This window comes from Sulfurovum lithotrophicum (assembly GCF_000987835.1).
In the GTDB taxonomy this organism is placed as follows: domain Bacteria; phylum Campylobacterota; class Campylobacteria; order Campylobacterales; family Sulfurovaceae; genus Sulfurovum; species Sulfurovum lithotrophicum.
The window spans coordinates 2132864-2186089 of record NZ_CP011308.1 but is presented as its reverse complement, the minus strand read 5'-3'; the positions used below and the strand labels follow the sequence as shown (position 1 = coordinate 2186089).

The window sequence follows — 53226 nt, the reverse complement described above, 5'->3', positions numbered from 1 at the left end:
ACATTTTATCGTGTAAAGGGAAAGTCAGGGGGAGTGTTTACTTCTGTGTACCGTCAAGTACCGGTACAAAAAGACAGGGTTCTATGGTCTCGGAAGTGATGCGTCCGTTCTTTTTGTAGAAACGTGTAATGATGTGGTAGTCCGGCCCCTGTTCTATAGGTGCAATGAGTATGCCGCCTTCTGCCAGCTGTTCGAAAAGTACTTCGGGGACCTCTTTTGCCGTTGCGGAGAAGAGGATGCGTTCAAAAGGTGCATACTGTTTCCATCCGCGCTGTCCATCGTCGAAACGGGTGAAGATATTGTGAATTTCGAGCTGGGAGAATTTGGCTTTGGCTTCTTTGAGGAGTTCATCGATACGTTCGATAGTAAAGACCCTTCGACAGATCTTGCTGAGGATAGCCGCCTGGTAGCCGCTCCCACAACCGACCTCAAGTACGGAGTCTACCCCTTTGAGTTCGAGATGCTGTGTCATTTTTGCGACGGTCAGGGGTGAGGAGATCCACTGGCTTGCCGCCAGAGGGAGGGCATCAAGATTGTAGGAAAGGTGTTTGAACTCTTTGGGTACAAAGGCTTCTCTGTCTACATTCAAAAATGCTTCTCTGACATGTTCATCCAGCGGAAAATGTTTATCTATCTCCGAGACAAGATGCTGCCGGTTCCTTGCTTTGATCATTTACTCTTTATCCTTAGCCCTAATAGTGTGCGAATTTTAGCCAAAATGTGATTAGAGGAGCCCTTAATCCATTACGATGTATCGGCGCATCTTCTTGATCTCCCTGAAATCGACGGTACCTTCGACGGCTTCTTTGCTGTCATCCATAACCACATTGCCGTTGGGAGCAATGATGGCAGATGATTTTGCCATATCGCTGTCGGCACTGTTGGAGAGGAGGACATAGCACTGGTTCATCACTGCCAGGGCCCGTGAAAGTATCTCGAGATGTAGTTTGCGCTGTTTGCCCCATCTGGCAGTTACCAGCACAATATCGGCACCCTCTATGCGTTTCCACAGATCCTTGAAACGCAGTTCAAAGCAGATCAGCAGTGCATATTTCACCCCGTCGATCTCAAAAGGTTTGATTTTCTTTTCTCTTCCGGCCTGAAGATAGAGGTCTTCATCTCCAAGTTTGAAAAGTTTGACCTTGTTCTGTCTGTGTACGACTTTGTGTTGATGGATCACCACGGCCTGATTGACATACTCGTCACCCTCTTTGAGGATCAGTGTGAGTACAAGGATCTGTTCATTGATCTCTTTTTTCAGTGTTTTAAGTGCCTTGGCAGAGAACATGGCTGCTGTTTCCAAATGTTCGTAATCGTAGGCGGTGAGGCAGACTTCGGGTGCTACAATGATCTGCTTGTCGTGATGCAGGCCGATCAGTTCGATCAGCTTGTCAAGATTTTCCTGATAGCGTTTTTTACTGGGAAGCTGTAGGACAACGGCTTCCATGGTCTTTGGTATTCTGCTGAACATAGGCGTTTCCTAAAAGTCGTCCAGATCCAGACTTCCTTTGGAGTAGTTGGTCACATTCCCCTCAAAGAAGTTGGTCTTCTGGTCATTGAACTGTGAGAAGTTGTCAACCCATTTGATGGGATGTTCCACATTATATATCTTTTCAAGCCCCACGGCATGCAGTCTTTTGTCGGCAAGGTACTGGATATACTGCTCGATGATCTCATTGGTCAGGCCTAGTATCTGTCCCTGAGTGATATAGGTGCCCCACTCGCATTCCAGTTTGACGGCATCTCTGAACATCTGGTACACGTTGTCTATCAACTCTTTGGTGAAAAGTTCAGGGCGCTCTCTTTTCGTTGCGTTGATCATGTTCTGGAAGAGCAGCAGGTGTGTCACCTCGTCTCTCTGGATGAAGCGGATCATCTGAGCGGTTCCGAGCATCTTGTCCGAACGTGCCAGGGTATAAAGGTAGGTAAATCCGCTGTAGAAGTAGATCCCTTCAAGGATCTGGTTGGCGAACATCGCTTTGACGATATTTTCATCTGTAGGATTCTCGGACAGTTCCTCATAAACTTTTGCAATGGCGTCATTCTTGGACTTGAGCTTCATGTCTCTTCGCCAGAGTTCGTAGATCTCTTCGGAGTTGGTGGAAATACTGTCAACCATGACCGCATAGCTTTGTGAGTGCAACGCTTCTTCGAATGCCTGCCTTACCAGAATGAGGTTGACCTCAGGAGCAGTAATGAAGGGGTTAAGGTTGTCAATGATGTTGTTGGTCTGCAGGGAATCCATGAAGATCAGCTGGGCAAGCACTTTGTCATACGCCTGCTTCTCAGCATCTGTCAACCGTTTATAGTCGTTGACATCTCTTGTCATGTCCACCTCTTTGGGGAACCAGGTATTGTTGAGCATCATCTCCCAGAGGTTGTATGCCCACTGGTATTTGATATCATTGAGTTCAAATATCCCGGTAGGGTCACCGCCGAAGATCTTCCTGTCACTGGTTCTCTCTTTGGATTCTGGGTTATATATCTTTTTACGTAACATTCATGAAATCCTTGATGCATTTTTTGAAAACATTATACTGATTTAGACTGATTTTTTGCTACACTGCATCTATGAAAAAAATTGAAAGAACAAAACTGGAACAATTGCTGCAGATCATCCCGGATCACCCGATGATCCGCATGGCACATTTTGCTGACAGCGGTGAGGAGATGACAGAGGTATTGGCCGATTTCTGTCAACAGAAAGGGTATGAATACCAGATCAACTGTACCGAGCTTGGCTTTTATGAGAAAATATCAGAAAAATACCGGGAAAATGAGAATGTCAAAACAATCAAGTTCACACTTGAAAGACCCCGGTATATGATACAGGGGAAACTGTATGATTTTGTTTTTGTCACGGCAGAGATAGAGGATGATATGCTTGAGGATTTTGTGAAGCGATGTCACCCCATCATTAAAAATGCAGGCAATATCCTTATCTTCCTTCCCAAAAAGAGTCATACAGAACGCTATGAATGGATGAGACTGCTCGAAGAACACTACTATGTTGCAAGCAGTACTATAGACGATATGTTGGAACATTATGATGTGTTGATATCGAAGAAGATGCACGGATGGGGTGGGTGATCTTTCCAGGAGTTAATCAAAAAGTGCTGAGGAGGATGCACTGACTTAATATAAAATGAAAAATCACCCATTTACTTTAGAAGGTTAAACCTCAATAACTGAGGTAGAGTGCTAAAAGGGAGAAGGGGGAGGAAGCACTCTTTTTAACCTTCTTGCTGTAACTATAACGTACTTTTGTGTAGTCACTGTGTAATAGTAAATTCAATATAGATCACATACGTTACAAATAGCTGCAGCAGTAGTCCGTCACATGCTTTACTTTCACCTGAAATTTACTGTCAGCCGGTACGTTGAAGGATTCTCCTCCCTTGATGCTGAGCCATTCGTCACTGCCCGGCAGTTTAACATCGAGTTCACCGGAGGTGATCTCCATAAGTTCTGCAGCAGCTGTACCGAACTCGTACTCTCCGGGGAGCATGAACCCAAGTGTCTTCCTGCTCCCGTCGGGGAAATTGACTGTACGGCTTGTGACAGCTCCGTCAAAATAGCTGTTGCCTTCAAGCTCCACATTTACATTCTCAAACTGTTTCATTATATATCCTTTTTTGGTGTATTATATCTCTATTGACTTTATGAATTACCGAGCCAACTACACACAGATTCTACAAAAAGGAAATATGATAGTATTATAGTATATAGAAAAACCAGTATTGAGAAAGAAAGGAGTCTGTCATGAAAAAGCCTACCGTTATACTCACGGACAACAGAAGCGGAAAAAGTTATGAATATGATGTTTTGGATGGGACACGGGGGCCATCGGTAGTAGACCTGCGAAGTTTTTTTGCCGATACGGGTATGTTCACATATGATCCCGGATACACCTCCACAGCAAGCTGTACGTCGCAGATCACTTTTATAGACGGTACGAAGGGAGAATTGCGGTACAGGGGAATCCCCATAGAAGAGCTGGCGACAGAACACTGCTATCTGGAGACCTGCTATCTGCTTTTGAAAGGAATGCTCCCCTCAAAAGAATCTCTGCAGGATTTTGACCTTGAGCTGCGCCATCGGGCCTTTTTGCATGAAGGTCTGACAAAACTTTTCAATGCCTTCCCGGACAATGCCCACCCTATGGCCACGCTTTCTGCTGCTGTAACGGCACTAGCCTCTTTTTACGATGACCATCTCAATGTTTCTAATGAGGAAGAGTATCAGGAGATGGCCAGAAGGCTTATTGCAAAGATCCCGACGATCGCGGCATTTGCTTACCGCCATTCACTGGGCATCCCCTTCATCCAGCCCGATATCGACCTGAGCTTCACGAAAAACTTTCTGACGATGATGCGTGCCTACCCGGGAGGAAAGATGCATTTGGGACCCAAGGGCCACGAGGAGATCAAAGAGGTGGAGGTTAGAGCGCTTGACACCATTTTCACCTTGCATGCAGACCACGAACAGAATGCTTCGACCACCGTGGTAAGAGGTGTGGCTTCGACCGGGGCACATCCCTATGTGGCTATTTCTTCGGGGATCTCCGCACTGTGGGGACGTGCGCATGGCGGTGCGAACGAATCAGTCATCGCACAGCTTGAGATGATCGGTTCGGTTGAGAATGTTAAGAAGTACATTGCCAAAGCAAAAGATCCTAATGATCCGTTCCGACTGATGGGCTTCGGGCACCGTGTCTACAAGAACTTTGATCCGCGTGCGAAGATTTTGAAAACTCTTCAGGATGAGCTCAAAGAGGAGCTGCATCTGGATTCACGCCTGATGGAGATCGCAGGAGAGATAGAAGAGATCGCTCTGAGCGATGAATATTTCATCTCGAGAAACCTCTATCCCAATATTGATTTTTATACCGGTATCATTCTGACAGCGTTGAAGATTCCCAAGACGATGTTTACTCCGATCTTCGTGATCGGAAGAACGGTAGGATGGATCACGCAGTGGATCGAGTTCAAGAAGGATCCAACATCGAAGATCGCCAGACCGAGACAATTGTATACGGGAGAATAATCGCAGGGTGTTGTACCCTCACAACACCAAAAATGTGAATTATCATAACAACTCGAATTACGTGATAAACTTCAAGGTGTTGTCATGGGACAACACCCTACAAAATACCCAAAATTACAAGCCAGAATAAGCATTTTTATTTTATTTTCCATACCATGGATTAAAAAAGGTGCTAAAATGGCTAATTTTGGATGCCAGATACCATAATAAGTGTTTTACGAAGAAAAGGCTCGTTCCTATGCTCTGCATGGGAATGCACATATCAATTTTTATATTTTATTAGTTTTTGTTCATCATTTTATGATGGCGGCAGAAATCTGATTTTTACCTAGTGGTGGATTGATTTTATTTTTGAATTTGAGGTGAGGTATGCATTCCACCTCGGGAGAGATGGAACGAGATTAGATAGGTTATTTGGGGTTTTTGATAAAATTATTGACAACCAACACACTCTTGCGAGCGATCTTCCACGTCGTTAGAACTTTCAGGTGACTGGCTTCTCAGATAGTACGTTGACTTCAAACCGAACTTCCAGGCGTTCATATAGATCTCGTTGAGGTATTTACCGCTGGCTTTGTCCAGGGTAATGAAAATGTTCAGGCTCTGCCCCTGGTCGATCCACTTCTGTCGGATCGCACCGGCTTTGATGAGTACGTTCTGGTCAAGATCATATGCCGGTGTATAGTACTGCCAGGTATCCGGAGAAAGCTTAGGTGCGGTTACCGGGATGAGTCCTGAGAGATTTTCTTCGAACCATTTTCTTTTGTAGACCGGTTCTATCGCCTGGGTGGTTCCGGTGAGAATGGAGATGGAAGAGGTGGGTGCTACTGCCATCAGGTAACCGTTTCTCATACCGTCCGTCTTGACCTTTTCTCTAAGTGCCATCCAGTCGTGGCTGTAACCAAAGAGGCCTCCTCTGTCAACCAGTTTACAGGCATTCTCATTGGCTTTGTCAATAGGGAAGATCCCTTTGGACCAGTCGGAACCGTCAAAGGTAGGGTACTTTCCTTTCTCCAGTGCAAGATTGCTGGATGCTTCGATGGCATAGTAGGAGACAGATTCCATCACTTCGTCGATCTTGGTGAAGTGTTCATAGCTCCCCCATTCGATCTGGTTTTCTGCCAGCATCTGTGCTTCACCCATTACACCGAGTCCGATTGACCTTGATTTTTCGTTAGTTCTCTTCACTTTTGCCAGTGGGTAGAAGTTCAGATCGATGACATTGTCGAGCATGCGTACAGCAGTCGGTACCACGCGTGCAATGTCTTCGGCTGTATGGATCTTGGAGAGGTTGATGGAAGCAAGGTTACATACAGCGGTGTCACCGTCTATCTTCTCTTTGTCAACGATCCATATCTGTTTGCCGTTCAGGCTGTCAAGTGCCGTTACTTTTTTGGCAGGCTTGGTCGTACCGTTGTCAACTGTCAACATTTCATTCTCGTCGTGAGACTCTACACTGCCATCCGTGAAGATGAAGCGTGTTTTATAGGTATTGGGTGCGGTGTTCTGAAAGATCTCCGTACAGAGATTGGAAGATCTGATGATACCTACATGTTTGTTTGGGTTAGCCCTGTTGGCAGCATCCTTGAAGGTAAGAAAGGGGTTTCCTGTCTCAAAATAGGACCGGAGGATCTCTTTCCATAGCCCTTTGGCTGAAATGACCTCTTTGGTAATGTTCTCTTCGGAGTGCTCAAGCTCTATATATCTTTCTTCGAATGCTTCACCGTATAGTTCTGTCAACTCTCTCACTTCGTACGGATCGAAGAGTGTCCAGGTTGCATCTTCCTCGACCCTTTTCATAAAGAGGTCGTTCAGCCAGAGTGCAGGGAAGAGATCGTGTGCTCTACGGCGCTCTTCACCAGAGTTCTTCTTGAGATCGAGAAAGTCCCTGACATCCACATGCCATGGCTCGAGGTAGACGGCTATGGCACCTTTACGTGTCCCAAGCTGATCGACCGCAATGGCAACGTCATTGGCGATCTTGAGGAAAGGCACGATACCGCCGGCAGCATGTTTATGTCCATCAATGTAGGAACCCATACCCCGGACCAGAGACCAGTCCCAACCGATACCGCCACCGAATTTGGAAAGCAGCGCCATCTCTTTGTATCCGTCAAAGATTCCTTCGATGTTATCAGGAGTGGATCCGATGTAGCATGAGCTGAGCTGGTGTCGTGGTGTTCTGGCATTGGAGAGTGTCGGGGTTGCCGCCATGACCTCGAATTTACTCAAAATGTCATAGAATTTCTTTGCCCAGGTCTGACAGTCGAACTCATGCTGTGCAAGGAACATCGCAACACCCATGAAAAGCTGCTGCGGCAGTTCGATGGGTACACCGTTTCTGTCCTTGAGAAGATATCGGTCATACAGTGTACGAAGGCCAAGATAGTTGAACTGCAGATCACGCTCGGGCTTGATGTAGTCATTGAGATCATCAAGGTCATACTTGTCTTTAAGCCCAAGGACGATACGCCCCTCTTTCTCGCCACGTTCAAAGTACTCACGCAGATGGTTATACCCGGTAAAACCTGTTGCTTTATGATAAATGTCATAGAGGAAAAGTCGGGCGGCAACGAAGGTCCAGTTTGGTCTGTCAATATCGATCTTGTCAACAGCTGTCTTGATGAGCGTTGTCTGTATCTCTTCGGAAGAGATCATGTCACGGAACTGCAGTTTGGCATCAACTTCCAGTTCACTTTGGCTTACGTCTTCAAGCCCTTCAACCGCTGCCGATGTATATTTCTGGATCTTGGATACATCCAGTGTTTCTACTCTTCCGTTACGCTTTACAACTCTGACCATTGTTACTCCCCGATAGTTAAAAAATACGCTCATTTTCGAGCGAAAACTTGAAATGATTTTACAGAAAATATACTTGCAGATTTGTTAATTTCTGTATCATTTTTAGCCAATATTTTTATAAGAAAAGGTGATACTTTCTGAAAGCTTGTCTGGATGGGCACTGGTGAAAATATAAGAAATTTTTTTGAAGGAATATTATGATTAAAAAGGTAATTTTGCAGGGCGGGATTCCCCACCCTCCGCGTATCGTGTTACTTGTTGAATACTCTGTCGAAGATTTTGTCGACATTTTTTGTGTAGTAGTCATAGTTGAAACATTCTCTGATCTGCTCTTCGCTGAGAGATTTGCGTAACTCGTCATCTGCAAGAAGGTACTGAAGGTAGAGAGATTCTCCTTTTTCATTGACGGTCGGTTTGCCCTGCTGGATCTCTTCCCATACCTTCATGGCATTGCGCTGCACGATCTTGTAGGCATCTTCGCGGCTTACGCCCGCTTTAGGCAGTTCGAGCAACACACGCTGGGAAAACACAAGTCCACCGGTCTGGTTCAGGTTCTTCATCATATTTTCCGGCATCACGCTCATGTTGGCGATCACACCGTTCATACGGTGGAGCATGAAGTCTGATGTGATGAATGAATCTGGAAGCCAGAAACGCTCCGTGGAAGAGTGGGAGATATCTCTCTCGTGCCAAAGTGCCACATTTTCCATAGCTGGTACAGCATAGGCTCTGATGATACGTGCCAACCCTGTGATGTTCTCCGTAAGGATCGGGTTTCTTTTATGGGGCATAGCGGAAGACCCCTTCTGTCCTTTGGCAAAATATTCTTCCACTTCATAAACCTCTGTACGCTGCCAGTGACGTACCTGTACCGCGAATTTTTCAATGGAAGAGGCCAGAAGTGCCAAGGCAGATGCCAGACGAGCATAACGGTCTCTCTGGATGACCTGGTTGGATACCGGAGCAGGTTTGAGCCCAAGCTCTTCCATGGCGTACTCTTCAAGCTCGAGTGGGGCGTGTGCGAAGTTACCCATAGCACCTGAGATCTGGCCTACCCTGATCACTTCCATGGTCTGTTCGAGGTTCTCAAGATGTCTTGCCATTTCGTCATACCAGACGGCAAGAACAAGACCGAATGTGATGGGTTCACCATGGATTCCGTGGCTTCTTCCCACCATCAGCGTCATTTTGTGCTCCATCGCTCTTTTCTTGATGGACTCCATCATCATCTTCACATCTTCGATGATGATCCTGAGAGAACGTACCATCTGTAAAGCAACGGCAGTATCGACAGTATCGGAACTTGTCATGCCGTAGTGGAACCAGCGGCTCTCTTCCCCCAGTGTTTCGGAAACGGATGTGGTAAATGCAATAAGGTCATGCTTGGTGACTGCTTCGATCTCATCGATACGCTCTACGGAAAAACCTGCATTCTTTACGATCTTCTCTGCATCCTCATCAGGGATAAGCCCTATCCTGTTCCATGCTTTGACCACTGCAAGCTCTACATCGAGCCATGCCTGATACTTTGCCTGCATCGTCCAGTTCTTCGCCATCTCTTCTCGTGAATATCTTTCTACCATGCCATACCTTTATGTCTGTAAAATTTTGGTATTATTCTACCAAAATAGCAGTTACATAAGGGTTAGAACATATGCCATTTGTCAAAGAGAAGTTTCACGTGAAACATAAGATGCCTGCCTTTCTGTTCATTATGCGGCAATTCAACTTTACACAGGGGCAGGCACAGCGGGTATTGGCAAAAGGACGCTTACTGATAGATGGTGAGTCCATCTTCAATACAGGTCAGTCCATAGAGGGTGAAGTAGAAGTGGTCTATTTCAAAGCGGCGTCACAGGGAAGACGTCCACTTTTCTCTAACAGGGACTTTATGATCTTTGAAAAACCTTCCGGTGTACTGGTGCACCCCAACACCATGTCAACCCCCTACTCCATGCTTGACGAGATACGTCATATCAGTGGTGACAATGCCAATGCGACGCACCGCATAGATATGGAAACATCGGGGTTGCTGCTCGCCAGTAAGCATAAAAAGGCAGAGGCACACTTGAAGAATTCCTTTGAAGCCAAAACGATCAAAAAGAGCTATCTCGCCTGGGTGGATGGCAGGCTAAACGAACCTTTTTCTGTCTCGGAAAAGATCAAGATCAACAATGACTACAGTCGAGTCAAGCATAAAGTTTTTATCTCTGATGCGGGTAAGGTATCACACACAGACTTTGTACCGCTTCGATACAATGAAACACTTGACGCCACATTGGTTGCCTGCTACCCCCAGACAGGACGAACACACCAGATAAGGGTACATTTGTTTCACGTGAAACATCCTATTCTCGGTGACCCGATCTATGGTACGACATTCGATACTGCCAACCGATATCTCGAAGATGAGATCAGTGAGGAAGAACGCTTCCTTGAGACGGGAGCACGACGTCTGATGCTGCATGCACATACGCTTTCTTTCACTTATGGGAATAGGTTTCATATAAAAAGTAAGAGTGATTTTGGACAGATGTATGACCTTATCTGTCCGAAAGATGAACGTACCTTCAACAAGAAGTAAATCATTTTCTCTGTAGGGTACGTAAACACGCACCGCTAAAACAATTTTCATACGATCAAAATTTTCTAAAAGGTAAAGCTAATTTGTGTTTGTTTGTAAAGTTGCCTCCAAGTTATTCTCGAGGCGTGCTACTCTCTTCATTTTTTTAGAAAAAACGAAGCAAAAAAGCGTCGTGTCTCTCGAATCGCTTCGCTTTCAAGGTCGTTCGACACGACAATGTATTGTATTAATAGATAGGCTATCGCCGAATATGAAATTGTTGAGTAAATATGCTTCTTTTGTCACTGAGCACCGGGTGTATCGATGTGGAGGCACGCAGATTGCGTAGCAACGCGCCGGGAACATCGTGGTACACTTGCGAGGTGACGCTTTTTTGTCTACTTTTTTCTAAAAAAAGCAGGGAGAAGAAATTTGAATAAAGTAAAAGTCACGATAACTCTTGTGGAGGTGATTTCAGATGTTATGCTTTTGTTTCACAGGAAACAATAACCTACTCATCCCTGTTTGCTTCATAAATGAACCATCCTCCGCCGACACCCACAACCAAAACGATAAAAACCAATAATGCTATCTGTACATCAGGCATCTATATTTCTCCTTCGAGTTCTTGTTCCCGCAGTTGTCCGCAGGCGGCTGAAATATCAAGCCCCTTGGACTCACGGATGGTGCAATGTAGTCCTCTTTTGGTTAAATACTCCTGAAACTTTTTCATATCCGCTTCAGAAGGCCGTTTGAATTCCGTACCCCCGTAAGGATTGAAGTAGATCAGGTTGACCTTGGCTTTGATGCCGTCAAGCAGGGAGAGCAGTTTCTTTGCTGCCGAGATATCGTCATTGACATCCTTGATGACAAGATACTCGAACATCACACGCTTTCTGTCGTTGACAGGGAAATTTTTTACCGCGGTAATGATCGACTCGATATTGTAGGCTTTGTTGATAGGCATGAGCTGTTGACGCAGTTCATCATCAACAGCATGCAGGGAGATGGCCAGGTTGATGCCAAGCTCCATTTTCCCAAGCTTCTCGATCTTTGACGAGAGGCCAGAGGTTGAGATGGTTTGCCTGTGTGGTGCAATGGCCATACCTTCCTCTTCAGCGAATATCTTGACAGACTTTGCTACGGCTTCGAGGTTGTCAAGAGGCTCGCCCATTCCCATAAAGACGATGTTGACACGACGGTTGGCAGCGATGTCATTGTCCTTTTTGATCATACGGAGCTGTTCGACGATTTCACCGGCAGTCAGATTTCGCATAAAACCGCCCTTTGCAGTCAAACAGAAGGCACACCCTACCTTGCACCCTACCTGGGAGGAGATACACACTGTATAGCGCTCCTGGTGCTTTACAGAGCCATCTTCATGATACTCTTTGTCACGCATCAGGAGAAGTACGGCTTCGACCGTATGTCCGTCATGGAGTTCAAAGAGATACTTCCGGCTGCCGTCCATACTGTCCTGTACCGTCACTGTTTTAAGGGGTGCAAGCGTGTATTCTGCATCGAGTTCTTCCCTCATCGCTTTGGGAAGATTCTTCATCTCCTCAAAGGAGGTAGCGTATTTGTGGTAGATCCAGTCATAGATTTGTTTGGAGCGGAAAGCAGGCTTGATCTTTTCTGCAAGTTCTTCTTTGGTGAGATCCTGTATGATTTTTTTGTTCATCTATTTCTGTGCCCGCTCTTTCACATAAACATCCAGACGCTTCATTGCTTCTTTCTGGTTCTTTTCAAAATCCTCATGCGCATTTTCATCACAGTAATTCGTTACACAGAAGATACCTCCGGCGGAGATCTTGTAGAACTGGGCGACTTTCATCACGGCAAAGAACTCCATATTCTCGATATGCACGTTTTGCGCTGTATAGTAGGGACCCATCTTCTTGTCTGTGGTGATGTAATTTGAGGAGTTCACGATTGTTTCACGTGAAACATCCATAACACTTGTAACAACATTGTCAAGCGGGCTGTATGAACCGCCTGTAAAGAAACTGTTCTCTATGTTGGCTGCGGTCTTGGACTCGATGATGTCGAAGATCTTCTTCTCCCCGTAGGAACCCGCTGTACCTACAAATAGGATATAGTCCGGTTTTTTGGCTTCGCAGAGTCGGGTGAGGTTGATCGCGACCTCCATCATTCCCACCCCTACGGGCATTGCGAAATCGAACTGTTCGCTTTTTCCTGCACAAATGATCATCTTATATCCTTACCGGTATATTTTTTGTTTTGAGATAGTGTTTGAGTTCCATGATGTCTATCTCTCTGAAGTGAAAGATCGAAGCGGCAAGTGCTGCATCGGCATTCCCCAGGGTAAATGCCTCCTCGATATGCTGCATGGTTCCCGCACCGCCGCTCGCGATGACAGGAATGTTGACCAGTTCCCCGATCTTCCTGTTGAGCTCGTTGTCGAACCCTGCTTTGGTGCCGTCCGCATCCATGGAAGTGACGAGCAATTCACCGGCACCTCTCTCATACGCCTCTCTGGCCCACTGCAGGGCATCGATGCCGGTGTCATTTCTTCCGCCATGCGTAAAGATATGCCATTTGCCGTTTCCGACTCTCTTGGCATCGATAGCTACGACGATACACTGTGAACCGAAACGTTTGGCACCTTCCTCGATGAATTCGGGACGTTTGATGGCTGCCGAATTGATGCTGACCTTGTCACAGCCGACATTGAGAAGGTTGTAGATATCGGGAAGTTCGCGGATCCCTCCGCCTACGGTCAAGGGGATGAACACTTCCTGTGCCACTTTCTTTACGACATCGACAATGGTGTCACGCCTTTCATGGCTGGCGCCGATATCGAGAAAGGTGATCTCGTCAGCCCCCTCTTCGTTATAGCGTTTGGCCACTTCCACTGGGTCGCCTGCATCGCGCAGGCCTACAAAATTGACACCTTTGACCACCCTTCCTTTATTGACATCGAGACATGGGATGATTCTTTTTGCGAAATAATCCATCTATTACCTAATATTACTGTATTTTTATGGTAGAATTATACAAAAATTATCCCAAATAGGGGATTAGCATCAGGTATAAAGGTATATTATAGTATGATTATTGAAAATTTAGCCGAATTTGCAAGTAAAAAGTTTGGCCAGAATTTTCTGAAAAGTGATTATTACCTTCAGCAAATCATCCAAGCGATGCCCAATGACTGCCTTCGGGTCGCAGAGATCGGGCCTGGCTTAGGTGATTTAACCAAAGAGCTTGTAAAAGCTCGAAATGTCACAGCATTTGAGGTTGATAAAAGATTATGCGAGCATCTTACGTCGGAATTCGAGGAGCCTATCCACAACGGGAGCTTCGAACTGCGCTGCGGGGATGTGCTTGAGCGTTGGGAGTCGGGAAGTTTACTGGATGAGCCTTATCATCTGGTAGCCAACCTGCCCTATTATATCGCGACCAATATCATCTTAAAAGCATTCAAGGATGAACACTGCCGGTCCGTACTGGTCATGGTTCAGAAGGAAGTTGCCGTAAAATTTGCGGCAGAGGCAGGCGAGAAGGCGTTTTCCGCTCTCTCGGTACTGGCCTCGACCGTAGGGAAGGCGACACTCTGTTTCGAGGTTGAGCGCGAAGCATTCGTCCCTCCCCCGAACGTCACTTCCGCCGTGCTTTTAATTGAGAAGAACCGGTCATTTGATGATGAGAAGTTTGAAGCGTTCTTGAAGATCGCTTTTTCGCAGCCGCGAAAAAAACTTTCCAAAAATCTTATGACGGCTTTTCCCAAAGATTTGGTAGAAAAGACTTTCGCAGAACTGGAACTTCCTTCCACGATGCGGCCTCATGAAGCTGGGACATCTATTTATCATCACTTATACAATGAATTAAAGGATAATTTAGATGGAAAACAACAAAACAAACAGCGAAAACTCTCAAAATCAAGGGCCAAAAACAGGGGACAATAAAGCGCAGGAAAACAAACCTCAGCGCAATAGAAGACCCAACCCCCACAGACAGAACAGAACAGAGAGCAGCCAGGGCGAAAATAGACAGGGTAACAATCCCAACAGAAAGCCCAACCAAAACCGTAAACCAAATCCGAACAGACAGCAGAATGCTTCTGAAGGCCAGGGAAACAACCAGAACAGAAGACCAAACCCGAATCAAAAGAATAATCAAAACAGAAAACCCAATAACGGTCAGAATAAAAACAGCAATCAGAACAAGAACAGAAACAAACGCAAGAATGTCACGACAGTAAATGATGCGATGCGTGCTTCCATGGAAGAGAACAGACGTGTCCAGGAAGCCAGAATGGCACCATGGAAGCAGATCGACATCAATTCCAAGGGAAAGGTACGTTTTACACCGCTTGGAGGACTTGGCGAGATCGGCGGGAATATGGCGGTACTTGAAACGGAAAGTACTGCGATCGTCATTGATGTGGGCATGAGTTTCCCAGATGAGACAATGCACGGGGTAGACATCCTGGTACCGGATTTCTCCTATCTGCATGCGATCAAAGACAAGATCAAAGCGATCGTGATCACGCACGGGCACGAAGACCACATCGGTGCAATGCCCTACCTCTTTAAAGAGTTAAAGTTCCCAGTGTACGGTACACCACTGGCTTTGGCGATGATCGAGAACAAGTTCAATGAACATGGGCTCAAAGCAGATGCGAAATACTTCAATTTTGTGACCAAGAGAAAACAGTATACTATCGGTGATATGAAGATCGAGTGGATGCATAATACACACTCAATCATCGATGCCTGTTCTCTGGCAATAGAAACACCGGCAGGTACTTTGATACACACGGCTGACTTCAAAGTAGACCATACGCCTGTGGACGGCTATACAATGGACCTTCAGCGTTATGCCTACTATGGTTCCAAAGGGGTACTCTGCCTCTTCTCGGACTCCACCAACTCACACAACCCCGGATTCACCAAAAGTGAGACAGTGGTCGGTAAAACCTTCGATTCACTCTTCGAAATGGCCAAAGGACGGGTCATCATGTCGACTTTCTCCTCGAATGTCCACCGTATCTTCCAGGCGATGGAACGTGGGGTGAAGCACGGAAGAAAGATCTGTGTGATCGGGCGATCCATGGAGCGAAATGTCGAAACCAACCGTGCACTCGGCTTTGTAGATATTGAGGATAAACATTTCATCGAGGTACATGAAGTACCAAAATATGCAGACCATGAAGTCCTCATCGTTACTACAGGTTCTCAGGGGGAGACCATGGCGGCATTGAATCGTATGGCGACCGATGAACACAGACATATCAAGCTCAAGCCGTCCGATACCGTCATCATCTCCGCTTCGGCTATTCCGGGGAACGAAGCTTCCGTTTCCAAACTGATGAACCTGCTGGTCAAAGCAGGTGTGACGGTACGTTACAGAGAATTTTCCGATATCCATGTCTCCGGACATGCAGCACAGGAGGAGCAGAAACTTATTCTTAGACTGGTACAGCCAAAGTTTTTCCTCCCGGTACACGGTGAGTACAATCACATTGCAAAGCATGCGAAAACTGCGGTAAGCTGTGGTGTGGATGAGAGAAATATCCTTCTCATGAGTGATGGTGACCAGGTCGAGATCACACCAAAGTACCTCAAGAAGGTCAAAACGGTCAAGTCAGGCAAGACTTATATCGACAACCAGAACAATATGACGATCGAGAACGATGTAGTGCTCGACAGACAGAAACTGGCGGAAGACGGTATTGTGACCATTGTGGCGCAGATTGCACAGAGTAACGGAAAAATGGTTGGTAAACCGGTGGTTTATACCCATGGCCTTGTTCCTGACAAAGAAGACAAGAAATTCGCCAAAGAGATCGAACTACTGCTTGAAACAATGCTTCTCAATATGAAAGGAGAAGGCCTGAAGGACCATATCCATGTTGAGAACGAGATCCGTAATGCAGTGCGTAAGCATGTGATCCGCAGCAAAAAGCGCTATCCGCTCATCATCCCTACGGTCTTTATCGTATAATCCTCATTTGTCGGGGTAAGGGGTGCCCCGGCTTACATCTATGGGCACCTCTAATAACCCCAGATGTTCATAACATTACCAGCTTTTGTCTAGACTAGGCACTCTTTTGCAGGCCTAGCCGTAGCTAAGTCAAGAAAGAGTAACAACGTATAGGCGAAAGCTGGAAATGCCCAGAGGGTGGACTTTGCAAACGCAATCTTTCACAAGATGCTTACTTCGTCTTAGCTTTGGCTAGGACTTGAAAGCCTCTTGCAAAATCTTACATTTGCAAAATCCATTATGAGCATCTAGGGTTATTAGATGTGCCCCTATGTTATAATCACAAATACATATCTTAATTTTAAAGCAGAAGCATGGATCTTATTCAAATCGCACAGGAAACATTTCAGACGGAAGCAGAAGCCCTGCTGACCATGACAGAGCGTCTTGACCAGAATTTTTTGGATGTGATAGAGACGATCTTTTCCACCAAAGGCAAGCTGATCGTTACGGGGGTAGGGAAATCCGGTCTTGTCGGTGCCAAAATGGCAGCCACCTTTGCCTCTACGGGTACTTCGAGTTTCTTTTTGCATCCTACTGAAGCCTTGCACGGTGATCTGGGGATGATTGGAAAGGATGACACACTGCTTGCGATCAGCAGCAGCGGAGAAAGTGAAGAATTGACCAAGATACTGCCACATATCAAACGCTTTGAGATACAACTGATCGGCCTGACAGGCAATGCCGATTCGACACTGGCACGTTATGCGGATGTCTGGATCGATATCTCTGTGGAGAAGGAGGCCTGTCCGCTCAATGTAGCCCCGACAACTTCAACAACGCTTACTATGGCTCTCGGAGATGCTCTTGCGGTCGCACTGATGCACAAAAGAGGATTCAGAAAAGAGGATTTTGCCTCATTCCATCCGGGAGGTTCCCTGGGTAAAAGGTTGTTTGTCAAGATCAAAGACCTGATGCGTACGGAAAACCTTCCTGTGATCAAAGAGAATACACCACTCAAAGAGGCCGTAGTGGCTATGAGCGAAGGGAAGCTCGGTACCGTACTCGTTGTAGATGAAAATGATGCTTTCACCGCTTTGCTAAGTGATGGTGATCTCAGGCGTGCCTTGATGCGTGAGGATTTCAGTATGGAGCAGCCTGTTGTTGACTATGCAACGCAACACCCCAAGAGTTACAGCAATACCGAGCTGCTTGCGAGTGAAGCATTGGAAATTATAGAGAATGAACGTATACAGCTTCTGCCGATCACGGATGAAGCCGGAAAGATCATCGGAGTACTGCATATCCATGACCTTGTCAATGCGGGGATCAAAAGCAGATAAACAAGACAGGAACACATATGAGACTGAATAAATACATCGCACACCACACAAAATACTCACGACGTGAGGCCGACAGGCTGATCGAAGAGGGAGAAGTCACGCTGAATAAAAAAGTACTTCGGGATTTTGCCTATGATGTGCAGGAGGGTGACCATATCTATGTCAAAGGCAGACCGGTCAAGCCAAGCAACGAGATAACCGTCATTGTCTATAACAAACCCAAAGGGGTGCTGGTGACTAAAAAGGATGACCGGGGACGTGCAACCATCTACCACAAGCTTCCGGGCAAATTCAGGCATTTTGTGCCTGTAGGAAGGCTGGACTATGCCTCAGAAGGACTTTTGATCCTCACGGACTCTGTAGAAGTTGTTACGGCGCTTATGGATAGCGATCTGGAGCGTACCTACAACCTCAAGATCGATAAACCTGTCACACAGGAGATGGTTGCGGCGATGAACGAGGGGCTGGTCCTGGACGATGCAAGAGCCGGAGGCCATGAAAAAAGTAAAATATACGGTATGGAATTCGCCCCCTTTGCGCACTTCGAGATCCGCTCCGAAGGAAAGAGCTATACCAAGCTCCGTGTAACAATTACGGAAGGAAAAAACCGGGAACTGAGACGATTCTTCGGACACTTTGATGCCAAAGTCCTTGACTTAAAGCGCGTAGCATACGGCGGGATAGAGCTCAACAACCTTCCTACGAACAAAACACGATTCTTTTCACGTAAGGAGTACGATGACCTGCACAAGTTCATGAAGCAGCTCAAGGCGGAAAAGAAAACCGAAGTGAAAAACCGAGCCAATGCCCTCAAGCAGGAAGAAGCCAACAAAAAAGACAAAAAGTCTGCCAAAAAAGACTAAACCATGGTCAATCTTGCGCTCAAATATCGTCCCAAAACACTTGATGAACTGATAGGGCAAAAACATCTTCTTGGTGAAAATGCACCATTGAGAAAACTGATAGAATCAAATGCCCTGCCCCATATTTTTCTCTATGGCCCTCCAGGCTGTGGGAAGACTACCCTCGCACGTATCATCGCGACACAGCTTGGTAGACCTTTTTACGAAATGAATGCCACCACCCTCAAGATTGATGATTTGCGCAAGATATTCAAAGAGTATGCCAATGCTCTGCAGAAACCTCTTATCTTCATCGATGAGGTGCACCGTTTGAGCAAGAATCAGCAGGAGGTATTGCTTCCTTTCATGGAGAATAATGCTGCCCTGGTTATCGGTGCTTCTACGGAGAATCCCTACTATTCCCTGACGGCGGCTATGCGTTCCCGTTCACATCTTTTCGAACTTGAAGCCCTGAAGCAGAAAGAGATGCAGGATTACTTGGCCAAGATCATAGCACTTCAAGCAATGGATGTAGAAGAAGATGCTGTGGAATACCTGGTCTTTTCAAGTGGCGGGGATGTCAGAGCGATGCTGAATCTGCTTGAAAGTGCACAAATGGTTGCCACCCCCGTTACATTGGAAACACTCAAACAAATACGCCCCCACGCCATGCAGGCAGGAAGCAGTGAGAGTGAAAGTCATTATGAACTCACTTCGGCCATGATCAAAAGTATTAGAGGCTCCGATATCGATGCGGCACTCTATTACCTTGCTCGCCTGATAGAGGGAGGGGAGCCCGCAGAGTTCATTGCCAGACGGCTGGCAATACTGGCAAGTGAAGATATAGGCAATGCCAACCCCCCTGCCCTGAATCTCGCCTCATCCACCTTGAATATCGTGAAACACATTGGATATCCTGAAGCGCGTATCTCGCTATCACAACTGGTGATCTACCTGGCCTCCTCGCCCAAGTCGAACAGTGCCTATAAAGCCATCAACAATGCGCAGAAAGTTATAAAGAATGGGGAGATACACCCTATTCCGGATCACATCAAGACCCATGCAAAAAGTTATCTCTATCCGCATAATTTCGGGGGGTGGGTTGCGCAGAAGTACCTGTCTGTCCCGATGTATTTCTATGAAACAGAACAGATCGGGTTTGAAAAGACACTTTTTGAATGGCATGAGAAGATTGTCAAGGGCTGATGCCCTTCTTGTTTTAGATAAAAAAGATTATTTGAATGATGCAAGAGCAGCTTTAGCCTGCTCAGTGGTTAGTTCCCCTGCAAAGAATTTGGTCTCGACATCATCCACATGTTTCAGGAGTCTACTTTTAATGGGTTCACCATGGACACGATTCTTGATGAAATCTTTCATCAGTGAGAAATCCGGGTAAAGATCAAGGAACTCCTCTTTCAGTGAGCCTTCGTTCCAGGCACCAATCTGTGTAGCGGTATCCACTCCTTCCACATTAAGTACGGCACGTCCCACGCTGTCCATGCCTTTATAGGTATCATATTTGTGTTCCTGCTCATAGGTATTGTTCCTAAAACGCTCATCCTCTTCCTGAATACCCCCGACAAAGTGGGTGATAAAGTAAAGAAAGGCCAACCCAATTGCAAGAAATACTAAAAAACTCTTATCCATTCTATTATCCTATTGATGATCTCTATGATATTATTATACAATGATTTTTAGAAATTAGGTAGGCTGAAAAGGTTTTAGAAGATTCTGGTTAAATGTGTTTTTTAGATTTTTGTAGATGGTGCGGATGAGAGGACTCGAACTTATTATCCTATTATATTTTTTAATTCTTATAATGCCAAAAACCCCTTGTATACGGTATTTATTGTTTTTGTTAATTCCTTTTAATGTATAATAATTCCAATGACTTGTGTTACCCACAGTGTAACCCATTGAATTATCTATAAAGGGCGGTGTACTTATGGCTATTAAACTTAGTGAGTTTAGAAAAAGTACCTATAAAGCAGGTGGAAAAGTAATAGAAGTACCAAATCTGTATGAGAGCATCAAAACAGACCCAAAAAAAGGGCGTAAATATCTTGCAAGATTTAGGATAGATGAGAAGATTTATACTAAGATATTAGGCTATTCTAAGAAGAATGGTACAGTCATACTAAGCCCCAAAGATGCAGGAAAGCTACTTAATGCTTACAAGGAAGATTTAGAAGCAGGTTACACCTCAACCGACAAAGTTACTTTAGACAAACTCTTTGATCTCTACTTTGAAACTCTGGACACTTCCAAGCAATGGACACACAAAAAGAAATACATTTACGATCATTATATTGGAGCGTCCAAAAATGATGATAGTACGCCAAAGAAAATTACAAGAAAGCCTACAGAAGAAGAACAAAAAAGACAAAGAATATTTGATAAAAAGAAAATAGGAAAAAAGAAAATCGAGAAAATAAGAGAAATGGACATACAAGCCATTCTCAATGAATTAGCCAAACAAGGACTAAGCCCACGAACTCGAAAGAGTGTTATGGAAGTAATTAATCCTCTTTTTAAATTTGCAGTCACAAACAAGTATTTAAGCGATAATCCCTCTTTAGGTATAACGGTAAAAGTTCCAAGCCAAAAGAAGATAGTCACCAACGCTACAGACCTCTTTAAAAAGGTGTATGCAGGGATTAACGCCTATTATCATGATAACCCCTACTACAGGGCTTTATTTCTCTTTGGCTTCACTGGTAGGCGTAAGGGAGAGATACTCTCTCTTAAATGGGAGAACATAGACTTTACACATAACTACTACTGGATAGAAGATACCAAAACAGACGATCAACAAAAGTATCAGTTACCGCCCTACCTCATAGAGCCATTACAAGCCATTAAAGATGATAGAAAAGGCTTAGTATTCAAGAGTCCAGTAACGGGTAAAAAGATTGTAAACATTGATAGGCAGATGCGACAGCTCAAAAAATTTCTGGAGCTTGATACTCTCTCTATGCACTACATGAGAAATATCTTAGTATCTGCACTTGCAGAGCAAGGCATAGAAGCCATTACCCTAAGTGGCATACTGGGGCATAAAGACCCGAACACGATAAACAAGTACCTCAGCATCAATCATCATAAAAGTAGCCAAATTGGGCTTATTAAGGTTGATGAAATTATAGAGGAGGAGATCATAGAATGATTTATTTAGGGGGGTACAAAATATCAAATATTTTTAGAAGATAGAGAAATCATATTATCAGAAAATGATATACAGACTATTATTGAAGAATATTGTACGTTGGATGATTGTACAAGGTTTGTATTAAATCCAATTTCTTCAATAGATCCAGCAGATACTAAAAAAAACTCTATTTCAAAGAGTTGTAAAGGTAAAAAAAATAATATAAAAAAACATGCCCAAAATAAAAGAGCCTATACACCACAAACTAAAATATTAAAATTATTCAAAGAGTATTATTCAATAAATAAAACAAAAATAGAAGTCTTTAGGCAAATATCAAAAGAGTTAAACATAAGCGTTAAAGCAGTTGAAAAAGCATACTATAAAAAATCCTAATTTTTTTAACTTTCTTCATTATTCTACACCCTACTTTTAACCTATTTTATAGATGGAATTTACACGTATTAATCTATTGTAGAATACTAATAGGAAGCATTAAGGAAGAAGATCAATCCTTATAGAGATGTTTCTAGCTATCTCTAACAAGATAGTGCCTCGAGGTTATCTTACCAATAAGGTAACAATAATGGAAACATCAAAATTATGGCTAACGCCAACAGAATTACAGGCAGAATTTAAGATAAGTAAAAGTAGCCAAGCGAAGTATCGGATGCTTAAAAAAATTCCATTTTCTAAAATAGGAGCAAAGTATATCAGGTACAACCGTGATGATATTCACCAATGGCTGAATGAGCATAAAGTTGAGGTGGCATCATGAATGCATCTTCACACAAATACAACCTCTTAAAAAAGTTATATGATACGGGGCTGAAACTCACAGCTACAGACTTTAGCCACGTTTCAAATGCAAACCAATACTTTGTGGAGCTTGAATATCAAGATTTGATTACAAGTGAATGGGGCAGGAAAGGCAAAGCGAAAGTAAAGCTTAGATTTATCGCAGATCATCAACGGGAACGGGCAAAAAAATACCTTGATAATATGGGTGTGAAGTCCAAATAAGATGAGGTACAAGAGAGCCAACATTGACTCTCTAAACCTATCAAGTGAAGCTATGGAAGCACTCTTTATACATCATGAAGATTATAGCATAGAAACAGTCAAGAGTAAAAGTGTATTTAAGCCTAAAGTGTGGAGTAGTGCCTTTGGTAAATCTTTGAAACGAAGTATCATTGAAGCCAAGATCATACATACACACTTAGGCTTGACTCTTCCTCTGAAAACCTTTGCAGTCACCCCCAAGAGTCAAACGGTGGAGTTTGCAGGATTTCACGGCTACAATGAGAGATCAGAGCATCTTATGCAGCACTTGCAGGAGTTGAAGAGTCAATTATTGAACGTAAGAGTTACGAGGATAGACATAGCCATTGATTATGAGGGCAAGATACCCAAGAGAGTTATGGACACGATAAAAAAGTACAGACCAAGAACATATGATGGTGTAGACCATGAGCTTAACACAACTTACTACAAAACACCCAAAGAGAAAAAGGTCAATCAGAAGATGGATATTAAAATCTACAATAAGCAAGTACAGGCAGGATTAGATTATCCACTTTATAGACTGGAGTTTGTCTTTAAGGGTAGCTACTTCAAAAAGTTACTTTTCAAGGACATTGAAACAGCATATCAGAAGATGGAAAAGTCTATTAAAAAAGCTACTGGTTTAAGTGTGAAAATACAGTCTATTTAATCCTTATAGGTTAATACTACTAAAAAATCACACAAAACCTCATCTAAGCACGGTGAGAGCGTCAGTATCTCACTTTGCTATTAATTCACTTTTTAAGGCATAAAATGAAAGCAAAAACACGACATAAAACACAAGTCACAGAAGAGATAATCTCACAAGTGCAGGAACTGGCAAAACAAGGATTTAACAATATTTTGATTAGTCAATCCTTGAACATAGCCACACAGACACTCTCTACAAATAAAGAGCTAAAAGAAGCTATTCATAGAGGAAAGCTAGAACTGTCAAAAAAGGTTACATCGTCCATACTTGAAAGTTTAGAGAGTAACCCTACTAATCAACAGTTATTAGTCAAAAGATTATGTTTATTTACTCCACTTGTGGACATCAAGAAACCAACCACAGCAAAAGAAGCTTTAGACAATTTGGCAACCGCTACTAAACAATATGCAGATGGTGCAATCAATGAAAGTCAATTAAGAACGATAGAAGCAGTTAGTAACTCATACACAAAAGCCTATGAAGTCACAGAACTTGAAGATCGTATTATTAAATTAGAGGAGAAGTTTAAATGAAAAAACAGATTGAACGATTAGAAACCCTTGAGATAAAAGCAGCCAAAACCGAAGCACCTAAGATATTGGTAGCAACATTAAGAGGCGGTGCATACTTCTTGAAAGATGATGCAACGCCTTACAATAAAGAAGAGTTACTCATTAAAACAAATAATGAAGTACTTATACTTTCAGATAACAGTAGTGATGATCTTGATATGGTAAAAATTCAAATTGTTCCGGAGGTAAAAGAAATTATTGAAGAGTTTATTAGAGAGCTTTAATAGAGAGTATTAATAAAAAAAGCCAATAATATGCCATTTTTAAAATAAGTAGTGTTACCTTTAGTGTTACCCAACAGTTTTAAAAGTTGATTAAATGCCTTGTATAAGGGCTTTGTAGATGGTGCGGATGAGAGGACTCGAACCTCCACGCCGTAAAGCACCAGATCCTAAGTCTGGCGTGTATACCAATTTCACCACATCCGCACAAATAACCTAACAAAAATAAGGTGGTACACCCGTCAGGATTCGAACCTGAGACCGCCCGCTTAGAAGGCGGGTGCTCTATCCAGCTGAGCTACGAGTGCATGTATAAGTATAATAAAATTAAAAAAAGTGGTACGCCAGAGAGGACTCGAACCCCTAACCCTCAGATCCGAAGTCTGATGCTCTATCCAATTGAGCTACTAGCGCTTCACTGGTAGAAAGGTTTTCTCTTCATTACCAATATGGGGTGGACGACGGGGCTCGAACCCGCGACAACCTGTGCCACAAACAGGTGCTCTACCAACTGAACTACGTCCACCATACAATTGTTTTATTATACTATCGATTTTAAATATCTAAATGGTCGGAGTGAAAGGACTCGAACCTTCGACCCCCTGGTCCCAAACCAGGTGCGCTACCAGACTGCGCTACACTCCGTTACCTCAAATCTAAGAAGATCAGATTTAAAAAGGACTGCAATTATAGTCAAAAGGTTTCGATTTGTCAATAGATTTTGCAAAAAAATGTAAAAAAACCAAAATATAGGCTACTTTATGCCGGAAAGTGTATAATAATCCATTACAGTTTGGGGAGAATTATTTATGGACAGTATCTTTGATCAGATCAATAGTATTCTGGCATCCGTCTTCTTTTTTGATATATTTTTCGGGCAGGTTGAAGGTACAAGTATGCCTTTCATCGTTGCCTGGCTGGTAGTAGGAGGGGTGTTTCTTACCTTCCGCTTCGGTTTCATCAATGTCCGAATGTTCTCCCATGCTTTCAAGATCATCACCGGACAGTACCGTACCGCAGATGATGTGGGAGAGATCACCCCTTTCCAGTCTCTCACAACGGCACTCTCCGCAACCGTAGGGCTTGGTAACATTGCCGGTGTTGCCATCGCGATTGCCGTGGGAGGGCCGGGGGCTACTTTCTGGATGATCTTAGCAGGTTTTTTCGGTATGACCCTGAAGTTTACGGAAGTCACACTGGCCCAGATCTACCGGGAGAAGCGGCCTGATGGGCGTATCATGGGAGGTGCGATGCAGTACCTTTCCAAAGGTTTGGCTTCCAAAGGGCATGCAAAATTGGGGAAAGTCCTGGCAGTTCTATTCGCCATTCTTGCCATAGGGGGAAGCCTGGGGGCGGGGAATGCTTTCCAGACTTCTCAGGCTATGGGTGTATTGACGGACCGTGTGCCGTTCTTCGCTTCCTATCCTATTGTATTCGGTCTCATCATGGCAGCCATTGTCGGTTTTGTTATTATCGGGGGGATCAAACGTATCGCGAGTACGGCTGAAAAGATCGTTCCGCTCATGGTGTTGATCTATCTGGCAGCATCACTGTGGATCCTGGTGGCGAATGCTTCAGCCGTGCCTACGGCCATTGTGACCATTTTTCATGAAGCCTTCACTCCTACTGCCGCTGTGGGAGGTATGATAGGTGTACTGGTCCAGGGCTTCAAGCGTGCCGCCTTCTCGAGTGAGGCAGGTATCGGTTCAGCTGCCATCGTCCACTCTACGGCGTCGGTAAAGTATCCCGTCAGACAGGGGATGGTCGCACTGTATGAACCTTTCATCGATACGATCGTTATCTGTACGATGACAGCACTGGTCATCGTGACCACAGGAGTATATGACCCTTCCGGAGAATTTGCCAACCTGGTAGCTGCGAAGCAGGGCGCTGCCTTGACGGCGGCGGCTTACGGTACAGTGATCTCATGGTTCCCTGTGATCCTCTCTTTTTCTATTATCCTTTTTGCTTTCTCTACGATGATCTCCTGGTCTTACTATGGTGAACGTTCATGGACCTATCTGTTTGGAGAGAAGTACACACTGGTCTACAAACTGATCTTTATTGCCTTTACTGTCATGGCATCGGTTACCAGTGCTTCGGCGATGCTGGAGTTCTCCGACCTGCTTATTTTGACGATGTCCCTGCCGAACATCATCGGGCTCTATATACTGCAGGGAGAGGTCAAGGCAAACCTGAATGCTTATCTGGCAAAATGGAAGAATGGGGAACTGGACAGGGAAGCGATACGAAAGTAGGGTGCGTAAACACGTACCTTCTTCCAGCACCCTTTCGGAAAAATGATATTACATGCAAATTTTGATTATGTGGTGCGTGTTTACGCACCCTACGCGAGAAAACGTGATTTAAACTAAATCTACACCCTTCTCACCGGCGGCCAACGCCCCGATAACATACCCGTCCGTATGGGCAAGTACGGCATCTACCTCTTCGGGCTCTACGACCCATACCATACCCACTCCCATATTGAAGGCTCTGAACATTTCATCTTCATCCACATACTGGCCCATGAACTCAAAGATCGGTAGGATACGGATGGAGTCTTTGTCAACGACGGCTCTGATGCCTTCGGGAAGCACTCTTGGAAGGTTCTCTATGATCCCTCCGCCGGTAATGTGTGCCAGCGCCTTGATATGTGCTTTGTTGGCTTTGTACTCTTTAACATAGATGCGTGTTGGTTCAAGTAGTGTTTCAAGCAGAGGTTTTCCGTCAAACTCCGTCTCTAGACCCATCCCGAGCTTGTCGAAGAAAAGTTTTCTTACCAGTGAGTATCCGTTGGAGTGTACCCCTGAGCTTGGCATGGCGATGAGTATCTGCCCCTCTTTTACATTGGCGACAGTATCCATTTCGGAACGCTCTGCGATCCCAACGGCAAAACCGGCAAGGTCAAAGTCGTCATCGGAGTACATTCCCGGCATTTCAGCTGTTTCCCCGCCTACGAGGGCGCATTCGCTTCTGCGGCACCCTTCGGCGATACCTGCTACGACATCTTTGGCATTTTCAGGCAGGAGTTTGCCTGTGGCATAGTAGTCGAGGAAGAACATCGGTACACCGTTGTTACAGATGAGGTCATTGACGCACATGGCGACCAGGTCGATCCCCACAGTATCGAGCTTGCCGCTCTCAATGGCGATCTTCAGTTTGGTTCCCACGCCATCGGTAGCCGAGAGGATCACCGGCTCCCTGTAGCCCGAGGGCAGGGCATAGGCACCGGCGAACGAGCCGATCCCGCCAATGACATTGCTGTCAAAAGTCGATTTCACATCGGCTTTGATTGCCTCTACGAACTCATTTCCCGCATCGATATCGACACCGGCATCTTTATAGGATATGTTTGACATGATTGTTCCTTTGTTTCTTTTCACTCACAGGGAGGAAAGATCTTTTTTAAAATTTTAAGCCCTGGACAAAAGCCGGTCAGTCCAGCTATAACCAGCATCACCATCATTGCTACTTGAAGTAAAAAAGCGATTTGAAGCATGCTTCTTTCTCCACCTTGTATGCCCAGTGCAGCAAACAGCAGTACAAAACCCAATATGCTCGCTTGAATTAAACGTTGTAACCTTTCAGCACATAACATCTGATATCCTTGTGAAAAATTACGCGTATTATATCTAATCTTAGCTGTTTAACTTACGTCCGAGTTTGGCTTCCACCGAACCGACTTTTTTGTTCAGTCTGCCGACCGGTCCCTCTCTCCAGTCGATCTTGATGGAGGAATAGATACGCCCGCAATCTTTCTGCAGCTCTTCATAGGCGGTATTGATCACGGCAAGGACCTTTTCGACCGTTTCTCCTTCGATGATGGTTCCCATAGGGGTGAGCTGATATTCCAGCCCGCTTTTGTCCACGATGTCCAGAACTCTTGCGACGAAGGCACTTTTGCTTTGTGTTTGTTCTGTGGGGAACATTGAAAATTCAACCAGTGCTGACATGTTAATCCTTGATAGTATGATTTGGGATATAATATCGTATGAATAATGAAGAATTGATAATCATCGGGGCAGGGGCGGCAGGGTTATGTGCTGCCATCGTGTCGGCAAGGGCAGGGCGGCAAGTTCTCCTGCTGGAACAGAACAGTAAAGCAGGAAAGAAAATACTGGTATCGGGTAACGGGAAGTGTAATATCACCAACCGGTATATTTCCACACAGCGTTTTCATTCAGAAAACCCTGATTTTATTGAAAAAGTATTGGAGGGGTATGCGTTTGAAAAAGTTGAAAACTTTTTCAAATCCATCGGGCTTGAACTTATTGAGAAGAAAGAGGGGAAAATATTCCCGATGTCCCTGCAGGCTTCTTCCGTGGTCGATTTACTGGTGTACGAGGCCCAAAGAGTAGGGGTGGAGATATACTGCGACTGTAAAGTGAAACACATTTCAAAAGAGGATGATATTTTTGTGCTCGATACTGCACAGGGAGAAAAACGGTCTACCCGGCTTCTGATCACTTCGGGTTCTCCTGCCGCACCACAGCTTGGAGGGAACGACTCGGGATATATTTTTGCTACGGCAATGGGACATACGCTTATACCCAGGCACCCTTCACTGGTACAGCTCTGTTCGGAAGAGAGCTGGGTCAAAGTATGTGCAGGGGTCAAGGTTACCGGTGTAGCCAGACTCTATGCCAACGGAGAGTACATTACGGAAAAAGAGGGAGATCTTCTTTTTACCAATTACGGCATCAGCGGACTGGCCATACTCGACCTGAGCCGTGAAGTGAGTATACGGCTGGCATCATTCGATTATTGTGAACTCAGTCTTGACCTGATGCCGAAACTCAGCAAAGAGAAGCTGACGAACCTCCTGCTTTCCCGCATACAGAAAGAAAGTGAAAAACCTATTGAATTATGGCTGCTGGGAATACTTAACAAGAAACTTATCAGGATCGTTTTGGAGCAGTCCAAATGCAGAAGCAGGGTAGAGTCAGATCTTAACAGAAAAGAGATCAATAAGCTCGTTCACAGTATCAAGAACCTCAAACTCAGCATCAATGATACCAAAGGCTTCAAGGGTGCTGAGGTTTCAACCGGTGGTATTGATACCTCCGAAGTGGATTTGCAGACCATGGAATCAAAGCTTGTGCCAAACCTCTATTTTGCCGGAGAAGTACTCGATGTGGACGGAGACAGGGGAGGGTTCAACTTTCACTGGGCGTGGATAACCGGTTTGCGGGTAGGAGAAGCAATTAAAAATTAGAAATTAAAATTTAAAAGAGATTTTTTTATAGAAGGAATAGTCTTTTAGTTGGCTGTAGATTTGGTCTGATGGAGTATGCGTAGAGAGGGAGCTTACATGTAGTAAGTGACCGAAAGGAGCAGGCTCCATCCGATCAAAGATATAGGGAAATAGAAGAACTATTTTGCGTTCTTTTTGTCTCTGGCTGCTCTTTTTCTAACAACTGGATCAAGAGATTTCTTACGGATCCTGATGCTCTCAGGTGTGATCTCGATCAATTCATCATCCTCGATCCACTCCATGGCATTCTCAAGTGTGATCTGTCTTGGCGGGACCAGTTTAATAGCATCGTCGGCACCGGAGGTTCTCATATTGGTCAGTTGTTTTCCTTTGAGCGGGTTCACGTCGAGGTCTCCCGGTCTTGCGGATTCACCGATGACCATACCGGAGTAGACTTTGTCCTGCGGTTTGATAAAGAGGGTACCACGTGCCTGAAGGTTGAAGATGGAAAAGGCAACAGCCTCACCGTTATCCATGGAGACAAGCGCGCCCGGTGTACGGCTGACCACTGTACCGCTGTACGGTCTGTACTCGATGAAGGAGTGGTTCATGATCCCTTCACCCTTCGTATCGGTCAGGAATTCCGAACGGAAACCGATGAGGCCGCGGGCAGGAATTTCGAACTCGATCCTTACGGTACCGTCAGGCATAGGTGTCAATGATGTCATCTCCGCTTTTCTTTTCCCAAGTTTTTCAATGGCAACTCCCTGGAACTCTTCAGGTACGTCAACTACGAGGTGCTCGAACGGCTCCATTTTGACTCCATTCTCTTCTTTGACGACGACTTCGGGGCGGGCAAGCAGGAATTCGAAACCTTCTCTTCTCATGTTCTCCGCCAAAATACCGATCTGAAGTTCACCACGTCCTGACACTTTGAAAGAGGCGTCTCCCATTGGCTCCATACGCATGGCGATGTTTGTTTCCATCTCTTTTTCAAGTCTTTCCTGGATCTTGTTGGATGTGACATGTTTGCCTTCCGTACCGGCTAAAGGTCCATCGTTGACCGACATAATGACTGAAAGTGTAGGCTCTTCGACATGCATCGGATCCAAAGCGACAGGGTTGACAGGGTCACAGATGGAGTCACCGACATCAATGTCACTGAAGCCTGCAATGGCAACAATATCTCCTGCTTCGGCTTCATCGATGTCTATTCTTTCAAGCCCTATGAATCCGATCAGTTTACTGACGCGTGATTTTGTTTTCTCTCCGGAAGCTTTGACTAGAACGTACTCGTCTCCCTTTTTTATTTTTCCGTTAAATATACGGGTAATACCGATACGCCCTACAAAGTTGTCGTTATCCAGGGTAAAGACCTGTGCCTGTGTATCGGTATCGGGAGATCCCTGTGGGTAAGGCACTTTTTCAAGAATGGCTTCAAAAAGCGGTGTCATATCTTTATTTTCGTCTTCAAGATTCCACTTCGCATATCCGTCTCTTGCCGCAGCGTACAGTACAGGGAATTCAAGCTGCTCTTCGTTGGCATCAAGTGCCACAAGAAGGTCGAACATCTCATCGAGTACTCTGTCTGGTTCCGCACCGTCCTTGTCGATCTTATTGATGACAACGACAGGGATCAGACCAAGCTCGATCGCTTTTTTAAGCACGAATTTTGTCTGTGGCATTACCCCTTCCTGTGCATCAACGAGCATCAGAACCCCGTCAACCATCTTGAGTACACGCTCGACCTCGCCGCCAAAGTCGGCGTGGCCCGGGGTGTCGATGATGTTGATCTTGTGATCACCATAAGTAATGGCAGTATTCTTTGAAAGGATCGTGATCCCTCTCTCTTTTTCGATATCGTTGGAGTCCATAGCTCTCTCTTCGATCTGCTGGTGTGCTTCGAATGTTCCCGACTGCTGAAGCAGTTCATCAACAAGTGTTGTTTTACCGTGGTCAACGTGTGCGATAACCGCGATATTCTTGATTTTTTGCATAAAAGTATCCTAAAAGTGGGTAAGTGCCCAAACTATATTTTCGCGCATTATATCCAAAAATTACTATAGTGTAGATTTTGTGGAAATGATCCAGCCAGTGAGAGGATCAAAGAGGGGGAAATAATTTTTGTTAAAGAGGAAGAGGGTGGTTATCCATCCTCTTCTCGGAACTTAGGATGCCACTCTTCGTGCCAGCTTGAAACGCTGACTGTAAAATGGTTTATTCAAACTGGTAATGATGACTTTTTTCTTTGCCGAACTGGCATGAATGAATTTGTTGTTACCGATGTAGATACCTACATGGTTCACATACCCTTTACGTCTCTTGGAAGTATCGAAGAAGATAAGGTCTCCGGGTTTGAGGTTCTTTCTGCTTACATATTTGCCATACTTGGACTGTTCGATAGCCCTTCTTGGTATTTTGATGCCGTTCTTTTTGCAGACATAAGAGGTAAGGCCTGAACAGTCAAAGGTATTTTTCTGACCTGTAGCCCCCCAGACATATCTTCTGCCCAGTTTCTTTTTAGCGAGTTTTATGAGTTTTTTGCCTTTGACACTCGAATCATATTTGCCGAAAAGTATATCAGACAGAGCAAACTTATTTGATTTTTTAACTTTAGAGACCTTCTTTGACTTGATGTTTTTAAGTGCCTGGGCCAGTCTCTTTTCAGTGTGATGTTTTGATGCTTTATGCGTTTTGATGGAATGTTTTTTGCTCTTTTTAGCAAGAGTAGTGGTTTTTTTCTTTATTTTGGGAGTTGTTGGAACTTTGATCGTTTTACCAACTTTTAGAACAGTTCCTTTTTTAAGATGATTGATCTCTCTGAGTTTTGCGATCGTAATATGGTTTTTGTGTGCGATCGAGTAAAGTGTGTCACCTTTCTTGATCTTGTGTGTCACTGTTTTTGTTGCAGCACTTAGAGACGCTGTACCCAAGGTAAACATCAGTAGCAGGGTAGAAATTCTTTTCAATAAATCCTCCTCATTTATCAAGATCGTATTCTTCAGTACTGTTTATACTAAAAAATATATCTTGAATTGTAGCTATATTTAATGAATGAAAAATAAACACAGTTTTAAAAAACTCTTAAATAAAAACTATACAGCTTTCATTGTCTGCATAATATGGTCTGCCACACGAAAAGCATTGGCATAAATGGTCCATGTGTAGGGGACAGAACCTCCTGTCGGCATGAAGGAAGCATCGGCGACATACAGGTTTTTGATATCATGCATCCGGCATTGGGCATTCAGTACGGATGATTTTGGGTCATTGCCAAAGCGGCATCCGCCTGCGACCAGATTCTGCGGCGGTACTGCTGAAACGGAAGAGTAAATATTTTTGGCCCCCATCTCTTCGAGGACCTTTTCACATTTTTTAGCAATGTATCTGCCCACTTTCAGATCATGAGGATGACCCTCTACACGTAACTTTCCTACCGGCATACCGTACTTGTCTTTATGGATAGGATCGAGTGAGACGAAACAATTATCGTTGGGAAGCCAGTCATTGAATACTTCAAAACGGATACTTTTACTCTGGGTGAAGCGTTTGAGCAGTTTTTCTCCCAGTACTTTTCCCCATACCATTTTCCCACCTTCTTCATTATTTTTCCTGGCACGGGAGATGATATTTTGATGTTCAAACATGAATTCCACAGAACCTCCCTTGAATTTTCCGTCCCACCAGTGGTCAACAAAATACCAATCAAGGATGGAGCGGTTGACAAAGTATCCTGTCTGCATCAGTTCGTCAAATGTTATCTCTTTGAGAGAATCCTTATGTAGTTCTCCCTGACCTGATCCTCCCGCAGAAAAAATAAGGTTTTTGCCCAACTCTCCACTGCTGTTGCCCAATCCGTTGGGGTAAAGCTCATTGGCAGAGTTAAGAAGCAGACGTGCACTCTCATGAGCCTGTGCTGCGACCACGAAGAGTCTGGCCGATATTCTGCGCTCTTTGCCGGTGATCGTATCTATAACGACAGCATACTCCACTTTGTCTTTTTTGCCAGCATGTAGCTTTTTGACATAGGTATGGCTCATTAATGTCAGGTTCCCCGTTGCCAATGCCGGTTTCAGTAGGGCTTCACGGGAACTTCCTTTGGCACCCGAACTGCATCCGTAGCTGCCGCAAAAATTGGAGTAGTAACATGCGTTCCGGTTCCCTTTGTCTATTGAGAGGACTGCGCGGGGTGTGACAAGAGACTTGATGTTAAGTGTGTTACAGCTTTTATCTAGTAAATTTACCACGGCATTCTCTTTCGTAGGAGGCTGGGCGAAGTTCTTGATACTGCGTGGCGGTTCGAATGGATGGGGCTCATAGTGCCCTGATATACCGATGATCTCTTCCGCTTTGGCATAATAGGGTTCAAGATCCTCATAGGAGATAGGCCAGTCTACAATATTGGCACCTTTAATGGGCCCATATTTGCTCTTGAGACGGAAATCATCAGGATGCATGCGGTGCAGCATACCGCTCATCAGATTGGAGGATCCGCCAACGATATTCCCGTTCCAGAAACTCCATCCCGACTCGTAGGTGGGGGTAGCGATCCATTTCCCGTCTACCTTCTCTTCGATAGTATGGTACTCGTCAAAGAGGCTGGGTGTGACGATATCTCTGCGTACATAGGCAATCTCATCTTTGGAGAACTCATCTCGGTTGATAAGCCTTCCTTTTTCCAGGACGGCAACCTTGTACCCGGCTTTGCAAAGCGTATAGGCTACTGCCCCGCCACTGGCACCTGAACCCACGATCACTATATCGAATGTCTGCTCTTTCATAGGCCTATATACCTTTGTTTAGGTCTTGGCTGTCCGCCAAATGCCTGTAATGCTCCCCATCCGGATTCCTTCACGTTGGATCCGTAGATGGGATCGCCGAACATGCCTTCCATCGTAAGCGTCATGATGCGGGAGAGCCAGTTGCTGCCATAGATGCTCTCTTCATAGGCACGTAGCGCTTTTTCCTTCTCTTTATTAGTCATGGTGGTAAACTTTCCTTTTTCTCTCGACTGCAGCTCTCTGGCGCCCTCGATGACAAAGGCCCTGATATCTTTGTCATAGGTTCTATGCGAGACGGTTTCAAAAAGAAACTGTGTTACATGCATCTCTTTAGCGGAGGGAAGTTGGCTTCCCTCGGGGAACATATGTTCCTGCACGGCCGATATGACTGCTTCAACCTCTTTGAATTCATGCATGAACTGATCGGCTGTTTTGGCTTTCAGTATGGAAGAGAGGCCCAGGAGTGATCCCAATATCAAAAAATTTCTTCGTTGCATTTTATCTGTCACTTTCATAATATAAGTATACGCTATTGTAGTGGGTCAATGTGTACTCAAAGTGCAGAGGGGCCCTAAAAAAGAGTACACAGACCCTACACGGCAAACAGATTATACTTCGAACTGTCTAAAGGATATCAATCCAAATCGAAAGGAGACAGTATGAAAAAGATTCTATTTGGTCCATTGATCGGCTTGTCGCTGATCACCTTGAGCGGATGTACAGATGCAAAAGATGCAGAAATGGCCAGCAGTGCCCAATCTGGGAAATACCAGGGTGACAAGACCATAGCTAAAAAATGCGGTGATGCCAAAGCAGCATCCAAAAAATGTGGTAGTTAAAAGGAATATCCCAGGAGATGAACTATGTTAAAGAACATTTATCCTATTGCAAAAAATATTTTGAGTCATGGGCAAAGCCTCTCTTTGCTTCTGGCAAGACTGGCAGTGGCATATGGGTTCTATGAACCGGCGATGCAGAAATGGTCGGATATAGGGGCGATCGCGACATGGTTCGGTTCCATGGGCATCCCTTTTCCTACTCTGAACGCCTATATGGCGGCAACGACAGAGATCACGGGAGTGGTACTGCTGACACTGGGTCTTTTTACCCGTTTCATCTCACTTCCTCTAATGGTCGTCATGGTTGTTGCGATAACGACCGTACATTTGGCACACGGATTCTCGGCAGGGGACAACGGTTTTGAAATACCGATGTATTATATGCTGTTCCTTGCCATCTTTGCTTCTTTCGGAGCCGGAAAATTCAGTTTGGATCACCTTATATTCGGTGATGAACAATAAAAACAGACATAAAAGGAAATATTATGAAACAATTACTTAAAGCAGGTATGATTATCACAGTAGCGGCAGCACTCTCTTTGACTATGGCAAACGCAAAATGCGGAGGCGACAAAAAAGAGGCACCCAAGACCATGAAATGTCAGGCAGGTAAATGTCAGAGTGGTAAATGTGATTCAGGTAAAACCGGCATGAAAAAGAAAGCGGATGAGAATAAATCGGCCACCACAAAAGCAGCCGGGAAATGCGGCCAGGGCAAATGCGGCGGCGGAAAATAGCTTCTCCGTCTAAAACTTCCTTCCCCATGCAGTATCTTCTTGAATGAGAAGATACTCCACTCCACATATCCTACACAAATAACAGTATAATATTCTTCCATAACCTCACACGCAAAGGATATACTTATGAAACATATATTTATCACCATCATATTTGCTGGAGGACTGCTTCTCTTTAGCGGTTGTCAGGAGAGCCAAAAAGAACATGATGCCAAAGTGGCACAGCAGGCAAGGGAAGAGTTGCTCAAAGAATTGAAAGCCAAAGAAGAAGCCCGGCAAAAAAAAGAGGCTGAGATTGAAAAAAAGAGCAAACTCTCACAGGTTGGGTTCAGAAAGACATCTGACGGAAAGATCATCATCGATATGAACAAGACCAAAAGCTATTTTCAAGGGCTTGCAAAACAAATGAAGGCAAAGGTCGAGGAGATGAATAAAGAACTTGAGAGTGGGAATATCGATGAGAAAGAGGCGGGTATTGAAGTCAATCAGACACACATCAATATTGACCTGAACAAAACCAAAAGTTTTCTTGACATTATGGGTAAAAAAATGCAAGGATACGTAAAAGAATTTGAAAGTGTCGTTCAGGAATTGAATGACACATCCGTAAAATCCAAATAATACACAAAGGGCATTGTATATGGTACAGATAGATATGAATTCTGATGAATTTCAGGCAGAACTTGAAAAAACATGGAATTTTGTAGAGAAAGTGAACAAACAGTTCGGTTTTGTGCAGAACCCCAATGAGGAAGTCAATGAGGGAGTTGCCATGGGCCTTGCCCGCAACAGACTTATCTATGGGAAACGCTACTGTCCCTGTTTTATGGTCATAGGCGAGACGAAAGAGGAGCAAAAAGCGGCAGACAACCGCATCTGCCCCTGCAAACCCGCTTTGGAAAAGGAGATCCCTGAAGACGGCCTCTGCCACTGCGGGATCTTCTGCACACCTGAATATGCGGAAGCAGAAAAGAAGAAGAATGAAATAGAAGAGATCGTTCACCAGCACTCTAAAGGTCTCACCAAAGAACAGGCAGAACAACTCCTAAAGGAAGAGCAGCTTGACGGTGATGAACTGGAGGCCCTTATCGAGGCACGCTCGCTGGGCATGGTAGACTTTATATTGATGGACGTTCGCGAATTCATGGAGTTCCAGATGGGACACATCGTCGGAACGGATGTACTGGTCCCGACCTCGCAGTTTTATGCCAAGATAGAGGAACACAGCGACAAGAAAAAGCATCCTGTCGTTGTTTACTGTCATACAGGAAGCAGAAGTTTCCAGGTACAGCATGCCATGAAATCACTGGGCTTCGAACATGTCAGTAACCTTCGTCCGGGTATCATTGGCTACACCGGAGAGATCCAAAAAGGATAACACTCAACGTCTCTGTGTCCAAGGAACAACATGTTTAACGTACATAACGTTACGGTGTGAGAGAGGGAACTACCGACATATTACGGTGCTTTGGTAGGTTTGGCCATGCCAAACGTTCAGGCAATGTCTGAATTAGGGTTATTAGAGGTGCCCTAATATGATTGTTGAAATGTAAAAAGATGTGATTAAATAGTGAAGGTCGTATTCAAGGCGGTGCCTTGAAATACTGAAGTGGGATTATACGAGTTCGATAATCGCCATTGGTGCAGAGTCGCCTTTTCTCATACGAGTTTTGATGATTCTTGTGTATCCACCGTTTCTATCTGCATACTTGGGTGCAATTTCATTTACGATAGTGTTTGTGCACTCTTTGTGCTGTAACATTGCGAAGATCGCTCTGTGTGCATTGAAGTCACCGGATGCTGCTTTTGTGATCAGCTTCTCATAATAACTTCTCAGTTCTTTTGCTTTTGGTAATGTAGTTTCGATTCTACCTTCTTTTGTCAAAGCAATAGAAAGGTTCTTCAGAAGTGCTGCTCTGTGAGCAGACGTTCTGTTTAACTTGCGGTAACCATGCTTATGTCTCATGTCTGTCCTTTATGTACTGTTACGCGAACAACTATGCTTTAAGTTGTTCTAATTTTTTGACAAGATTCGCTCTTGTACTCTCTTTGAGTTCAAATTCAGGGCCAAATCCGTGCTCTACGAGACACTCATTGATCTCATCAAGAGACTTTTTGCCGAGATTTTTAATGTTTTTGATCTCATTTTCACCCATCAATACCAATTCACCGAGATATTTGATACCGGCTCTGTCAAGCGAGTTGAATGATCTTGCACTTAGCCCAAGTGCATCTACCGCTGTGAGGAACGGTTTTAGTTCACTGTCATCATTCGTTCTCTTTGGCAAAGTTGTGCTGATATCTACATCCAGTACACCATTAAAGACAGAGAGTTGCTTGTTCATCACTTCCAATGCATTGGTAAATGCTTCAACAGGACCGATCTGCGCATCTGTTTCGATGTCAAATATGATCTTTTCGAAATTTGGATTGTCCTCTACAAGTACAGGCTCGATCTTGTAGTTTGCTTTTCTTACAGGTGTAAAAAAGGCATCCAGTGCAATGCTGTCTGCTTCGATATCATCTCTGAGGTCTTCACTCGGCACATAACCGATACCCTTGGCAACAACCATGGTGAAGTTCAGTTCCGCATCTTCATTCAGTGTCGCCAGAGGAAGGTCGCCGTTCACTACTTCAATCTGGTCGTTGTTCAGATCCTGTGCTGTAACTTCTTTATATCCTGAAAAACTGTATTTAAGTTCTACTCTGTCACTTCCGTCTTTAATTTTGAAACGGATGTTCTTGAGGTTGATGATAAATACAGCCACATCTTCGTGCATACCTCTTATATTGTCAAACTCGTGTGCAGCACCTTCGATCTTTACAGAGATCGGTGCATACCCGATGGAAGATCCAAGAATGAGTCTTCTCAACGGGTGGGCGAGTGTAACAGCATAGCCACTCTCAAAAGGATAGGCCACGATTTCGGCACGGTTAGCACTGATCTCGTTGACTTCTACCTCTGTTGGCATAAATGGTGCAACTTTAATTTTTCTCATTAACAGGCCTTTACTAAGATTATTTAGAATAAAGCTCGACGATTAGACGCTCTTCAACTGGGATTGCTATCTCTTCTCTTGCTGGAACTCTACTGAAGATCCCGAAGAGTTTCTCTTTGTCAACATCAACCCACTCGACCATACCGGTCTGGTTGGTCAATTCGATTGCTCTAAGGATCTGAGGGTTGGTTTTACTCTTTTCTCTGATCTCGATCTTCTGACCTGCTTTTACTCTGTAAGAAGGAATGTCAACTCTTTTACCGTCAACAAGTACATGTCCGTGGTTTACGAATTGTCTTGCAGATGCCCTTGTCGTTGCAAAACCCATTCTGTAAACGACGTTGTCAAGTCTCTGCTCAAGAAGTTGGATAAGGATAGCACCCGTATTCCCCTCTTTTGAGTTTGCTTCTTTGTAAAGTGATCTAAACTGTTTTTCAGAAACACCGTACATGAACTTTGCTTTTTGCTTTTCCTGAAGCTGAAGACCATATTCACTGATCTTTGTTCTTCTCTGCCCATGTTGTCCCGGAGCATATGGTCTTTTTTCCAATGCAGATTTACCAGCGAGTCTTCTCTCACCTTTCAAACCAAGATCAACACCAAGTCTTCTTTCAAGTCTTTCAACTGGACCTCTATATCTTGCCATGCTTATACCCTTCTCTTCTTAGGTGGTCTACAACCATTGTGTGGCAGCGGAGTGATGTCTTTAAGGAATGATACACGAATTCCTTCAGTTGCACCGATCGCTTTAACCGCTGTATCTCTACCGGAACCGGGACCCTGTACTTTGATCCCAACTTCTTTGATACCGTTCTCTTTCGCTTTAGCCATTGCATCTGCAACTGCTTCTGTTGCTGCAAAAGGAGTTGATTTCTTGGAACCTTTGAAACCAAGTGCTCCTGCAGAACTCCATGCGATAACATTTCCCATCTCGTCAGTCACTGTGATCACAGTGTTATTGAAAGTTGCAGCTACGTAAACTACACCTTTAGCAATACTTTTTTTTGCTTTTTTCTTAGCCATACTTTGCTACTCCTTACGCTGCGCCGACAGTTTTACGCTTACCTTTTCTGGTACGCGCGTTTGTCTTCGTTTTTTGACCACGACAAGGCAGTCCTCTTCTGTGTCTCAGACCTCTGTAAGATCCTAAATCCATAAGTGCTTTGATGTCAAGTGTTACTTTTTTTCTAAGGTCACCTTCCACCATAATGTTCTCTTGGATGTCATTACGGATCGTTGCCGCCTGAGCATCTGTAAGTTCATGGACTCTTGTATTGTAGTCAATACCTGTTCTGTCGAGGATCTTTCTTGACGTTGTCAATCCGATACCGTAGATATATGTCAATGCATACTCTATTCTTTTTTTCTGTGGTAAATCAACACCTGCTATACGTGCCATGTTTATCCTTGTCTCTGTTTATGTTTTGGATTTTTACAAATCACGCGTACGATACCCTTGCGCTTGATCACTTTGCAATCGTCACACATCTTCTTTACTGATGGTCTAACCTTCATTGGGTTTTCTCCTATATGATAACGTGTATAGAGCAAAGCCCTACACACTACGCTGACGCTAAGTCCGCTGCAATAGCGGGCCCGCGCGACTAGTCGCTTTTGTCTTTTGTTGCACCTTTAGTTGCGTGGATCATCGAGCTTGTCATGATCCAACCCTTGAGTAATCGGTGCGAATTAATCAAAGATTCTTCGCGCAGTTTCCTATACCTATAGTAATAGGGAGGAGGATTATACCGAAATGATTATTAATGTTTTCTTATATTGAAAGAGTGTATGAAAAATAGGGGGAAGGTGTAGGGTGCTGTGTCCCCACAGCACCAAATTTTTTATTTGTATCTGAAAGTGATACGCCCTTTGTCAAGGCTGTAAGGCGTAAGTTCGACCTTCACCTTGTCACCCGGAAGGATCTTGATATAGTGCATTCTCATTTTGCCTGCAATGTGACAAAGAACGATATGCCCATTGTCCAACTCTACTCTGAAGGTTGCATTTGGCAATGCTTCAACCACTTTGCCATCAATCTCTATTACGTCATCTTTTGCCATTTTGAATTCCTTGTTTTTCTACGTTACTTCGCTTCTGTTAGTATGACAGCTTTGCCGTCGACCACCGCTACCTGATGTTCATAATGACTGGTTCGAAGACCATCTTCACTCACAACTGACCACTGGTCTTCAAGCAGTACGGGTGTACCGCTCTTCTGACATACCATGGGTTCAAGACAGAAGACCATTCCATTCTTGATCTTGGGCCCCTGATTGGGTTTACCCTCTAGATAGTTTGGAATATTGGGTTCGTCATGAGGTTTGGTCCCGATACCATGACCACAATAGTCACGTAACGGTACAAAGCCAGCCTCGGTAATGTAGTCCTCAAGTATTTTTGTCAGTTCCTTGAAACGCATTCCTGGTTTAATCGACTCGATCGCATGGTAGAGTGCCCCTTTGGAACACGCGATGAGTGCTTCATCTTCTGCAGAGACTTTTCCAACGGCTATTGTGATTGCGGCATCACCGAAATATCCATCGAGTTTCGTACCGATGTCAAGTCCGAGAATATCACCTTCTTTAATAACCGTATCATTTGGGACGCCATGAATACATACTTCATTCAAAGAGGTACATACAGAACCGCTAAAACCGTAGAGACCTTTAAATGAGGGAATAGCACCATGTTCACGGATAAAGGTTTCACCCAAAGTATCGATCTCTTTGAGTGTCATGCCCGGTTTGATGATGCTTTGGAGATATTGGAGTGTTTTGCCAACGATCTCGCCGGCTTTTTGAAGCTTGGCAATCTCGTCGGGTTTTCGTAGTGCAATAGCCATTATAGACCTACATTCCCTAATGTATCATATTGGTTCATGGTTCTTTGTGCTTCGATCTTTCTCATAGTGTCAAGTGCGACCTGTACGATAATAAGTACAGAGACCCCACCGAAGTAGAAGCTCGCACCCATACCCGAAATGATCGCAAACGGTACCGTTGAGATGATCGCCAGATAGATAGCACCTGATCCTGTTAGTCTGCTTGCCACTTCATTGAGGAACTCTTTGGTATGCTCACCTGGTCTGACACCGGGAATGAAACCACCCTGTCTTTTGAGGTTGTCTGCAATATCTTTCGCATTGAATGCAATCGATGCATAGAAAAAGGCAAAGAAGACAACAAGAACGAAAGTCGCTATGTTAAATACGAGTCCTCCCGGTGCCAAAGCATCCGCAATAGCGGTCAGCCACTTATTGGAGCTTGCCTGGAGTACGGTAAGAGGGAACATGAGCACTGCCGATGCAAAGATAGGAGGAATCACCCCTGAAAGGTTCACTTTGACAGGGATGTAGTTCATCACTCTCTTTGTCTGATTTTGCATAATAGTCTTTCTCGAGTAGGAGATAGGAACCCTTCTCTCACCAAGCTCAACATAGATAATGACAAATACCGTAAGTAGCATTACTGCCAAAATAGCTATGATCAACAAGAAGTTCATCTCACCGGCATTCACCGCTCTGATCGTATTGGAGATCGCGGCAGGAAGACCTGAAACGATCCCGGCAAAGATGATCAGCGAGATACCGTTACCGATACCTTTTTGAGTGATCTGCTCACCGATCCACATCAAGAGCATTGTACCTGTCAGCATAGAGAATGTCGCCAAAACGGTAAATGTTACAGGATCAATCATGACTGCACTCTGTCCCGCAGAACCTGTCATACTCTGAAGACCCATAGATACACCGATAGCCTGAACTACAGTAATAAAAATAGTGAAATAACGAATGATCTGCATATATTTCTGCATGCCGTCACGTTCTTTTTTCATTTGACCAAGTGTTGGGAAAGTTGCTGCAAGAAGTTCCATAACAATGGAAGCTGTGATGTAAGGCATAATACCTAGGGAGATAATACTTAAACGCTGAACGGCACCGCCAGAGAACATATTTGCCATTCCCAAAGCGTTGCCTGAGTTGTTGTCAAAGAAATCTTTGATAACGCCCAGGTCAACACCTGGAGTTGGAATATAGGCTAAAACTCTGTACGCAAAAAGGAATCCTAATGTAATGAGGATTTTTTGAGTTAAAGCGTTACCCATCTTATTTTCCGCTTGTAGTAACAGCGTCGTCTTTGATCTTTGCTGCAAGCTCTTTTGCAGAAGCTCCGATCAATTTAACTCTTTTCACTGTTTTTTGCAATTTATGAACAGATGCAATACTCTCAAGAGTGATCTCGTCCAATTCAGCGATCGCTTTGATCTTTTCAACATTGATCACATACGGTTTCTCAACTTTGGAAGTGAAACCGACTTTAGGCAATCTTTTGTAAAGTGGCATTTGACCACCCTCGAAACCTCTTTTTTTACTGTAACCAGATCTTGCTTTCTGACCTTTGTTACCGCGTCCAGCTGTTTTACCTGTTCCTGAACCCTGACCACGACCTACTCTTTTTCTGTTACGAGTTGATCCCGGAGCAGGTTGTAAATTATGTAAACCCATATTTTACCCCTTACGCTTTGATTCTGGTAAGTGCTTGAATCGTTGCTCTTACCAGGTTATTTGGGTTGTTAGAACCGATAGACTTGCTCAGTACATCTTGAATACCCGCAAGTTCGAGTACTGGTCTGGCAGCACCACCGGCAATAACACCTGTACCTTCACTCGCCGGTCTAAGCACGATTCTACTTGCGTTGAATTTGTGCTCGATGTCGTGAGCGATAGTGGTACCCTTGATGTTGACTTTCACAAGGTTCTTGTGTGCATCATCAACCGCTTTTTTGATCGCATCAGGAACCTCTTTGGCTTTACCAAATCCGTACCCTACTGTACCTTTCCTGTCACCAATGACAACAAGTGCAGTAAATCTGAATCTTCTACCACCCTTTACAACCTTGGTAACACGACCGATATTTACGATCACTTCTTCAAATTCTTTTTCGATTTCTTCGTTATGATTGTTCTTTTGCATCATGCTTCCTTAAAACTTGATTCCGGCTTCTCTAAGCGCATCAGCAAATGATGCGACAACACCGTGGTATAAGTAACCATTTCTGTCGAAAACAACAGTTTCAATGTTTGCAGAAGCAAGGTTTTTAGCCATCTCGGCAGCTACTTTTTTAACATCTTCCTGGTTTGCACCAAGACCGAGTTTTCTACCGTCTGCCGATGCAAGTGTCGCACCGGCATTGTCATCGATAGCCTGAGCATAGAAATGCTTGTTTGACTTGTAAACAGTCAGTCTTGGAAGTTCGGCAGTTCCGAAGATCTTCCCTTTGACTCTGGCTTTTCTCTGAGCGCGGAGTTTATTTTTTCTTTTTTGAATACTTTTTAACATTTATCCGCTCCTTACTTACCAGCTGCTTTACCAGCTTTTCTGATGATAACTTCATCTGTGTACTTCACGCCTTTACCTTTGTATGGCTCAGGTGGTCTGTATGCTCTGATCTCAGCTGCAGCCTGACCGACTGCCTGCTTGTCAGTACCACTTACTGTAATGATATTCTTATCCACTTTGATATCGAGTCCCTCTGGGATCTCGAAGTTTACATCGTGAGAGAAACCAAGCTGTAGTTTCAGTGTTTTACCTTCAACTGCCGCTCTGTAACCAACACCGTTGATCTCCAAAGATTTACTGTAACCTTTGTCAAGTCCGACCATAATGTTGTTGAACAATGCTCTGTATGTTCCCCAGAACGCTGCGTCCTGCTTCTCATCACCCACTCTTGTAAAGGTCACTTCTGAACCATCAATGTTGATGCCTACTCTTCCGTGAGTCTCAAGTCTTTTTTCAAGATTGCCTTTTTTAGCCACGAGAGTCGTACCGTCGAGTGATACTTCAATACCACTTGGAACAGTTACTGGTCTTTTTCCTATTCTTGACATCTTGTCTCCTTACCAAATACTACAGATTACTTCGCCGCCGATTCCACGTTTATACGCTTCATCGTTTGCGAGTACACCCTGGCTTGTTGAAACAACCAGCGTACCGTAACCATTTTTAAATGTTCTAATCTCATCTTTACCCTGGTGAACACGACGTCCGGGCTTGGAGATCTTCTTTATCTCATTGATAACGCTTTTTTCATCATCATCATATTTAAGAACCACTTTAATTGTCTTCTTGTTTCCGTCTTCTTTCACTTTATAGCTCTCAAGGTACCCTTTGTCTACGAAAATCGCAACTGTAGCCTCAATTGTATTTGAGTGAAGAAGTGTTGTTACATCCAGTCTTCTTTGCGCAGCATTTCTTATACGAGTAAGAGAGTCTGCAATTATATCTGTCATCATCTTTTTCTTCTCCTTACCAGCTTGCTTTACGCATACCAGGAATTAGACCTTCATTGGCCATTTTTCTTAAACACACACGGCAAAGACCGAAGTCTCTGTATACTGAGTGAGGTCTACCGCAAATGTTACATCTTGTATACGCCTGAGTAGAGAACTTTGCTTTTCTCTTCTGTTTTGCGATCATTGATTTCTTAGCCATTAGTTTCTCCCTTTAGCGAAAGGCATACCAAGCTTTTCCAAAAGCGTGAATGCTTGTTTGTCATCTTCAGTACTGGTCACGATAGTGATGTTCATACCGTGGGTCTTGATGATCTTGTCAAACTCAACTTCCGGGAACATCAACTGTTCTTGAAGACCGAAATTGTAGTTACCGCGTCCGTCAAAACCTTTTCTAGGCGTACCTCTAAAATCTTTCACTCTTGGAAGAGCGATAGATACGAGTTTGTCAAAGAAGTTATACATATTGTCACCTCTAAGTGTCACTCTGATACCGGATGGGGCACCTTCTCTTGCTTTAAAACCTGCAACAGATTTCTTGGCATTGACAATAACCGCTTTTTGACCGGCGATCAGTGAGATCGTATCTGCCATGTTCGCGATGAGTTTGGAGTCTCTTCCCTCTTCACCGGCACCGACGGAGATAACGATCTTCTCAAGCTTCGGAGTCTGCATCGTGTTCTCTACACCGCACTCTTCTCTAAGTGCAGGAACGATGTCATTGTACTTTTGCTTCATTCTACTCATAAGATTATGCCTCTACTTTTTTTACGTTCGAGATGTGGATAGGCATTTCAACGTTTGCAAATCCACCCTCTTTGTTCTGCTCGCTTGGTTTCATGGCTTTTTTGGCCATTTTACAACCTGCAACGATTACTGCTTCTTTTTTAGGAAGAACCTGGAGAACCTCTCCCGTCTTACCTTTGTCATCACCAGCGATAACCATTACCTGGTCACCTTTTTTGATCTTGAACTTAGTTGCCATTACCATACCTCCGGTGCAAGGGATACAATTTTCATGAATCCTGCATATCTTGTTTCACGACTTACAGGGCCGAAGATACGAGTACCTATAGGCTCTTTCTTGTCATCAATGATCACTGCAGCATTGTCGTCAAATCTGATAAGTGAACCATTTTCTCTCTGGATCTCTTTCTTTGTTCTAACGACGACTGCTTTGACAACCTTACCTTTTTTCACTTTTCCAGTAGGAAGCGCTTTTTTGACTGAGGCAACGATTACGTCACCTACAGATGCGTATCTTCTTTTGGATCCGCCAAGAACCTTGATACACATGATCTCTTTTGCACCAGAGTTGTCTGCTACATTTAATCTAGTAAATCCCTGGATCATTACACTTCTCCTCTCTTCACGATTTCAAGAAGCCTGAAACTTTTTGTTTTAGAAAGCGGTCTACACTCAATGGCAGTCACCGTATCTCCTACATTGATCTCATTCTTCTCATCATGGATAAGATATTTCTTAAATCTTTTTACTGTTTTGTGATATCTTGGGTGAAGGACTCTTCTCTCAACCAATACAGTTGCAGTTTTGTCCCCAGCCTTTTTAATCACGGTACCTGTTATTTGTCTTTTTGGCATAAATGACCCCTTACTTCGCTCTAGCAGCAGTCAATGCTGTCTGGATTCTAGCGATATCTTTTTTCGCTACTCTCAACTCTGAAGTGTTTGTTAGCTGCATAGTCTTCTGCTTTGCATTCAACGTGAACAATTCAAGTTTTTTCTCTTTAAGCATTGCAAGCAATTCTGCTTCGCTTTTATCTTTTAAATCAATATAGTTCATGACTATCCTTTGCAGTGATGATTTTACACTTAAATGGCATTTTATGGATCGCCAGTGTGAGTGCTGCTCTTGCAAGCTCTTCGTCAACACCTGCCATTTCGAAGATGATTCTTCCCGGCTTGATATTCATAACCCATTTATCAACAGCACCTTTACCTTTACCCATTCTTGTTTCAAGAGGCTTGGCAGTCAAAGGCTTGTCAGGGAAAACTCTGATCCAGGTCTTACCTGTTCTGTTGATCTTTCTTGTCATTGTAATACGTGCTGCTTCGATCTGGCGAGAATCAATTCTGCCCGCTTCAACCGCTTTGATAGCGATATCGCCGAACTCGATCTTGTTTCCTCTGAAAGACTTACCGCGGTTACGGCCTTTCTGCTGCTTTCTCCATTTCGTTCTTTTAGGCATTAACATTGTTATTCACCTCTCTTTCTGGATGGTCTGCGACCACCTTTTTTCTCTTCCGCCGGCTCAGCCTGGATTCCTTTAGCGAGAACTTCACCTTTAAATATCCAAACTTTAATACCGATGATTCCGTAAGTTGTTTGAGCTTCTGCAAAACCGTAATCGATCTTTGCTCTAAGTGTATGCAAAGGGACTCTTCCCTCAAGGTACCACTCGGTTCTTGCCATTTCAGCACCACCCAGTCTACCGGATACGGAAATCTTGATCCCTTTTGCGCCGGACTTCAGTGCACCCTGGATCACTTTTTTCATTGCACGTCTGAAGGCAACACGTCTTTCGAGCTGTGTTGCAACATTTTCAGCTGCCAACTGGCCTGACGCCTGAGGACGTTTCTCTTCTTTGATGTTGATAGCAACATCTTTGCCAAGCATCTTGACCAGTGTTGTTTTCAACTTCTCAATATCAGCACCTTTTTTCCCGATGATGATACCGGGACGTGCAGTGATAATGTTGATTCTCAGTTTTTTTACCGTTCTTTCAATGATGATGTTAGAAACACCCGCATAGAAAAGCTCTTTTTTCAGGAACTTTCTGATCTTGTAATCTTCAGCGATAAAATCAGCAGTTCTCTCTTTTGCCGGAAACCATCTTGACTCCCAGTTTCTGTTGATCCCAAGTCTAAGACCTATCGGATTGACTTTTTGACCCATATTATGCGTCCTCCCCATCTTTTTTAGCTGGACTAACTTCTACCAGGATGTGTGCCGTTGGTTTAATGATTCTTGATGCAGTACCTCTTGCTCTTGGTCTCCATCTTTTCATTACCGCTGCTTTGTCAACTCTACAAGAAGTGATTTCAACTTCTTCAGGTTCAAAATCACCGTTCGCAACCGCTGATGCGATCACTTTAGAGATGATGCCCGCTGCTTTGTTAGGCATGAATTCAAGAGATGCCAATGCAAGCTCTGCATTCATTCCCTGAACTTCTCTGGCGATAAGTCTAGCTTTAGTAGGAGAGACTCTTACAAATTTCAATAATGCTCTACTCATAATTAACCTACCTTCTTCTGAACAGAACCTTTGTGGCCCTTGAACGTTCTTGTTGGTGCGAATTCACCCAGTTTGTAACCTACGTGGTTCTCGGTAATGAACACAGGGATGAATTGTCTACCGTTGTGAACATTGATTGTCAAACCGATGAATTCAGGGAAGATCACAGATCTTCTTGACCATGTTTTGATCGGTTTTTTATCTCCAGCTTCTTTAGCTGCTAACACTTTTTTCATTAGGTGACCATCGATGAATGGACCTTTTTTTGTCGATCTTGCCATATCTTAGCCCCTTACTTTTTTCTTTTAGAGATAATTAATTTATCACTAGCTTTTTTCTTACGAGTCTTGTAACCCTTAGTTGGCATACCCCAAGGAGATACCGGATGACGACCTGAGTTTGTCTTACCTTCACCACCACCGTGTGGGTGATCTATCGGGTTCATTGCAGAACCACGTGTCTGAGGTCTGATACCGAGGTGTCTGCTTCTACCGGCTTTACCGATCACGATGTTTGAGAAGTCTTCGTTCCCAACAGTACCGATCGTTGCCAGACATTCACCAAGAACGTATCTCATTTCACCAGATGGAAGTCTAAGGGAAACGTATTTGCCGTCTCTACCCATGATCTGTGCGTAACCACCTGCAGAACGTGCGATCTGACCGCCATGTCCCGGGCTAAGCTCAATGTTGTGTACCAGGGTACCAACAGGGATGTTCTTCAATTTCATCGTGTTACCGGTCTTGATATCTAGACCAGACTCCGCTGACATGATCTTGTCACCGACGTTCAGACCTTTTGGCTGAAGAATGTATCTTCTGTCACCGTCAACATAATTGACAAGACAGATTCTACAGTTTCTGTACGGATCGTATTCGATCGTTGCTACAGTACCTTCGATACCAAATTTGTTTCTTTTGAAGTCGATGATTCTGTAAAGTTTCTTCGCACCTGCTTCTCTGTGACGAGAAGTGATTCTACCGTTACTGTTTCTACCTGCAGATCTTGGAAGATTCTTCAGTAGAGCTCTAACACTTGCTTTGGCAGTGATATCACCACTGTCAAGGTTAGTCATATAACGACGGGAAGGTGTGGTTGGTTTATATGTTTTAATTGCCATCTTCTATCCTTATACCGCTAAGCTTTCGATTTTTGCATCTTCCGGAAGCTTGACATAGAACTTTTTCAAGTCTGGTCTTTTCCCTTCGATACCTTTAAATCTTTTCACTTTACCGTTGACTCTCATGGAGTTAACTCTAAGTGGAGTGATCCCGAAGAACTCTTTGAAAACTTCTTTAAGACCATTTTTAGTCATTCTTGGAGTTGTTTGAACTACGATGACACCTTCTTCTTGAAGAGCCAAGCTCTTCTCTGTATACATAATTGATTTAATATCTGTAATATCTGCCATCTTAAGCCTCTTCTGTCAATTTATCAAATACTGCTTTTTCGATCACTACCGAGTGATATGCAGCTGCAAGATAAGCATTAAGCTCATTTGCTTCAACAAGATATGCATTTTGAAGATTTCTGAATGCCAAGAATGTTTTGTCATCGATCATCTCTTTTACTACAAGCACATCTCTCTGCTCAAGACCGTTCACGAATGCCAGAGCATCTTTTGTCTTACCGGATTCGATAGCGACATTGTCTACAACGAAAAGTCTTTCGTTTGCAGCCAATTCAGCCAATGCGTGATACAGTGCAAGTTTCTTCTGCTTCTTGTTCACTTTCTGATCATAGTTCTTGTTAGTACTTGGTCCGAATGCCACACCACCGCCAACGAAGATCGGTGATCTCAGTGAACCGGCACGCGCACGTCCGCCACCTTTCTGAGCCCATGGCTTCTTACCGCCACCACTTACTGCTGATCTGTTCTTAGTCTGAGCCGTATTTGCTCTGAGACCAGATGCATACGCTTTACAGTAAAGGTAAAGGTTATGAGGGTGAACTTCCAAAAATGCTTTTGGCAGATCTGTTGTTTTAATTACTGTTGTTTTCATTATTTAACTATCCTTACCAATCCTCTGGCACCGTTGTGACCAGGAATTGAACCTTTTAATACTAAGATGCCGTTCTCGGCATCGAATGACACAACGTCATTTTTAACTGTAACTTTAGTGTTACCGTACTGTCCAGGCATTTTCTTACCTTTCTGTACACGTCCAGGCCACTCAGCGTTACCGATAGAACCGATTCTTCTACCAAATCTGTGTCCGTGTGAACCAGGTCCGCCACCAAAGTTGTGACGCTTCATACCACCGGAAAAACCTCTACCCTTGGTATTGAGTGATGTTTTTACTACAGCTGCTTCAGCCAATGCTGCTGGGTTGAGATCACCCGCTTCAGTACCTTCAGCCACTTCGATGGTCATGAACTTGTTGAACTCTTTGGAAACACCGAATTTAGTCTGCTGACCTTCAATGCTCTTGTTGAGTTTCTTGCTTGAGTTATACGCTACAAGTGCTTTTCCGTCTTCTTTCACTTCGCAAACTTTCGTATCAACGACTTTAAGAAGTGTAACTGGAACACTTGGTACATCAACAGTTCTGCTCATACCAATTTTTTCTACGATAAATTCCATTCTCTACTCCTACTTGTCCATTGATCTGATTTCAACTTCGATTTCAGGCGCAAGATCCAACTTCATCAGTGAATCGATTGTGTCTGAAGTTGCCGAAACGATATCGATCATTCTTCCGTGAATTCTGATCTCAAACTGCTCACGCGCATCTTTGTTTACGTGAGGTGATTTAAGAACAGTATAACGCTTCATCTTAGTTGGCATTGGAATCGGCCCTCTAATCTCAGCACCTGTACGTTTAACTGCATCAACGATAGCAGCAACTGATCTGTCTAACACTCTGTGATCGTAAGCTTTAAGCTTTAATCTAATTTTTTCCATATTTACCCTTTAAAGAACTCGTTAGCATGGCAAAGCCAAGGTGCCTAAAACACAGGGTTTGGACCCTCTAACATAAATTTAGGAACGCGAATTATATCCAAACTTTTTGAAAGGTGCAATGGTTTTAACAGCAAAAACGGTACAATATGAAAATTTATTTCCTTACTAAAAGGAAAGTTTGGAGATTATTCAATGGATCTGCTGGAACATTATCATGAACATCCACCCGTAAACGATCATTACATATTGAGAAAGACCGAGATCCCCCCTGCGGGGAATATCAATCTTCACGGAGCGAGGGGAAGCGGCAAAACGGCATTGGTACTTGACTACCTGAAGCAACAGGATGAAGCGACACTCTACATCGACCTCGAAGATCCCAATCTTATCCTCAACACCCTCGATACGCTTCCCCTGCAGGCATACATGGAAGAGTATCATATCAAAGAGCTGATACTGGATCATTATGAGGAGGGGATGCTTGAAATGTTTCCCTCCGTGGAGCGGCTCATTATCATAAGCCGAATTCCTTTAAAGGACGAAAGGTTTACCACGGTACAGCTCTTCCCTCTGGATTATGAGGAGTTCTTCGCCTTTGAGAATGCGAGTTCGGATACTGTGGCATTCAACCATTTTCTCAAAGCCGGCACCCTCCCTGCTATGGCAAAACATACCAAAAACACTACGCTCTTTATGAAACAGTTCTTCCAGCAGCAGTTCAGTCCCAACGAACAGTCCCTTATCCTCATTCTCGCACGCTACAACACACAGCCCATGACCACGCATCAGATATACAGTTTTACCAAAGAGCACTTCAGGATTTCCAAAGATTTTGTCTACAGTACCATCAAACACTTTCAGGAAGAGGGACTGCTCTATTTCATTGACAATGCTATCAAGCGAAGCGGAAAGAAGATGATCATGTACGACTTCGCTTTTGTCAAGTACCTCACCGCCCAGCAGTCTTTCGGTAACCAGTTCGATAGCATGATCGCCCTTACGCTTATAAAGCACGGCATCCAATTTAAAACATTGGGCGTACATGGGTATGTCACTGAAGAACATGAACTTATTATCCCTGCTCCTTTTGAGAGTGAAGAAAGTCTCTGGGTAAAATCGCAGAACAAGTTTTCCATTTATAAAAAACACGGTATCCGGAAGATCACCATTGTCACGGTAGCCAACAGCTATACCTTTGACATTGAAAAGCTCCATTTTGAAGCGTTGCCGTTCAATGAGTGGAGTATTGCTCATACAGAAAAAGACGCGTAGGGTGGGTTTACCCACCATGAATAAATCCATTTTCTCATGGACACATCAAACTTTTTGGTGGATAAATCCACCTTGCATTAACCTCGATTAATGGTTCTTTTGCTATAATTCGCGTGCCTCTTTTCAGACCTGTGCAACGGGACTGAGGGACAACGGGTCAGGACGGGAACGTAGCAGCCCACCCCTCTTTCTCGTGTGCCGCAGCCATCTGGGGAGAGGTCTTATAGACCGTAGAGAGGTGGCCGAGTGGTCGAAGGCGCACGACTGGAACTCGTGTATGGGGCAACTCATCGAGGGTTCGAATCCCTTCCTCTCTGCCATAAATACTACTAAAATATTCCCCTAAATCTTTTATACAATTACTTCGATCCTGCATATTAGCGTTTTCTTTTATCTAATCATATATATGCTATATTTTATGAAAACAGAAGGAGGATCAGATGAAATGTCATAGGTTTTCACTAGCTGCTGTAGTGACTATCACTCTTTTTTCACTTCTAGGCAGTTCTGTTTCGTGCTTGGGTTCTAGAGTAGACAGCAGGCATGAGGCAGATCGTACAAATTTCAGTTCCTCAGTATTGCCGGGTAGTCCTGTACGCAAAACTATTCTTGATGCATTGCGAAAGAAGATGAAAGAATTACAGGGCACAGAAATGGTCTTTATCGTAAAATACATGAAAGTGAAGAATGGATGGTCCTGGGTCCATAC

General features: G+C 44.1%; 70 protein-coding genes, 6 tRNA genes and 1 other RNA gene (1 of these 77 running past the window's edge). 26 read left to right on the top strand and 51 right to left on the bottom strand.

Going from position 1 to position 53226, the window contains the following annotated elements; genetic code table 11:
• Positions 1–37: 37 nt before the first annotated feature.
• The 3 genes from YH65_RS10915 to YH65_RS10905 form a co-directional block, all read right to left on the bottom strand.
• The gene (locus YH65_RS10915) at positions 38–673 is read right to left on the bottom strand and encodes a protein-L-isoaspartate(D-aspartate) O-methyltransferase (protein ID WP_046551889.1); all 636 of its coding nucleotides are present in this window, start codon (positions 671–673) and stop codon (positions 38–40) included.
• 63 nt (positions 674–736) lie between these two features.
• Positions 737–1471: a carbon-nitrogen hydrolase family protein gene (locus tag YH65_RS10910; protein WP_012084177.1), complete on the bottom strand. Its 735-nt coding sequence runs from the start codon at positions 1469–1471 to the stop codon at positions 737–739.
• A gap of 9 nt (positions 1472–1480) precedes the next feature.
• Positions 1481–2500 carry a ribonucleotide-diphosphate reductase subunit beta gene (locus tag YH65_RS10905; RefSeq protein WP_046551888.1) on the bottom strand — a complete coding sequence of 340 codons (1020 nt, stop codon included), beginning with the start codon at positions 2498–2500 and terminating at the stop codon, positions 1481–1483.
• A gap of 71 nt (positions 2501–2571) precedes the next feature.
• Between YH65_RS10905 and YH65_RS10900 the strand changes: the two genes are divergently transcribed.
• Positions 2572–3090, top strand: a complete 519-nt coding sequence (locus YH65_RS10900) for a hypothetical protein (RefSeq protein WP_046551887.1) — start codon at positions 2572–2574, stop codon at positions 3088–3090.
• Positions 3091–3310: 220 nt separating this feature from the next.
• Here the strand turns inward: YH65_RS10900 and ppnP are convergent, their stop codons facing one another.
• Positions 3311–3622 (bottom strand): pyrimidine/purine nucleoside phosphorylase, encoded by a 312-nt coding sequence (gene ppnP / locus YH65_RS10895; protein WP_046551886.1) that lies wholly within the window; start codon positions 3620–3622, stop codon positions 3311–3313.
• Positions 3623–3762: 140 nt separating this feature from the next.
• Between ppnP and YH65_RS10890 the strand changes: the two genes are divergently transcribed.
• Positions 3763–5046, top strand: coding sequence for a citrate synthase (locus YH65_RS10890; protein ID WP_046551885.1), 1284 nt, complete (start codon positions 3763–3765; stop codon positions 5044–5046).
• Between the two features lie 432 nt (positions 5047–5478).
• Here YH65_RS10890 and YH65_RS10885 read toward each other — a convergent pair whose 3' ends face one another.
• Together YH65_RS10885 and purB are read right to left on the bottom strand one after the other, a co-directional pair.
• Positions 5479–7848 carry a ribonucleoside-diphosphate reductase subunit alpha gene (locus YH65_RS10885; RefSeq protein ID WP_046551884.1) on the bottom strand — a complete coding sequence of 790 codons (2370 nt, stop codon included), beginning with the start codon at positions 7846–7848 and terminating at the stop codon, positions 5479–5481.
• Positions 7849–8099: 251 nt separating this feature from the next.
• Positions 8100–9431: an adenylosuccinate lyase gene (gene purB / locus YH65_RS10880; RefSeq protein WP_046551883.1), complete on the bottom strand. Its 1332-nt coding sequence runs from the start codon at positions 9429–9431 to the stop codon at positions 8100–8102.
• A gap of 71 nt (positions 9432–9502) precedes the next feature.
• Between purB and YH65_RS10875 the strand changes: the two genes are divergently transcribed.
• The gene (locus YH65_RS10875) at positions 9503–10432 is read left to right on the top strand and encodes an RluA family pseudouridine synthase (protein ID WP_046551882.1); all 930 of its coding nucleotides are present in this window, start codon (positions 9503–9505) and stop codon (positions 10430–10432) included.
• A gap of 586 nt (positions 10433–11018) precedes the next feature.
• Here YH65_RS10875 and rlmN read toward each other — a convergent pair.
• From rlmN to hisF, 3 genes are read right to left on the bottom strand one after another with little or no spacing between them, the layout of a single operon-like run.
• Positions 11019–12092: a dual-specificity RNA methyltransferase RlmN gene (gene rlmN / locus YH65_RS10870; RefSeq protein ID WP_046551881.1), complete on the bottom strand. Its 1074-nt coding sequence runs from the start codon at positions 12090–12092 to the stop codon at positions 11019–11021.
• Positions 12093–12623 carry a 5'-methylthioadenosine/S-adenosylhomocysteine nucleosidase family protein gene (locus YH65_RS10865; protein ID WP_046551880.1) on the bottom strand — a complete coding sequence of 177 codons (531 nt, stop codon included), beginning with the start codon at positions 12621–12623 and terminating at the stop codon, positions 12093–12095. It lies immediately after the preceding gene.
• 1 nt (position 12624) lies between these two features.
• A complete protein-coding gene (gene hisF, locus YH65_RS10860) occupies positions 12625–13389 on the bottom strand; it encodes an imidazole glycerol phosphate synthase subunit HisF (protein WP_046551879.1) in 765 nt (254 codons plus the stop codon).
• Positions 13390–13482: 93 nt separating this feature from the next.
• On the opposite strand from hisF, the gene rsmA reads away from it, so the two are divergent.
• The 5 genes from rsmA to YH65_RS10835 all read left to right on the top strand — a co-directional run bounded on the left by rsmA (position 13483) and on the right by YH65_RS10835 (position 19751).
• The gene (rsmA, locus tag YH65_RS10855) at positions 13483–14340 is read left to right on the top strand and encodes a 16S rRNA (adenine(1518)-N(6)/adenine(1519)-N(6))-dimethyltransferase RsmA (RefSeq protein WP_046551878.1); all 858 of its coding nucleotides are present in this window, start codon (positions 13483–13485) and stop codon (positions 14338–14340) included.
• Positions 14276–16381: a ribonuclease J gene (locus tag YH65_RS10850; protein WP_046551877.1), complete on the top strand. Its 2106-nt coding sequence runs from the start codon at positions 14276–14278 to the stop codon at positions 16379–16381. The genes rsmA and YH65_RS10850 overlap by 65 nt, the downstream gene beginning before the upstream one ends.
• A 353-nt stretch (positions 16382–16734) precedes the next feature.
• On the top strand, positions 16735–17703 hold the full coding sequence (locus YH65_RS10845) for a KpsF/GutQ family sugar-phosphate isomerase (protein ID WP_046551876.1): 969 nt from the start codon (positions 16735–16737) through the stop codon (positions 17701–17703).
• A 17-nt stretch (positions 17704–17720) separates the two neighbouring features.
• A complete protein-coding gene (locus YH65_RS10840) occupies positions 17721–18566 on the top strand; it encodes a pseudouridine synthase (protein WP_046551875.1) in 846 nt (281 codons plus the stop codon).
• Between the two features lie 3 nt (positions 18567–18569).
• The gene (locus tag YH65_RS10835; protein WP_046551874.1) at positions 18570–19751 is read left to right on the top strand and encodes a replication-associated recombination protein A; all 1182 of its coding nucleotides are present in this window, start codon (positions 18570–18572) and stop codon (positions 19749–19751) included.
• 27 nt (positions 19752–19778) lie between these two features.
• Here YH65_RS10835 and YH65_RS10830 read toward each other — a convergent pair whose 3' ends face one another.
• Complete coding sequence (locus YH65_RS10830; RefSeq protein ID WP_046551873.1) at positions 19779–20192, bottom strand: hypothetical protein; 414 nt, start codon at positions 20190–20192, stop codon at positions 19779–19781.
• A 298-nt stretch (positions 20193–20490) separates the two neighbouring features.
• Here YH65_RS10830 and YH65_RS10825 point away from each other — a divergent pair, with 298 nt between their 5' ends.
• From YH65_RS10825 to YH65_RS10795, 7 genes are all read left to right on the top strand, one after another.
• On the top strand, positions 20491–21711 hold the full coding sequence (locus tag YH65_RS10825; RefSeq protein WP_046551872.1) for a tyrosine-type recombinase/integrase: 1221 nt from the start codon (positions 20491–20493) through the stop codon (positions 21709–21711).
• A 99-nt stretch (positions 21712–21810) separates the two neighbouring features.
• Entirely contained in the window at positions 21811–22089 is a 279-nt protein-coding gene (locus YH65_RS10820; RefSeq protein WP_046551871.1) for a hypothetical protein, read from the top strand.
• Positions 22090–22279: 190 nt separating this feature from the next.
• Entirely contained in the window at positions 22280–22471 is a 192-nt protein-coding gene (locus YH65_RS10815; RefSeq protein ID WP_169745676.1) for a helix-turn-helix domain-containing protein, read from the top strand.
• Positions 22468–22716 carry a hypothetical protein gene (locus YH65_RS10810; protein ID WP_046551869.1) on the top strand — a complete coding sequence of 83 codons (249 nt, stop codon included), beginning with the start codon at positions 22468–22470 and terminating at the stop codon, positions 22714–22716. Before YH65_RS10815 ends, YH65_RS10810 begins: the two co-directional genes overlap by 4 nt.
• A gap of 52 nt (positions 22717–22768) precedes the next feature.
• Positions 22769–23407 (top strand): hypothetical protein, encoded by a 639-nt coding sequence (locus tag YH65_RS10805; protein WP_154806499.1) that lies wholly within the window; start codon positions 22769–22771, stop codon positions 23405–23407.
• 104 nt (positions 23408–23511) lie between these two features.
• Positions 23512–23982: a hypothetical protein gene (locus tag YH65_RS10800; RefSeq protein ID WP_046551867.1), complete on the top strand. Its 471-nt coding sequence runs from the start codon at positions 23512–23514 to the stop codon at positions 23980–23982.
• Entirely contained in the window at positions 23979–24245 is a 267-nt protein-coding gene (locus YH65_RS10795; RefSeq protein ID WP_046551866.1) for a hypothetical protein, read from the top strand. The genes YH65_RS10800 and YH65_RS10795 overlap by 4 nt, the downstream gene beginning before the upstream one ends.
• Positions 24246–24364: 119 nt before the next feature.
• Here the strand turns inward: YH65_RS10795 and YH65_RS10790 are convergent.
• The 5 genes from YH65_RS10790 to YH65_RS10770 all read right to left on the bottom strand — a co-directional run bounded on the left by YH65_RS10790 (position 24365) and on the right by YH65_RS10770 (position 24887).
• Positions 24365–24449, bottom strand: a tRNA-Leu gene (locus tag YH65_RS10790).
• Positions 24450–24473: 24 nt separating this feature from the next.
• Positions 24474–24550: transfer RNA gene (locus YH65_RS10785), tRNA-Arg, on the bottom strand.
• Between the two features lie 29 nt (positions 24551–24579).
• Positions 24580–24656, bottom strand: a tRNA-Arg gene (locus tag YH65_RS10780).
• Between the two features lie 36 nt (positions 24657–24692).
• Positions 24693–24768: transfer RNA gene (locus YH65_RS10775), tRNA-His, on the bottom strand.
• Between the two features lie 42 nt (positions 24769–24810).
• Positions 24811–24887 (bottom strand) — tRNA-Pro (locus YH65_RS10770).
• Between the two features lie 164 nt (positions 24888–25051).
• Between YH65_RS10770 and YH65_RS10765 the strand changes: the two genes are divergently transcribed.
• Positions 25052–26500: an alanine/glycine:cation symporter family protein gene (locus YH65_RS10765; RefSeq protein WP_084722072.1), complete on the top strand. Its 1449-nt coding sequence runs from the start codon at positions 25052–25054 to the stop codon at positions 26498–26500.
• Positions 26501–26608: 108 nt separating this feature from the next.
• On the opposite strand, the gene purM is transcribed toward YH65_RS10765, so the two are convergent.
• Genes purM through YH65_RS10750 form a run of 3 tightly spaced genes read right to left on the bottom strand, consistent with a single transcriptional unit; the run spans position 26609 to position 28198 of the window.
• Positions 26609–27604 (bottom strand): phosphoribosylformylglycinamidine cyclo-ligase, encoded by a 996-nt coding sequence (gene purM / locus YH65_RS10760; protein ID WP_046551864.1) that lies wholly within the window; start codon positions 27602–27604, stop codon positions 26609–26611.
• Positions 27605–27624: 20 nt separating this feature from the next.
• Entirely contained in the window at positions 27625–27843 is a 219-nt protein-coding gene (locus tag YH65_RS10755) for a YgaP-like transmembrane domain (protein ID WP_046551863.1), read from the bottom strand.
• A 40-nt stretch (positions 27844–27883) separates the two neighbouring features.
• Positions 27884–28198, bottom strand: coding sequence for an MTH1187 family thiamine-binding protein (locus YH65_RS10750; RefSeq protein WP_046551862.1), 315 nt, complete (start codon positions 28196–28198; stop codon positions 27884–27886).
• 38 nt (positions 28199–28236) lie between these two features.
• Here YH65_RS10750 and YH65_RS10745 point away from each other — a divergent pair, with 38 nt between their 5' ends.
• Entirely contained in the window at positions 28237–29460 is a 1224-nt protein-coding gene (locus YH65_RS10745; RefSeq protein WP_046551861.1) for a BaiN/RdsA family NAD(P)/FAD-dependent oxidoreductase, read from the top strand.
• A 158-nt stretch (positions 29461–29618) separates the two neighbouring features.
• Here YH65_RS10745 and typA read toward each other — a convergent pair whose 3' ends face one another.
• From typA to YH65_RS10725, 4 genes are all read right to left on the bottom strand, one after another.
• A complete protein-coding gene (gene typA / locus YH65_RS10740; protein ID WP_046551860.1) occupies positions 29619–31436 on the bottom strand; it encodes a translational GTPase TypA in 1818 nt (605 codons plus the stop codon).
• A 171-nt stretch (positions 31437–31607) separates the two neighbouring features.
• Positions 31608–32408: a C40 family peptidase gene (locus tag YH65_RS10735; protein WP_052746185.1), complete on the bottom strand. Its 801-nt coding sequence runs from the start codon at positions 32406–32408 to the stop codon at positions 31608–31610.
• A gap of 126 nt (positions 32409–32534) precedes the next feature.
• Positions 32535–34220, bottom strand: a complete 1686-nt coding sequence (locus tag YH65_RS10730; RefSeq protein WP_046551859.1) for a GMC family oxidoreductase — start codon at positions 34218–34220, stop codon at positions 32535–32537.
• Positions 34217–34717: a gluconate 2-dehydrogenase subunit 3 family protein gene (locus YH65_RS10725; protein WP_046551858.1), complete on the bottom strand. Its 501-nt coding sequence runs from the start codon at positions 34715–34717 to the stop codon at positions 34217–34219. Before YH65_RS10725 ends, YH65_RS10730 begins: the two co-directional genes overlap by 4 nt.
• Positions 34718–34879: 162 nt before the next feature.
• On the opposite strand from YH65_RS10725, the gene YH65_RS10720 reads away from it, so the two are divergent.
• From YH65_RS10720 to YH65_RS10700, 5 genes are all read left to right on the top strand, one after another.
• Positions 34880–35059 (top strand): hypothetical protein, encoded by a 180-nt coding sequence (locus YH65_RS10720; protein ID WP_046551857.1) that lies wholly within the window; start codon positions 34880–34882, stop codon positions 35057–35059.
• 24 nt (positions 35060–35083) lie between these two features.
• Positions 35084–35521, top strand: a complete 438-nt coding sequence (locus YH65_RS10715) for an HvfX family Cu-binding RiPP maturation protein (protein WP_046551856.1) — start codon at positions 35084–35086, stop codon at positions 35519–35521.
• A gap of 23 nt (positions 35522–35544) precedes the next feature.
• Positions 35545–35796, top strand: coding sequence for a hypothetical protein (locus YH65_RS10710; protein ID WP_046551855.1), 252 nt, complete (start codon positions 35545–35547; stop codon positions 35794–35796).
• 126 nt (positions 35797–35922) lie between these two features.
• Entirely contained in the window at positions 35923–36417 is a 495-nt protein-coding gene (locus YH65_RS10705; protein WP_046551854.1) for a hypothetical protein, read from the top strand.
• Positions 36418–36436: 19 nt separating this feature from the next.
• The gene (locus YH65_RS10700; RefSeq protein WP_046551853.1) at positions 36437–37174 is read left to right on the top strand and encodes a ferredoxin-thioredoxin reductase catalytic domain-containing protein; all 738 of its coding nucleotides are present in this window, start codon (positions 36437–36439) and stop codon (positions 37172–37174) included.
• A 237-nt stretch (positions 37175–37411) separates the two neighbouring features.
• Here YH65_RS10700 and rplQ read toward each other — a convergent pair whose 3' ends face one another.
• The 29 genes from rplQ to rpsJ form a co-directional block, all read right to left on the bottom strand.
• Complete coding sequence (rplQ, locus tag YH65_RS10695; RefSeq protein WP_046551852.1) at positions 37412–37762, bottom strand: 50S ribosomal protein L17; 351 nt, start codon at positions 37760–37762, stop codon at positions 37412–37414.
• Positions 37763–37793: 31 nt separating this feature from the next.
• Positions 37794–38795, bottom strand: coding sequence for a DNA-directed RNA polymerase subunit alpha (locus tag YH65_RS10690; RefSeq protein ID WP_046551851.1), 1002 nt, complete (start codon positions 38793–38795; stop codon positions 37794–37796).
• A 19-nt stretch (positions 38796–38814) separates the two neighbouring features.
• Positions 38815–39441, bottom strand: a complete 627-nt coding sequence (gene rpsD, locus YH65_RS10685; protein WP_046551850.1) for a 30S ribosomal protein S4 — start codon at positions 39439–39441, stop codon at positions 38815–38817.
• Between the two features lie 2 nt (positions 39442–39443).
• A complete protein-coding gene (rpsK, locus tag YH65_RS10680) occupies positions 39444–39818 on the bottom strand; it encodes a 30S ribosomal protein S11 (protein WP_046551849.1) in 375 nt (124 codons plus the stop codon).
• A gap of 13 nt (positions 39819–39831) precedes the next feature.
• On the bottom strand, positions 39832–40194 hold the full coding sequence (gene rpsM, locus YH65_RS10675) for a 30S ribosomal protein S13 (RefSeq protein WP_046551848.1): 363 nt from the start codon (positions 40192–40194) through the stop codon (positions 39832–39834).
• Between the two features lie 2 nt (positions 40195–40196).
• Positions 40197–40310 (bottom strand): 50S ribosomal protein L36, encoded by a 114-nt coding sequence (gene rpmJ / locus YH65_RS10670; protein WP_008244830.1) that lies wholly within the window; start codon positions 40308–40310, stop codon positions 40197–40199.
• A 326-nt stretch (positions 40311–40636) separates the two neighbouring features.
• Positions 40637–40855 (bottom strand): translation initiation factor IF-1, encoded by a 219-nt coding sequence (gene infA / locus YH65_RS10665; RefSeq protein ID WP_008244832.1) that lies wholly within the window; start codon positions 40853–40855, stop codon positions 40637–40639.
• 23 nt (positions 40856–40878) lie between these two features.
• Positions 40879–41637 (bottom strand): type I methionyl aminopeptidase, encoded by a 759-nt coding sequence (gene map / locus YH65_RS10660; protein ID WP_046551847.1) that lies wholly within the window; start codon positions 41635–41637, stop codon positions 40879–40881.
• The gene (gene secY / locus YH65_RS10655; RefSeq protein ID WP_046551846.1) at positions 41637–42899 is read right to left on the bottom strand and encodes a preprotein translocase subunit SecY; all 1263 of its coding nucleotides are present in this window, start codon (positions 42897–42899) and stop codon (positions 41637–41639) included. Before secY ends, map begins: the two co-directional genes overlap by 1 nt.
• Position 42900: 1 nt before the next feature.
• Positions 42901–43299, bottom strand: coding sequence for a 50S ribosomal protein L15 (gene rplO / locus YH65_RS10650; protein ID WP_046551845.1), 399 nt, complete (start codon positions 43297–43299; stop codon positions 42901–42903).
• Between the two features lie 10 nt (positions 43300–43309).
• Positions 43310–43768 carry a 30S ribosomal protein S5 gene (rpsE, locus tag YH65_RS10645; RefSeq protein WP_012084115.1) on the bottom strand — a complete coding sequence of 153 codons (459 nt, stop codon included), beginning with the start codon at positions 43766–43768 and terminating at the stop codon, positions 43310–43312.
• Positions 43769–43777: 9 nt separating this feature from the next.
• Positions 43778–44134, bottom strand: a complete 357-nt coding sequence (rplR, locus tag YH65_RS10640) for a 50S ribosomal protein L18 (RefSeq protein WP_046551844.1) — start codon at positions 44132–44134, stop codon at positions 43778–43780.
• 11 nt (positions 44135–44145) lie between these two features.
• The gene (rplF, locus tag YH65_RS10635) at positions 44146–44682 is read right to left on the bottom strand and encodes a 50S ribosomal protein L6 (RefSeq protein WP_012084113.1); all 537 of its coding nucleotides are present in this window, start codon (positions 44680–44682) and stop codon (positions 44146–44148) included.
• A gap of 9 nt (positions 44683–44691) precedes the next feature.
• Positions 44692–45087 (bottom strand): 30S ribosomal protein S8, encoded by a 396-nt coding sequence (rpsH, locus tag YH65_RS10630; protein WP_046551843.1) that lies wholly within the window; start codon positions 45085–45087, stop codon positions 44692–44694.
• Between the two features lie 13 nt (positions 45088–45100).
• On the bottom strand, positions 45101–45286 hold the full coding sequence (locus tag YH65_RS10625; RefSeq protein ID WP_046551842.1) for a type Z 30S ribosomal protein S14: 186 nt from the start codon (positions 45284–45286) through the stop codon (positions 45101–45103).
• Complete coding sequence (gene rplE / locus YH65_RS10620; RefSeq protein WP_046551841.1) at positions 45286–45831, bottom strand: 50S ribosomal protein L5; 546 nt, start codon at positions 45829–45831, stop codon at positions 45286–45288. Before rplE ends, YH65_RS10625 begins: the two co-directional genes overlap by 1 nt.
• A gap of 4 nt (positions 45832–45835) precedes the next feature.
• Complete coding sequence (gene rplX, locus YH65_RS10615; protein WP_046551840.1) at positions 45836–46069, bottom strand: 50S ribosomal protein L24; 234 nt, start codon at positions 46067–46069, stop codon at positions 45836–45838.
• Entirely contained in the window at positions 46069–46437 is a 369-nt protein-coding gene (gene rplN, locus YH65_RS10610) for a 50S ribosomal protein L14 (RefSeq protein ID WP_012084107.1), read from the bottom strand. Before rplN ends, rplX begins: the two co-directional genes overlap by 1 nt.
• Positions 46437–46685, bottom strand: a complete 249-nt coding sequence (gene rpsQ / locus YH65_RS10605) for a 30S ribosomal protein S17 (protein WP_012084105.1) — start codon at positions 46683–46685, stop codon at positions 46437–46439. Before rpsQ ends, rplN begins: the two co-directional genes overlap by 1 nt.
• Before the next feature lie 10 nt (positions 46686–46695).
• A complete protein-coding gene (gene rpmC, locus YH65_RS10600) occupies positions 46696–46887 on the bottom strand; it encodes a 50S ribosomal protein L29 (protein WP_012084104.1) in 192 nt (63 codons plus the stop codon).
• Positions 46874–47299 carry a 50S ribosomal protein L16 gene (rplP, locus tag YH65_RS10595; protein ID WP_046551839.1) on the bottom strand — a complete coding sequence of 142 codons (426 nt, stop codon included), beginning with the start codon at positions 47297–47299 and terminating at the stop codon, positions 46874–46876. Before rplP ends, rpmC begins: the two co-directional genes overlap by 14 nt.
• A gap of 2 nt (positions 47300–47301) precedes the next feature.
• On the bottom strand, positions 47302–48000 hold the full coding sequence (gene rpsC / locus YH65_RS10590) for a 30S ribosomal protein S3 (RefSeq protein ID WP_046551838.1): 699 nt from the start codon (positions 47998–48000) through the stop codon (positions 47302–47304).
• Between the two features lies 1 nt (position 48001).
• Entirely contained in the window at positions 48002–48340 is a 339-nt protein-coding gene (rplV, locus tag YH65_RS10585) for a 50S ribosomal protein L22 (protein WP_046551837.1), read from the bottom strand.
• 2 nt (positions 48341–48342) lie between these two features.
• A complete protein-coding gene (gene rpsS / locus YH65_RS10580) occupies positions 48343–48621 on the bottom strand; it encodes a 30S ribosomal protein S19 (protein WP_012084100.1) in 279 nt (92 codons plus the stop codon).
• 11 nt (positions 48622–48632) lie between these two features.
• Complete coding sequence (gene rplB / locus YH65_RS10575) at positions 48633–49460, bottom strand: 50S ribosomal protein L2 (RefSeq protein WP_012084099.1); 828 nt, start codon at positions 49458–49460, stop codon at positions 48633–48635.
• Between the two features lie 9 nt (positions 49461–49469).
• Positions 49470–49751, bottom strand: a complete 282-nt coding sequence (locus tag YH65_RS10570; protein ID WP_012084098.1) for a 50S ribosomal protein L23 — start codon at positions 49749–49751, stop codon at positions 49470–49472.
• Between the two features lies 1 nt (position 49752).
• A complete protein-coding gene (gene rplD / locus YH65_RS10565) occupies positions 49753–50343 on the bottom strand; it encodes a 50S ribosomal protein L4 (RefSeq protein ID WP_012084097.1) in 591 nt (196 codons plus the stop codon).
• Positions 50343–50924, bottom strand: a complete 582-nt coding sequence (gene rplC, locus YH65_RS10560; RefSeq protein ID WP_046551836.1) for a 50S ribosomal protein L3 — start codon at positions 50922–50924, stop codon at positions 50343–50345. Before rplC ends, rplD begins: the two co-directional genes overlap by 1 nt.
• Before the next feature lie 9 nt (positions 50925–50933).
• Positions 50934–51245 carry a 30S ribosomal protein S10 gene (rpsJ, locus tag YH65_RS10555; protein ID WP_012084095.1) on the bottom strand — a complete coding sequence of 104 codons (312 nt, stop codon included), beginning with the start codon at positions 51243–51245 and terminating at the stop codon, positions 50934–50936.
• Positions 51246–51437: 192 nt separating this feature from the next.
• On the opposite strand from rpsJ, the gene YH65_RS10550 reads away from it, so the two are divergent.
• The 4 genes from YH65_RS10550 to YH65_RS10540 form a co-directional block, all read left to right on the top strand.
• Positions 51438–52517, top strand: coding sequence for an AAA family ATPase (locus YH65_RS10550; RefSeq protein WP_046551835.1), 1080 nt, complete (start codon positions 51438–51440; stop codon positions 52515–52517).
• Between the two features lie 120 nt (positions 52518–52637).
• An RNA gene (gene ffs, locus YH65_RS11435) (signal recognition particle sRNA small type) lies at positions 52638–52735 on the top strand.
• Positions 52736–52749: 14 nt separating this feature from the next.
• A tRNA-Ser gene (locus YH65_RS10545) sits at positions 52750–52837 on the top strand.
• A 120-nt stretch (positions 52838–52957) separates the two neighbouring features.
• A protein-coding gene (locus tag YH65_RS10540) for a hypothetical protein (protein ID WP_223156729.1) crosses the window boundary here: on the top strand, positions 52958–53226 show its 5' portion. Its footprint extends 199 nt past the window's final position; only the first 269 of its 468 coding nucleotides appear in the window; the start codon lies at positions 52958–52960; its stop codon lies off the right edge, out of view.

What these genes read in the sequence shown, in the direction of transcription:
- YH65_RS10915 (WP_046551889.1), bottom strand. Translation starts at nt 673, where the DNA reads ATGATCAAAGCAAGGAACCGGCAGCATCTTGTCTCGGAGATAGATAAA.
- YH65_RS10910 (WP_012084177.1), bottom strand. Translation starts at nt 1,471, where the DNA reads ATGTTCAGCAGAATACCAAAGACCATGGAAGCCGTTGTCCTACAGCTT.
- YH65_RS10905 (WP_046551888.1), bottom strand. Translation starts at nt 2,500, where the DNA reads ATGTTACGTAAAAAGATATATAACCCAGAATCCAAAGAGAGAACCAGT.
- YH65_RS10900 (WP_046551887.1), top strand. Translation starts at nt 2,572, where the DNA reads ATGAAAAAAATTGAAAGAACAAAACTGGAACAATTGCTGCAGATCATC.
- ppnP (WP_046551886.1), bottom strand. Translation starts at nt 3,622, where the DNA reads ATGAAACAGTTTGAGAATGTAAATGTGGAGCTTGAAGGCAACAGCTAT.
- YH65_RS10890 (WP_046551885.1), top strand. Translation starts at nt 3,763, where the DNA reads ATGAAAAAGCCTACCGTTATACTCACGGACAACAGAAGCGGAAAAAGT.
- YH65_RS10885 (WP_046551884.1), bottom strand. Translation starts at nt 7,848, where the DNA reads ATGGTCAGAGTTGTAAAGCGTAACGGAAGAGTAGAAACACTGGATGTA.
- purB (WP_046551883.1), bottom strand. Translation starts at nt 9,431, where the DNA reads ATGGTAGAAAGATATTCACGAGAAGAGATGGCGAAGAACTGGACGATG.
- YH65_RS10875 (WP_046551882.1), top strand. Translation starts at nt 9,503, where the DNA reads ATGCCATTTGTCAAAGAGAAGTTTCACGTGAAACATAAGATGCCTGCC.
- rlmN (WP_046551881.1), bottom strand. Translation starts at nt 12,092, where the DNA reads ATGAACAAAAAAATCATACAGGATCTCACCAAAGAAGAACTTGCAGAA.
- YH65_RS10865 (WP_046551880.1), bottom strand. Translation starts at nt 12,623, where the DNA reads ATGATCATTTGTGCAGGAAAAAGCGAACAGTTCGATTTCGCAATGCCC.
- hisF (WP_046551879.1), bottom strand. Translation starts at nt 13,389, where the DNA reads ATGGATTATTTCGCAAAAAGAATCATCCCATGTCTCGATGTCAATAAA.
- rsmA (WP_046551878.1), top strand. Translation starts at nt 13,483, where the DNA reads ATGATTATTGAAAATTTAGCCGAATTTGCAAGTAAAAAGTTTGGCCAG.
- YH65_RS10850 (WP_046551877.1), top strand. Translation starts at nt 14,276, where the DNA reads ATGGAAAACAACAAAACAAACAGCGAAAACTCTCAAAATCAAGGGCCA.
- YH65_RS10845 (WP_046551876.1), top strand. Translation starts at nt 16,735, where the DNA reads ATGGATCTTATTCAAATCGCACAGGAAACATTTCAGACGGAAGCAGAA.
- YH65_RS10840 (WP_046551875.1), top strand. Translation starts at nt 17,721, where the DNA reads ATGAGACTGAATAAATACATCGCACACCACACAAAATACTCACGACGT.
- YH65_RS10835 (WP_046551874.1), top strand. Translation starts at nt 18,570, where the DNA reads ATGGTCAATCTTGCGCTCAAATATCGTCCCAAAACACTTGATGAACTG.
- YH65_RS10830 (WP_046551873.1), bottom strand. Translation starts at nt 20,192, where the DNA reads ATGGATAAGAGTTTTTTAGTATTTCTTGCAATTGGGTTGGCCTTTCTT.
- YH65_RS10825 (WP_046551872.1), top strand. Translation starts at nt 20,491, where the DNA reads ATGGCTATTAAACTTAGTGAGTTTAGAAAAAGTACCTATAAAGCAGGT.
- YH65_RS10815 (WP_169745676.1), top strand. Translation starts at nt 22,280, where the DNA reads ATGGAAACATCAAAATTATGGCTAACGCCAACAGAATTACAGGCAGAA.
- YH65_RS10810 (WP_046551869.1), top strand. Translation starts at nt 22,468, where the DNA reads ATGAATGCATCTTCACACAAATACAACCTCTTAAAAAAGTTATATGAT.
- YH65_RS10805 (WP_154806499.1), top strand. Translation starts at nt 22,769, where the DNA reads ATGGAAGCACTCTTTATACATCATGAAGATTATAGCATAGAAACAGTC.
- YH65_RS10800 (WP_046551867.1), top strand. Translation starts at nt 23,512, where the DNA reads ATGAAAGCAAAAACACGACATAAAACACAAGTCACAGAAGAGATAATC.
- YH65_RS10795 (WP_046551866.1), top strand. Translation starts at nt 23,979, where the DNA reads ATGAAAAAACAGATTGAACGATTAGAAACCCTTGAGATAAAAGCAGCC.
- YH65_RS10765 (WP_084722072.1), top strand. Translation starts at nt 25,052, where the DNA reads ATGGACAGTATCTTTGATCAGATCAATAGTATTCTGGCATCCGTCTTC.
- purM (WP_046551864.1), bottom strand. Translation starts at nt 27,604, where the DNA reads ATGTCAAACATATCCTATAAAGATGCCGGTGTCGATATCGATGCGGGA.
- YH65_RS10755 (WP_046551863.1), bottom strand. Translation starts at nt 27,843, where the DNA reads ATGTTATGTGCTGAAAGGTTACAACGTTTAATTCAAGCGAGCATATTG.
- YH65_RS10750 (WP_046551862.1), bottom strand. Translation starts at nt 28,198, where the DNA reads ATGTCAGCACTGGTTGAATTTTCAATGTTCCCCACAGAACAAACACAA.
- YH65_RS10745 (WP_046551861.1), top strand. Translation starts at nt 28,237, where the DNA reads ATGAATAATGAAGAATTGATAATCATCGGGGCAGGGGCGGCAGGGTTA.
- typA (WP_046551860.1), bottom strand. Translation starts at nt 31,436, where the DNA reads ATGCAAAAAATCAAGAATATCGCGGTTATCGCACACGTTGACCACGGT.
- YH65_RS10730 (WP_046551859.1), bottom strand. Translation starts at nt 34,220, where the DNA reads ATGAAAGAGCAGACATTCGATATAGTGATCGTGGGTTCAGGTGCCAGT.
- YH65_RS10725 (WP_046551858.1), bottom strand. Translation starts at nt 34,717, where the DNA reads ATGCAACGAAGAAATTTTTTGATATTGGGATCACTCCTGGGCCTCTCT.
- YH65_RS10720 (WP_046551857.1), top strand. Translation starts at nt 34,880, where the DNA reads ATGAAAAAGATTCTATTTGGTCCATTGATCGGCTTGTCGCTGATCACC.
- YH65_RS10715 (WP_046551856.1), top strand. Translation starts at nt 35,084, where the DNA reads ATGTTAAAGAACATTTATCCTATTGCAAAAAATATTTTGAGTCATGGG.
- YH65_RS10710 (WP_046551855.1), top strand. Translation starts at nt 35,545, where the DNA reads ATGAAACAATTACTTAAAGCAGGTATGATTATCACAGTAGCGGCAGCA.
- YH65_RS10705 (WP_046551854.1), top strand. Translation starts at nt 35,923, where the DNA reads ATGAAACATATATTTATCACCATCATATTTGCTGGAGGACTGCTTCTC.
- YH65_RS10700 (WP_046551853.1), top strand. Translation starts at nt 36,437, where the DNA reads ATGGTACAGATAGATATGAATTCTGATGAATTTCAGGCAGAACTTGAA.
- rplQ (WP_046551852.1), bottom strand. Translation starts at nt 37,762, where the DNA reads ATGAGACATAAGCATGGTTACCGCAAGTTAAACAGAACGTCTGCTCAC.
- YH65_RS10690 (WP_046551851.1), bottom strand. Translation starts at nt 38,795, where the DNA reads ATGAGAAAAATTAAAGTTGCACCATTTATGCCAACAGAGGTAGAAGTC.
- rpsD (WP_046551850.1), bottom strand. Translation starts at nt 39,441, where the DNA reads ATGGCAAGATATAGAGGTCCAGTTGAAAGACTTGAAAGAAGACTTGGT.
- rpsK (WP_046551849.1), bottom strand. Translation starts at nt 39,818, where the DNA reads ATGGCTAAGAAAAAAGCAAAAAAAAGTATTGCTAAAGGTGTAGTTTAC.
- rpsM (WP_046551848.1), bottom strand. Translation starts at nt 40,194, where the DNA reads ATGGCACGTATAGCAGGTGTTGATTTACCACAGAAAAAAAGAATAGAG.
- rpmJ (WP_008244830.1), bottom strand. Translation starts at nt 40,310, where the DNA reads ATGAAGGTTAGACCATCAGTAAAGAAGATGTGTGACGATTGCAAAGTG.
- infA (WP_008244832.1), bottom strand. Translation starts at nt 40,855, where the DNA reads ATGGCAAAAGATGACGTAATAGAGATTGATGGCAAAGTGGTTGAAGCA.
- map (WP_046551847.1), bottom strand. Translation starts at nt 41,637, where the DNA reads ATGGCTATTGCACTACGAAAACCCGACGAGATTGCCAAGCTTCAAAAA.
- secY (WP_046551846.1), bottom strand. Translation starts at nt 42,899, where the DNA reads ATGGGTAACGCTTTAACTCAAAAAATCCTCATTACATTAGGATTCCTT.
- rplO (WP_046551845.1), bottom strand. Translation starts at nt 43,299, where the DNA reads ATGGGTTTACATAATTTACAACCTGCTCCGGGATCAACTCGTAACAGA.
- rpsE (WP_012084115.1), bottom strand. Translation starts at nt 43,768, where the DNA reads ATGCAAAAGAACAATCATAACGAAGAAATCGAAAAAGAATTTGAAGAA.
- rplR (WP_046551844.1), bottom strand. Translation starts at nt 44,134, where the DNA reads ATGTTAAAAAGTATTCAAAAAAGAAAAAATAAACTCCGCGCTCAGAGA.
- rplF (WP_012084113.1), bottom strand. Translation starts at nt 44,682, where the DNA reads ATGTCAAGAATAGGAAAAAGACCAGTAACTGTTCCAAGTGGTATTGAA.
- rpsH (WP_046551843.1), bottom strand. Translation starts at nt 45,087, where the DNA reads ATGATGACAGATATAATTGCAGACTCTCTTACTCGTATAAGAAATGCT.
- YH65_RS10625 (WP_046551842.1), bottom strand. Translation starts at nt 45,286, where the DNA reads ATGGCTAAGAAATCAATGATCGCAAAACAGAAGAGAAAAGCAAAGTTC.
- rplE (WP_046551841.1), bottom strand. Translation starts at nt 45,831, where the DNA reads ATGAGTAGAATGAAGCAAAAGTACAATGACATCGTTCCTGCACTTAGA.
- rplX (WP_046551840.1), bottom strand. Translation starts at nt 46,069, where the DNA reads ATGGCAACTAAGTTCAAGATCAAAAAAGGTGACCAGGTAATGGTTATC.
- rplN (WP_012084107.1), bottom strand. Translation starts at nt 46,437, where the DNA reads ATGATCCAGGGATTTACTAGATTAAATGTAGCAGACAACTCTGGTGCA.
- rpsQ (WP_012084105.1), bottom strand. Translation starts at nt 46,685, where the DNA reads ATGCCAAAAAGACAAATAACAGGTACCGTGATTAAAAAGGCTGGGGAC.
- rpmC (WP_012084104.1), bottom strand. Translation starts at nt 46,887, where the DNA reads ATGAACTATATTGATTTAAAAGATAAAAGCGAAGCAGAATTGCTTGCA.
- rplP (WP_046551839.1), bottom strand. Translation starts at nt 47,299, where the DNA reads ATGTTAATGCCTAAAAGAACGAAATGGAGAAAGCAGCAGAAAGGCCGT.
- rpsC (WP_046551838.1), bottom strand. Translation starts at nt 48,000, where the DNA reads ATGGGTCAAAAAGTCAATCCGATAGGTCTTAGACTTGGGATCAACAGA.
- rplV (WP_046551837.1), bottom strand. Translation starts at nt 48,340, where the DNA reads ATGAGTAGAGCATTATTGAAATTTGTAAGAGTCTCTCCTACTAAAGCT.
- rpsS (WP_012084100.1), bottom strand. Translation starts at nt 48,621, where the DNA reads ATGGCAAGATCGACAAAAAAAGGTCCATTCATCGATGGTCACCTAATG.
- rplB (WP_012084099.1), bottom strand. Translation starts at nt 49,460, where the DNA reads ATGGCAATTAAAACATATAAACCAACCACACCTTCCCGTCGTTATATG.
- YH65_RS10570 (WP_012084098.1), bottom strand. Translation starts at nt 49,751, where the DNA reads ATGGCAGATATTACAGATATTAAATCAATTATGTATACAGAGAAGAGC.
- rplD (WP_012084097.1), bottom strand. Translation starts at nt 50,343, where the DNA reads ATGAAAACAACAGTAATTAAAACAACAGATCTGCCAAAAGCATTTTTG.
- rplC (WP_046551836.1), bottom strand. Translation starts at nt 50,924, where the DNA reads ATGGAATTTATCGTAGAAAAAATTGGTATGAGCAGAACTGTTGATGTA.
- rpsJ (WP_012084095.1), bottom strand. Translation starts at nt 51,245, where the DNA reads ATGGAAAAAATTAGATTAAAGCTTAAAGCTTACGATCACAGAGTGTTA.
- YH65_RS10550 (WP_046551835.1), top strand. Translation starts at nt 51,438, where the DNA reads ATGGATCTGCTGGAACATTATCATGAACATCCACCCGTAAACGATCAT.